Below are 57671 nucleotides of genomic sequence, written 5' to 3' on the forward strand. Positions count from 1 at the left end.
GGCGACTTCGCCCAGACCATCGCGCGGCAGTTCGTGGTGGCCACCTACATGTTCGAGCTGTACTCGGCCCTGCGCGCCAGCAGCGACGAGACCTTCGCCGCGATCGCCGAGAAGTCGCTCAAGGAGGTCGACTACCACCGCGATCACGCCGTGCAATGGATGCTGCGACTCGCCGGCGGCACCGAGGAGTCCCGCACCCGCATCATCCGGGCGATCGGCGACGTCTGGCCGTACGTCGACGAGCTGTTCCGCGACGACGACCTGATCGACCGGCTCGGAGATGCGGCCGCGCGGCCCTCGAGCCTGCGCCCCGCGTTCGACCGCGTGGTCGACACCGTGTTCGCCGAGGCGGACGTGTCGGTTCCCGCCGTGATGTCGTCGTCGGCGGGTGGGCGCGACGGCGCGCACGCGACGCCGCTCGGGCACATCCTGGCCGAGATGCAGGTGCTCGCCCGACGGCATCCGGGGGCGACATGGTGACTCTCACCCCGACGCAGGCCGCCTGGCGGATCGCCGCCTCCGTCCCCGACCCCGAGGTGCCCGTCCTCACGATCGAGGACCTCGGCGTTCTCCGTGCGGTCGAGGTCGACGGCACCAGCGTCCACGTCGACATCACTCCGACCTACAGCGGTTGTCCCGCGATGGACACGATCCGCGACGACGTGATTCTCGCCCTCACCGCCGCCGGCTTCGACGAGGTCGAGGTGCGCCTTGTCCTCTCCCCCGCCTGGACCACGGACTGGATGACGGAGGCAGGCAAGACCAAGCTCGCGGCCTACGGCATCGCGCCGCCCTCCGGCCGGGCTGCCGTCTCGACCGGCCCCATCCGCCTCTCGCTGAGCGTCCGCTGCCCCCGCTGCGGGTCCCTCGACACCCGCGAGGTCTCCCACTTCGGCTCGACCTCGTGCAAGGCGCTGTTCGAGTGCCGCGCCTGCCTCGAGCCCTTCGATCACTTCAAGGTGCACTGACATGTCGCTCTTCACCTCCGCGCCGGCTTCCCTCCCGCGTGCGACGACGCCGCGCGCGGCCGCTCCGCGCACGCGCGCCCGCTTCCACACCCTCACCGTCGAAGACGTGCGCCCACTCACCGACGACGCGGTCGAGGTGACGTTCACCGTGCCCGCCGCACTCGCCGACGAGTACGACCATCTTCCCGGCCAGTACGTCGCGCTGCGCACCACCCTCGACGGCGTCGAGGTGCGGCGCTCCTACTCGCTGTGCCGTGCGCCGGAGCACCGCGACGACGGACAGGACACCCGGTTGAGCGTCGCCGTGAAGCGCGACGAGGGCGGACTCTTCTCGACCTGGGCGCAGACCGGCCTGCACGCCGGATTCGAGATCGACGTGATGAGCCCGCAGGGTACGTTCACCTCGGCGCTCGACGACCTCGACGACCGCCACGTGGTGGGCATCGCCGCCGGCTCCGGCATCACGCCGCTGATGGCGCTCGCCCACACGGTGCTGACGCGGTCCGAGACGTCGCGGTTCACACTGCTGTACACGAACAGGGCCACGCTCGACGTGATGTTCCTCGAAGACCTCGCCGACCTCAAGGACCGCTACCCGACCCGACTCGTGCTGCACCATGTGCTCTCCCGCGAGCAGCGGGCGGCTCCGGTGCTCTCCGGGCGGATCGACGAGGAGAAGCTGCGCACGATCCTCGGCACGCTGATCCCGCCGTCGAGCGTCGACGAGTGGTTCCTGTGCGGACCGCTCGCCCTGGTCGACCTCTGCCGCGAGGTGCTGGCCGACGTCGGGGTCGAGCGCTCGCACATCCGCTTCGAACTGTTCACCACCGGCGACGAACCGGCTCGCGCGGCCCGACCCGTGCAGGTGCGCGCCGGCGAGAAGACCGTGCGCATCGAGGTCACGCTCGACGGCGTCTCCTCGACCGTGGAGAGCCCGGTCGACGCGCACGAGTCGGTGCTCAACGCGGCACTGCGCGTGCGGCCCGATGCGCCGTTCGCGTGTGCGGGCGGTGTCTGCGGCACCTGCCGTGCCCGTGTGATCGAGGGCAGCGTGACCATGACCGAGAACTACGCCCTGGAGCCCGACGAGCTCGAGCGCGGATTCGTGCTCACCTGCCAGTCCCATCCGACCAGCGACCGCGTGGTCGTGGACTACGACGTCTGACCCGGAGGCCCCCATGATCGACCTCGCCATCGCCGACGACGTCGCGACGATCGTCCTGAACGCACCGTCGAAGCTGAACGCGCTCGACGAGAGGGCCCTGGCGGATCTGGATGCCGCCTACGAGGCCGCGGAGAGCGCCGGTGTGCGCGCCCTCGTGCTCCGCGGCGAAGGGCGCGCGTTCTGCGCCGGGCGGGACATCTCGGAGGTCGATCCTCGGGACGACGACGTGCTCGGCTATCTCGGCGGCCTCGTCACCCCGCTGCTGCAGCGCATGGCGCGCTTCCCCGCTCCGACGTTCGCCGCCGCGCACGGCGCCTGCCTCGGGGTCGGACTCGGGCTGCTCATCGCGACGGACGTCGTGTACGTCGCGGAGTCGGCCAAGATCGGGTCCCCGTTCGCCGCACTCGGCGCGACCCTCGACTCAGGTGGACACTCCCTGTTCCTCGACCGGCTGGGGGCGCACAAGACACTCGACCTGATCTACACGGGGCGCCTCATGAGCGGCGCCGAGGCCGTGGCCTCCGGCCTGTTCTCGCGCGTCTTCCCCGATGACGAGGTCGTGCAGGCGACGACCGATGCCGCAGCCACCGCCGCCCGCGGCGCGACGGCGGCGTTCCTCGCGAGCAAGGAGCTCATCGCCCGCATCCGCGACGAGCGGCTCGCGCTGTGGGACGCGGTCGGCATCGAGAACGCCGCACAGGCCGCACTGTGCGACACCGATGACTACCGCGAAGGGTTCGCGGCCTTCCAGGAGAAGCGCACGCCTGTCTTCCACGGGCGCTGAGCGCGCCGGCACCGGCGAGACGAATGTCCGACACCGGTGCGAGAATTCCCCCATGATGCTCACAGAGCTCGTCTCCGCCGCCGACCGGGTCGGGGCCACCTCGTCGAGGCTCGCGAAGATCGATGCCCTCGCCGAACTGCTCTCGCGCGCGGACCCGACCGAGATCCCCGCCGTCATGGGCTTGCTGCTCGCGGCGCCCCGCCAGGGCAGGCTGGGGGTCGGGTGGCGTGGCATCTCCGCCCTCGACATCGCCCACGCCGACAGCCCGACGCTGACCGTCGGCGAGGTCGACCAGGCGTTGGACGCGCTGGCGACGACATCGGGCACCGGCTCCGCGTCGGTGCGCAGCGGGATCCTCGGCGACCTCGCCTCTCGCGCCACGTCCGCGGAGTGGGACTTCCTCGCCCGCGCGATGCTCGGCGAGCTGCGCATCGGCGCCCTCTCGGGCGTGCTCCTCGATGCCATCGCGCGGGCCGCCGACCACCCTGCGGCCATCGTCCGGCGCGCGGCCATGCTCTCGGGCGACCTCGGCGAGACCGCCCGCATCGCACTCACCGGAGACGAAGGCGACCTCGAGGCGGTGGGCCTGCGGGTCGGGCGCCCGGTTCTGCCCATGCTGGCCGCGACGGCTGCGACGCCCTCTGCCGCGCTGGAGGTCACCGGCCGGGCCTCTGTCGAGTACAAGCTCGACGGCGCCCGCATCCAGGTGCATCGCCACGGCGACGAGGTCGGCGTCTACACGCGGAGCCTGGCCGACATCACGCACCGCGTGCCGGAGATCGTCGAGATCGTGCGCGCTCTCCCGGCGCACGACGTCATCCTCGACGGCGAGACGCTGTCGCTCGACGAAGACGGTGGGCCGCGCCCGTTCCAGGAGACCATGTCGCGGTTCGGTGCCGATGTGTCGCGCGAGCTCGTGCTGCGACCGTGGTTCTTCGACGTGCTGCACATCGACGGGCGCGACCTGATCGACGAACCGCTCTCCGTCCGTCTGGCCGAGCTCGAACGCGTGGTCGGCGACTGGCGGATGCCGGGCATCGTCACCGACGATGCGGATGCCGCCGAGCAGCTGTCGCGCGATGCTCTCGCCGCCGGACACGAAGGCGTCGTGATCAAGGCCGTGGATGCGCCGTACGCCGCCGGTCGGCGCGGCAAGTCCTGGGTGAAGGTCAAACCGGTGCTGACCTTCGATCTGGTCGTGCTCGGGGCGGAGTGGGGCTCCGGCCGCCGCCGTGGCTGGCTCTCGAACCTCCACCTGGGCGCCCGTGATCCCTCGGGAGAATTCGGCGACGCCGACGGCTACGTCATGGTCGGAAAGACCTTCAAGGGCCTCACCGACGAGCTCCTGCGGTGGCAGACCGCCGAATTCCCCGGGCATGAGTCGCACCGCACGGCGTCCACCGTGTTCCTGCGCCCCGAACTCGTCGTGGAGATCGCGGTCGACGGCGTGCAGCGCTCACCGCGATATCCCGGGGGCGTCGCCCTGCGATTCGCCCGGGTGAAGGGCTACCGGCAGGACAAGTCGCCGTCCGAGGCCGACACGATCCAGACACTGCGTTCCCTGCTGCGCGGCTGACCCGCCGGCCTCACGCTGACGGCGCGAGGCCCTGGTCCTCTTCGCGGACCGTCCCGCGGAAAGACCACGGGAAGTCGATCCACAGATCGGTGTCCTTCCACGCGAAGTCGGGCTGGATGATCGTGGAGGGCTTGGTGTAGATCGTGACCGAGCGCACGTCGGCGCCCTTGTCCTTCAGCAGCTGCACGGCGAGCGCGAGTGTGCGACCCGAGTCGGCGACATCGTCGACGAGCAGCACCCGGCGGCCGTCGAGATAGGCCATGTCGAGCTCGGGAGGCAGAACCTCTGGGGCGTCGAGCACAGTGCCGATCCCGGTGTAGAACTCGACATTGATGGCCCCGCAGTTCTTGGCGCCGAGTCCGTACGCGATCGCCCCGGCGGGGAGCAGACCGCCACGCGCGATCGCGACGACGACCTCCGGCAGGAAACCGCTGTCGAGGATGTCGCGCGCGAGATCGCGCGTCGCCGCCCCGAAACCGTCCCAGGTGAGTGTCTCGCGCTCGATCTCTGCATCAGTCATTCCTGCATTCTCCCGCATCCTGCGCTGCTCCCCCCCGCCGGTAGACTGAGCGGGTCCGGCCCGGCCGGTGCCTGAAAAAGAGGCACGAAGCACTTCGCGAAGACGCGGAGGCGAGACACATACGGATCCCGCAGTTCCTCCGTCCCTGTCTCGAAAGGCTTTCCCATGCCCACCGTCTCCGCGCACGTCGCCCTCACCCTCGCTCAGCACATCGACGCCGTCTTCGGCGTGATGGGCAACGGCAACGCCTATTTCCTCGACGCGATCGAGACGCAGACGGATGCCGTGTTCACCGCTGTGCGCCACGAGCAGGGCGCCGTGGTCGCCGCCGACGCCCACTTCCGCGCGTCCGGCCGCATCGCCGCGGGCACGTCGACGTACGGCGCCGGTTTCACGAACACCCTGACCGCGCTCGCAGAGGCCGTGCAGGCGCACGTGCCGCTCGTGCTCGTGGTCGGTGACGAACCCACATCCGGTCCCCGCCCCTGGGATGTCGACCAGATCGCTCTCGCCTCCGCCGTGGGCGCCCGCACCTATACCGTCGGGCGGGCCGATGCCGCCGCCACCACCGTCATCGCGATCGAGCACGCCCTCACCTACCGGGTGCCGGTCGTCCTCGCGATCCCGTATGATGTCGCAGCTCTCGAGGCCGGCGAGGTGCCGGAGGCGCCGTCGCCGCGCATCCCCGCGCCTCTCGCCCCGCGCGGTGAATTCGCCGACGCGATGCTCGACGAGATCGCCGCCGCTCTGGCCGGCGCCGAGCGGCCTTTCCTGCTGGCCGGTCGCGGAGCATGGCTTTCCGGAGCGAGCTCCGCTCTGGGAGAGCTGGCCGCAGCCACCGGGGCGCTCACGGCTTCCTCGGCGCTCGGCCGCGGGGTCTTCCCCGACACGCGGTACGACCTCGGCGTGACCGGCGGCTTCGGTGCCGACGGCGCGATGGAGCTCGTGCGCTCCGCCGATGTCGCCGTCGTGTTCGGCGCCGCACTGAACCAGTTCACGATGCGTTTCGGTGAGCTGTTCGCGCCGGGCACCCGCGTCTTCCAGATCGACACGGCACCGGCCGCGACGCACGCGCACGTCGGAGGCTTCGTGCGTGCCGACGCCCGGCTCGCCGCAGAGGAGCTCGTGGCCCGGATCGGTACAGCCGGGTCGGCGCACCCCTGGCGTGAGACGGTCGACGTCGCCGCCGCGCGCACGTACGACGCCGGCGACGACCTCGCTCCCGACGGACGGCTCGACCCGCGCTCGGCCGCCCGACGCATCGCCGAGCTGCTGCCGGAAGACCGCGTGGTGGTCTCCGACGGCGGGCACTTCATCGGGTGGGCGAACATGTACTGGCCGGTTGCGGCTCCCGACCGCATGATGATGGTCGGCACGGCGTTCCAGTCGATCGGACAGGGATGGCCGAGCGTCGTGGGCGCGGCCCTGGCACGGCGCGAGTCGACCGTGGTGCTCACCTCCGGTGACGGCGGCGGACTCATGGCGATCGCCGATCTGGAGTCCGCCGTGCGCGCTGCCGGCGGCCGCGGCATGGCCGTGGTCTGGAACGACGCGGCCTACGGAGCCGAGGTGAACCTCTACGGCCTCAAGGGGCTGGCGGAGGGCCCGATGCGCATCCCCGAGGTCGACTTCGCCGCGTTCGGCGCGGCCGTGGGAGCCGAGGGCGTCGTCGTGCGCACGCTCTCCGACCTCGACCGCCTCGCGAGCTGGGCCGAGGAGGACACGGCGACGCGACGCTTCCTGCTGCTCGACCTGCGCATCTCGGGCGACGTCATCGCGCCGTACCAGCAGGAGATCATCCGCGTGAATTCCTGACGCATCCGTCGCCGGCCCTTCACCTGGCAGACTCGGACGATGCCGGGTCTCCATCACGTCGAACTGTGGATCGCCGACCTCGATGAGGTGCGCGCGCAGTGGCGCTGGGTGCTGGGCCGGCTCGGCTTCACGCTCGACGGCGAGTGGCCCGGCGGGGAGTCCTGGATAGCCGGCGACGCCTACCTCACCCTCACGACGTCGCCGAACCTGTCACACGCCGCACACGATCGCCGACGCGCCGGCCTCAACCACCTCGCGTTCCACGGCGGTGCCCGCGACGCGGTCGATGCGATCATGGCCGAGGCGCCCGCCCACGGCTGGCACCCGCTCTACACGGACCGCTACCCGCACGCCGGTGGCGACCGGCACTACGCCGGCTGGCTCGAGAACGCCGCGGGCTTCAAGATCGAGATCGTCGCGGACGTCGTCGTCTAGGCGCCGTAGTCAGGAAGCTCCTGCAGCGTCCAGGTGTTGCCGTCCGGATCGTCGAAGGACACGAACCGCCCCCAGTCGAGGTCCTGCACACCCCGTGCCTCCACGCCGAGGCCCTGCAGGTGCGCCAGCGCCTCGTCGGCATCCGGCACCACGACCTGGATCGTGTTCTGCGTGCCCGGTTCGAGGTCGATGCCCAGCCCCGTGCCGAATGCGATCGAGCATGCCGAGCCCGGTGGTGTCATCTGCACGAAGCGCAGCCCCTCGGTCGGCGTCTGATCCCAGTCGGCGGTGAAGCCGATCTTCTCGTAGAACTGCTTCGAGCGGTCCACATCGGTGACCGGCACGAAGATGAGCTCGATCTTCCAGTCCATCACGCACTCCTCCTGTCGGGCGTCGTCGCCCGTCGGCGCCCACCGTACGCGCGGCCACCGACGTGCCGCCGCACCGAAGCGGCGTCAGATCCATCCCTTGTCCTGAGCGATCCGCACGGCCTGCGCCCGGTTCGCTGCCCCTGTCTTCCCGATCGCCGCCGAGAGGTGGTTTCGCACGGTTCCCGCCGACAGGAACACCTCGGAGGCGATCGCGGCGGCGGAGCGCCCGTCCGCGGCGAGACGCAACACCTCCCGTTCCCGGTCGCTCAACGGGTTCGCGCCGTCGAACAGACTGTCGGCGGCGAGCACCGGATCCAGCACCCGCAGTCCCGACCGCACACGCCGCACGGCTTCGGCGAGCTCCTCGGCAGGGGTGTCCTTCACGATGAAGCCGCTCGCTCCGGCATCCAAGGCGGAGCGCAGGTAGCCGGGGCGCGCAAACGTCGTCACCACGAGCACGCGCGTCCCTTCGCTCGCCTGCCTGATGCGTCGCGTCGCCTCCACCCCGTCCATCCCCGGCATCTGGATGTCCATCAGACACACATCAGGACGAAGCTCTTCCGCGAGTCGCACGGCCTCCGCTCCGTCCGCGGCCATGCCGACCACGGTGAGGTCGGGCTCGAGTTCGAGCAGCGCCCCCAGCGCGCCGCGCACGAGCGCCTGGTCGTCGGCGATCAGCAACCGGATGGTGTCGCCGGCCGAGACGCTCACCACGTCACCTGCACGCGCGTGCCCGCGTCTTCCGTCGCGCCGAGCGCGAACGCCGCGCCCGCCGCCGCCGCGCGCTCGCGCATGCCGCGGATGCCGTTGCCTTCGGCCGCACCGATGCCCACCCCGTCGTCCTCCACCACCAGCCGCCCCGGCAGCAGCAGCACCCGCACCGTCTGCGCGCGCGCATGCCTGAGGGTGTTGGTCGTCGCCTCGCGGAGAATCCAGCTCGCGGTGATCGCCTGCACCGGCGACAGGGCGCTCGGCTCCCCCTCGACCTGCATCTCGATGTCGGCCGCGCGGAACGAGTCCCGAGAAGACGCGAGCTGTTCGACGAGCGTCGTCACCCGCGCTCCCGCCACCGTCGAGCGGACCCCGGCGATAGCCTCCGCCGTGAGCCGCTCGATGTCGGCGAGCTCGGCCTTGGCGCGTTCCGGATCGGAGTCCATCAGCCGCCGCACCAGTTGCGCCTTGAGGCCGACGACCGTCAGGGAGTGACCGATCAGATCGTGCACGTCACGGGCCACGGCCTCGCGCCCCTCGCTCGTCGCCAGCTCGAGGCCGAGCCGCTCCGCTTCCGCAGAGCGCAGGATGAGCCAGGTCGACACCGTGTTGACCACTCCGAGAAGCGCCACGATCGCGAGGATCGACATATAGCTCATCCCCCCGGGAAGCAGGAACACGCAAAGCGCCGTGACCACGACCGCCGCGATGGTCGTGATCCAATGCCACGCACGCGTCAGACCGTACGAGGCGAAGGACATCACGAACGGCAGGAAGCTGAGCGCCGATCCGCCCTCCGCCGGTACCGAGAGCAGTGCGCACAGGATGAGCGCTGCGAACGTGATCCACTGCCGTGTCGACGGCGTACGTCCGAGTCCCCCGCCACCGCGCATGCCGTGCATGAAGCCGGTGACGTACAGCACGATGAACGCGACCAGGGCGACCCAGCCCACGATCACCCAGGCCGGCGGCGCTTCGGATCGCAGGAGCGCGATCACCGGATACACCAGGAAGACGAGCCAGATCACGGCCATCAGCCACCCGAACCGCGCCCACGGGTCCTTCCCCGTGGCGCTGTTCGTCTCGCGCTTCGCGTGTGGCGTCATCCGTCCAACCTACTGTCGTCGCGCACCGCTACTGCCGCGCCCTGGAGCGCTTCATGCCCATCATGACCAGCAGGGCGAACAGCGCGAGCCAGACGACGACGTTGAGGAACAGCATCCACAGCGGGTCGGTCTGTCCTGTCGTGAGCACCCCGTCGGTGAGCGGCCAGCGACTCAGGGCGACGAAGCCGTACAGAGGCGTGAATCGGGCGATGTCGAGCATCACGCCGTCGAGCGGCATGAACACGTTGCCGAAGAACGCGAAGAACGTCATCGAGATCGAGGCGAGAGCCGCTGCCGAGTCCGAACTGAAGAACAGCCCGACGCCGAGCCCGAACAGTCCGTACATGAGGCCGATCCCGAGGATGATGCCCGCCGTCGCGACCCAGCGCCAGCCGTCTTCCACCTGCGCACCGGTCATCATCCCGGCGGCGAACACGGCCACCAGCGCCAGCGCCGCGAAGGTCACGGCGGTGAGCAGCTTCGTCAGCGCGTATCCGGCGGTGGTCAGCGGGGTCATGGCGAGTTGGCGCCCCCAGCCCTGCTTCGCCTCGGTCGCGGCGAGCGATGTGAGCGAGCTCATCGCGACCGCCGTGCCGTAGGCGGCCATCGAGGTCATCACGTAGAACGAGACGTTGCCGTGGCCGGCGGAGAGCGAGCCGTACCCCATCCCGGCGCCGAACAGCAGGTACATCGCGACCGGCATCGCCAGGGTGAACGCGAGCGTGTAGGGGTTGCGCAGCTGGCGGACGCCTTCGATACGCAGCATGGTGGGTGAGACGAGCATGTCAGTTCTCCGTCAGAGCAGTGAAGGCGGTTTCCAGGGTGGGGGCGGCGATCTCCAGGTCGTGGGCGCCGCCTTCGAGCAGGATGCGGGCGGCGGCATCGGAATCCGCGGCGCGCAGGCTGAGACGATCTCCGTCGAGTCGCACGGCGACGACGCCGTCGGTCGCGCTCAGGGTCGCGACGAGGGTCGCTGCGCCCTCGTCGACCGTCGCCGAGACGGTCCGCTCGCCGAGACTGGCCCGCAGCAGCGCCGTGGGGGCGTCCGCGACCACCGTCCCCCGGTGCATCACCACGGTTCGGCGCGCGAACTGCTCGGCCTCTTCGAGATAGTGGGTGGCGAAGATGATCGTGCGTCCGGCATCCGCATCCGCACGCATGACGTCCCAGAAATGGCGGCGTGCCGTGACATCCATGCCCGCGGTGGGCTCGTCGAGCACCAGGATGTCGGGGTCGGAGACCATCGCGAGCGCGAACTTCACGCGCTGCTGCTCCCCACCGGAGCACTTCGACACCCGGCGGCGGGCGAGGTGCTCCAGGTCGGCTCTGGCGAGCACCTCGTCCACTCTGCCGAGAGCCTGCGCACCGTGAAGAGAGGCGATGAGGCGCACGGTCTCGCCGACGGTCAGGTCGCCCAGGAGCCCGCCGGTCTGCAGCACCGCCCCGATCGCCCCGCTCGAGGTGGCGCGCTCCGGTGCGACGCCGAGCACCCGCACGGTGCCGCTGCTGGGTTGCGTGAGCCCCAGCAGCATGTCGAGCGTGGTGGTCTTGCCCGCGCCGTTGGGCCCCAGCAGTGCGACGACCTCCCCGCGCCGGATCGACAGGTCCACCCCGTCGACGGCCTGCACGCGGCGGTCGCCGGTGCCGAAGTGTCGTCTCACGGCGCTCAGTTCGAGCACCACGGGGTCATCGATCGGGGCGACGGATACCGGTCGAGCGGTGGCCCGCGTCACCGACCCGTCCACGGAGGTGTTGTTCATGCCTCAAACCTCCTCCGCCGAGGGCGAGGAGACTGGAGGGCAGTGTCATCTCCTCGACATGACACGTGTCATGTCGAGGACGGGATCAGCGTGCAGGCAGCAGGGCCCCCTCGAGGAACGCGGCCAGCTCGGCCGTGTCGTCGAGCGGAAGGATCGCCGCCACGTACTGATCGGGGCGCACCACGATCACGACGCCCTCGCGGGAGAGCTCGCGCGCGGCGAAGATGTCGGTCTCGGTCCACTTGCTGGGGCCTGCGGCATAGACCTTCTCCCAGTCGGTGAGTCCGAGGGGGCCGGTCTTCGGCTGGAACAGCGCGGGCGCCGAGGTGACCTCGATCTCTTCGAACGGCTGCTGGTAGACGGCCTTCACATCGAAGACCGCATCGACATCGGCGTCCGCCGGGGTGAAGCGCGCGAACAGGGGCTCGGCCTTCTCGGCCCACGCGGCGAGCGCGTCGCCGGTGCGGTCGCCGAAGGCGTAGACGCGCCAGCGTCCGTCGGCCTTCGCGTGGTGTCCGAGGTGCACCACGTTGCCGTCGCCGACCCGCACGACCTCGGCCGACTTGAAACGCTTGCCCAGCGGATATCCCGGGGCGAGGGACTGGTGCGTGTCGGACCCGGTGATCATCGACGCGGTGTACTGCGTCATGAATCCGGACGGGAACTCGGCCGTCGCGAGGTAGTAGGTGGCCAGCTCGTTGGGGTCGGAGATCTCCTCGGGCTTTCGGGCCATCAGGCTCGACCACTCGCGGTCGAAGTCGATCAACTGCTGCGCCACGGGCCGCCGTTCGGCGCCGTACGTGGCCAGCAGGTCTTCGGACGCGCGTCCGGTGAGCACCGAGCCGAGCTTCCAACCGAGGTTGAAGCCGTCCTGCATGGACACGTTCATGCCCTGGCCCGCCTTGGCGCTGTGCGTGTGGCAGGCGTCTCCGGTGAGGAACACGCGCGGCGTCCGCCCCGACCCGTCGATCACGTCGTCGAAGCCGTCGGTGACGCGGTGTCCGACCTCGTACACGCTGTGCCAGGCGACCTCGCGCACGTCGAGCGTGTACGGGTGCAGGATCTCGTTGGCGCGACGGATGATCTCCTCGATGGGCGTCTGCCGCACCCGGTGATCGTCGTCGTCCGCGACCTCGCCGAGGTCGATGTACATGCGCGAGAGGTATCCGCCCTCGCGCGGGATGTGCAGGATGTTGCCCGCCTCAGAGTTGATGGCGCACTTGGTGCGCCAGTCCGGGAAGTCGGTGTTGACGAGCACGTCCATGACGCCCCAGGCGTGCGCGGCCGAGGCGCCCACGTGCGTGCGCCCGATGGCCTGGCGCACACCGCTGCGGGCACCGTCGCACCCCACGACGAACTTGGCGCGGATGATCTTCGCCTCTCCTGCCCGCTCGCCGGCGACGTAGCGGATCCCCACCTCCACGGGGTACTCCCCCGTGTCGTGGACCGTGAGACCGGTGAACTCGACCCCGTAGTCGGGCACGATCCGTCCGGGGCGGTTCGCCGCGGCCTCGGCGAAGTAGTCCAGCACTCGCGCCTGGTTGACGATCAGGTGCGGAAACTCGCAGATGTCGTAGGCGTAGTCGGACGTGCGGGAGGTGCGGACGATCTCGTCGCGCTTGTCGGGGTTCGGCCCCCAGAAGTTCATCCAGCCGATGTTGTAGGCCTCGGCGATGATCCGCTCGGCGAATCCGAACGCCTGGAACGTCTCGACACTGCGCGGCTGGATGCCATCGGCCTGGCCGAGCGGGAGGCGGCCGTCGCGCTTCTCGATGATGCGCGTGGAGATGCCGGGGTACTGCGCCATCTGGGCCGCGAGGAGCATTCCCGCCGGCCCCGATCCGACGATGAGCACGTCGATCTGGTCGGGAAGGTCGGCGGAGCGCGCGGCGCCGATACCGGCGGCGTCCTGCACGCGCGGGTCAGCGGAGACGTAGCCGTGGTGGTGGAACTGCATCGTCGTCGATTCCTTCCGGACTTCTTCGTCGGGTGTTGCCTGTCGGGTCTTGCATCCTGAACCGCCGTGTTCTATATTCGAACACAGAGTTCTACTATTGAACACAGCCTAAACCTCGCCGTCCGCGATCGCAAGGGAGCGCCCGCATGCCCGAGAACACCGCCGCCTCCCCCGCCTCGCAGACCCTCAGCCGCGGCATCCGCATCCTCGAGGTGCTGGCCGACGCACGCGGCACCCTCACGATCGACGAGATCGCCTCACGCCTGGGCGTGCACCGCTCGATCGCCTATCGCCTGTTGCGCACCCTCGAAGACCACGGGCTCGTCTCCCGAGACGCGGCCGGCGCCGTGAGCCTCGGCGCCCGCATGGCGGCGCTCGCGGCCGGAGTCGCCCACGATCTGCAGGCCGAGGCCCTCCCCGAGCTCACCGCGATCGCCAACGAGCTGGGCATGACCTGCTTCCTCGCCGTGCTCGACGGCGAGGAGTGCATCACGCTGGCGAGCGTCGAGCCCCGCCACGCCGTCGCGAGCGTCGCCCAGCGCCCCGGCGCCCGCCACCCGGTGACGGTCGGAGCTCCCGGCAAGGCGATCCTCGCGCAACTCCCCGAGCACGAGTGGCCCGAATCGGCGCCGTCGTCACTGCCGGCCGATGTGGAGGCGACCCGGAGCCGCGGATACGCGACGAGCCACGACGAGGTCATCCCCACCGTGCAGTCCGTCGCCGTCCCCCTCACCCTGCGCGGCCAGCGCCCCGCCGCGATCGCGGTCGTGCACGTGTCCACCGACCTGGACGACGCCGAGATCGCCGTGCGGCTGCAGCGCTCGGCATCCGTCATCCGCGAATCCCTCGACGGCTGACCGCCGCGACGACGCGTGAGCACGCCCACCCGGAGGGGGACGTGCTCACGCGTTCGGGTGACTCCGGAGAATCAGGCCTTCGCGAGTCCGTAGATCGGGCTGACGGACTGCTCGTCCTCGTGATCGGGTCCGAGCGGGATGCCCGAGCGGTCGCGCAGCAGCAGCGTGGCGATGAGACCGAGCACGGTCATGCCCGCGAGGTACCAGGTGACGGCCTGGGTCGACCCGGTGGCGCTCACGATGGCCGTGGCGATGGTCGGCGCGAAGGCCCCACCGGCGATCGCGCCGATGGCGTACGAGATCGAGACGCCGGAGAAGCGGATGCTCGCCGGGAACAGCTCGGCGTACAGCGCCGCCTGCGGTCCGTACGTGAAGCCGAGACCGATCGTGAGGATCGCGAGCCCGGCGAACAGCAGACCGATCTCGCCCGTGTTGACGAGCGGGAAGAGGGTGAAGACACCGACCAGCTGCAGCACCCAGCCGATGACGTACGTCGTGCGACGGCCGATGCGGTCGGACAGCCAGCCGGCGAGGAGCGTCGTGAGCAGCCAGGTGACCGCGGATCCGGCGACGGCCCAGAGGACCGGGCCTCGCTCCAGGCCGATCGGCCCCTCCGGGTTCGTGGCGTAGCCCTGGATGTACCCGCCGGTGGTCATGTAGCCCACGGCGTTGTTGCCGGCGAAGACGAATGCGGCGATGATCACGAGCAGCAGGTGCTTGCGGAACAGCTGAGCGATCGGCATCCGCGCCTTCTCCTTGCGGGCTGCGAGCTCGGTGAAGACGGGGCTCTCCTCGACCTTGCGGCGCACGTAGTAGCCGACGAGGATCAGCACGACACTCAGCAGGAACGGCACACGCCAGCCCCAGGCGAGGAACTGGTCGCCGGGGGCGATCACCGTCATCAGCGCCATCACGCCGGAGGCGAGCAGCAGACCGAGGGGCACGCCGATCTGCGGCGAGGCACCGAAGATGCCGCGCTTGCGGCGCGGAGCGTGCTCGACGGCCATCAGCACCGCGCCGCCCCATTCACCGCCCGCCGAGATGCCCTGGATGATGCGCAGCAGCACCAGCAGGACCGGCGCCATGATGCCGATCTTCTCGTAGGTGGGCAGCAGACCGATGAGCGCGGTCGCGGCGCCCATCAGGATCAGCGTCCACATCAGCACGGTCTTGCGCCCGAGCTTGTCGCCATAGTGCCCGGCGAGGAACGCGCCGAGGGGGCGGAACAGGAAGCTGACGCCAACCGTGGCGAAGCCGATCAGGGCGCTGTTCTCGCCGAGCGGGGCGAAGAAGAGCTGTCCGAAGACGAGCCCGACGGCCGTCGCGTAGATGAAGAAGTCGTACCACTCGACCGTTGTGCCGACGACGGTGGCGAACACGACGCGGCGTCGATCGGCCGCCGTCGCGATGGTTCCGGTGGGCGTGAACCCAGCCTGTGACTGCCCGCTCATGGGGTGTCTCCTTTGGTTGTGACCGCATTGTCACGGCGTGCAGCGGAATGGATCCGAAGTGCTTGCCGAGGGGTGAACCGATGATATATGATTTCGAATATGACGCACAAGGCGTCCCGCACGACAACGCAGACGAGCGCGAGGAGGCGCCCCGTGACGGAGAAAATCGACCGCCCCGGCAAGATCATCGCGATCCACCTGAGCTATGCCTCACGCGCCGATCAGCGCGGCAGACGCCCCGCCTCGCCCTCGTACTTCTTCAAGCCGGCCAGTTCCGTCGGCGTCTCCGGAGGCACGGTCGAGCGACCGGCCGGCACGGAGCTGCTCGCCTTCGAAGGGGAGATCGCCCTCGTGATCGGCACGGCCGCGCGCCGCGTCTCGCTCGACGAGGCCTGGGGGCACGTGGGGTGGGTCACCGCCTCGAACGACCTCGGACTGTACGACCTGCGCGCCAACGACAAGGGCTCCAACGTCCGCTCCAAGGGCGGCGACGGCTACACACCGCTCGGCCCCGAGCTGATCGATGCCCGCACCGTCGACCCTGCGGCCCTCCGGGTGCGCGCCTGGGTCAACGGCGAGCTCCGCCAGGACGACACCACCGCCGGGCTCATCTTCCCGCTCGCGCAGCTCGTCGCCGACCTCTCCCAGCACTTCACCCTCGAACCGGGCGACGTGATCCTCACCGGCACCCCCGCAGGCTCATCGGTCATCGTCCCCGGCGACGTCGTCGAGGTCGAGGTGGACGCCCCGGATGCCCCCGGCACCCCCACGTCCGGACGCCTCGTCACCACCGTGACGCAGGGCGAGACCCCTTTCGACGGCGAGATCGGATCGCTCCCCGCCGTCGACGACCTGCAGCGCACCGAGGCCTGGGGCTCTCGCGAAGAGGCGGGCCTGCCTCCCGTCGAGAAGGCTCCTGCCCTCTCCCCCGAACTGCGCGCCCAGCTCCTCGCCGCCCCGACGGCCGGTCTCTCGGCCCAGCTCCGCAAGCGCGGACACCACTCCTGCTTCATCGACGGGGTGTCGGCGAACATCACCGGCAGCAAGATCGTCGGCACCGCCAAGACGCTGCGCTTCGTGCCCTTCCGCGAAGACCTCTTCGCCGCGCACGGCGGCGGCTACAACGCGCAGAAGCGCGCGTTCGATGCCGTGGAAGACGGCGAGATCATCGTCATCGAGGCCCGAGGCGATGCCACGACCGGCACCCTCGGCGACATCCTCGCCCTGCGCGCGAAGGTCCGCGGCGCCGCCGGGGTCGTCACCGACGGCGGCGTCCGCGACTTCGACGCGGTCGCCGAGATCGGACTCCCCGTGTTCTCGCAGGGTGCGCACCCCTCCGTGCTCGGCCGCAAGCACGTGCCGTGGGACGTGGATGTCACGATCTCCTGCGGCGGCGCGACCGTGCAGTCCGGAGACATCATCGTCGGCGACAGCGACGGGGTGATCGTGATCCCGCCGGCGCTGGCCGCCGAGGTCGCCGCCAGTGCCGTCGCGCAGGAGATCGAAGATGCCTGGATCGCCGAGCAGGTCGCCGCAGGTCACCCCGTCGACGGCCTGTTCCCCCTGAACGCCGAGTGGCGCGCCCGCTACGAGGAGGCCACGGCCCACCGGAGCACGCGATGACCACGACGGCGGCCAGCAAGTCCGAGGTCGCGTACGAGTGGCTCCGTTCGCGGATCACGGGGCACATGTTCAGCCCCGGCTACCGGCTGGTGCTGGGTTCCATCGCCGAGGATCTGAAGATGAGCGTCGTCCCCGTGCGCGAGGCGATCCGCCGCCTCGAAGCCGAGGGACTCGTGACGTTCGAGCGCAACGTCGGAGCGCGGGTGACCCTCGTCGACGAGAGCGAGTACGCGCACACCATGCAAACGCTCGGCCTGGTCGAGGGCTGCGCCACCGCGCTCTCGGCTCCCCTGCTCGACGAGGATGCTCTCGAGGAGGCCGCCCGTATCAACGAGCGGATGGCGCAGATGCTCGATCATCTCGACGCCCACGCCTTCACCGAGCTCAACCGCCAGTTCCACTCGGTGCTGTTCGAGCCGTGCCCCAACCCTCACCTGCTCGACCTCGTACACCGCGGCTGGTCGCGGCTCTCCGCCATCCGCGACACGACTTTCGCGTCGATCCCCGGACGCGCCCAGCACTCGGTCGAGGAGCACACCGAGATCCTCGACCTCATCCGCGCGGGCGCCGACCCGCTCGAGATCGAACTCGCCGCCCGCAACCACCGCTGGCGCACGATGGACGCGTTCCTCGACGCACTGCACACCCGTTCCGCCCAGACGACCGGAGAAATCTCATGACCGATTCGCGCATCCCCGCCGACCTCCCCGACCACATCCAGCACTACATCGACGGCGCGTTCGTCGATTCCGTCGACGGCGACACGTTCGACGTGCTGGATCCGGTCACCAACCAGACCTACACGACCGCCGCCGCCGGCAAGAAGGCCGACATCGAACTCGCCGTCGCGGCAGCCACGCGCGCGTTCAACGAGGGCCCCTGGCCGCGGATGCTCCCCCGCGAGCGCTCGCGCGTGCTGCACCGGATCGCCGACATCGTCGAGTCCCGCGATGCACGCCTGGCCGAGCTCGAGTCGTACGACTCCGGCCTGCCGATCACGCAGGCGCTGGGACAGGCCCGCCGCGCCGCCGAGAACTTCCGGTTCTTCGCCGACCTGATCGTCGCCCAGTCCGACGACGCCTTCAAGGTGCCGGGCAAGCAGATGAACTACGTCAACCGCAAGCCGATCGGTGTCGCCGGCCTCATCACGCCGTGGAACACGCCGTTCATGCTCGAGTCGTGGAAGCTCGGGCCCGCACTCGCGACCGGCAACACGGTCGTGCTCAAGCCGGCCGAGTTCACGCCGCTGTCGGCATCCCTGTGGGCCGGCATCTTCGAGGAGGCAGGGCTGCCCAAGGGCGTCTTCAACCTCGTGAACGGTCTCGGCGAAGACGCGGGCGACGCGCTCGTGAAGCACCCCGATGTGCCGCTCATCTCGTTCACGGGCGAGAGCCGCACCGGACAGATCATCTTCGGCAATGCCGCCCCGTTCCTCAAGGGTCTGTCGATGGAGCTCGGTGGCAAGTCGCCCGCCGTGGTCTTCGCCGACGCCGACCTCGAGGCCGCGGTCGACGCCACGATCTTCGGCGTCTTCTCCCTCAACGGTGAGCGCTGCACCGCCGGCTCCCGCATCCTGGTCGAGCGCTCGATCTACGAGGAGTTCGTCGAGCGCTACGCCGCGCAGGCGAAGCGGGTCAAGGTCGGCTACCCCCACGACCCCGCCACCGAGGTCGGCGCGCTCGTGCACCCCGAGCACTACGACAAGGTCATGAGCTACGTGGAGATCGGCAAGACCGAGGGCCGCCTGGTCGCCGGTGGCGGTCGCCCCGAGGGCTTCGAGGAGGGCAACTTCGTCGCACCGACCGTGTTCGCCGACGTCTCCCCCGACGCCCGTATCTTCCAGGAAGAGATCTTCGGCCCCGTCGTGGCGATCACGCCCTTCGACTCCGACGAGGAGGCGCTCTCGCTCGCGAACAACACCAAGTACGGGCTCGCCGCCTACATCTGGACGAACGACCTCAAGCGCGCGCACAACTTCGCGCAGTCGGTCGAAGCCGGCATGGTGTGGCTGAACAGCAACAACGTGCGGGACCTGCGCACGCCGTTCGGCGGCGTGAAGGCTTCGGGCCTCGGTCACGAGGGCGGCTACCGCTCGATCGACTTCTACACCGACCAGCAGAGCGTGCACATCACGCTCGCGGCCCACTCCCACAACCCGACCTTCGGCAAGAACTGACCCCACTGTCTCGTTCCGGTCGCACTTTGTGCCGCCCCGCCCGCGGGGATGCGACAGAAAGTGCGACCGGAACCCTCACGCAAGGACGCTGACATGACACACCGCGACGACATGACCCTGACCTCCTCGGGCTTCTACGTCTCCGAGGAGGCGCCGATCCGCTCGGACAACCCGATCGCGACGCCGCAGAGCTCGCCGCCGGACATCCTCCGCTGCGCGTACATGGAGCTCGTGGTCACCGACCTCGCCGCCTCCCGCCAGTTCTACGTCGACGTCCTGGGGCTCTACGTCACCGCGGAGGACGACGAGGCGATCTACCTGCGTTCGACCGAGGAGTTCATCCACCACAACCTGGTGCTGCGCAAGGGCCCGATCGCCGCCGTGGCCGCCTTCTCGTACCGGGTCCGCACGCCCGAAGACCTCGACCGCGCCGTCGAGTTCTACACGGAGCTCGGCTGCGACGTGCGCCGCAACGAGAACGGTTTCGTCAAGGGCATCGGCGACTCGGTGCGCGTGGTCGACCCGCTCGGCTTCCCGTACGAGTTCTTCTACGCCACCGAGCACGTCGAGCGGATGTCGTGGCGCTACGACCTGCACATTCCCGGCGAGCTGGTGCGCCTGGACCACTTCAACCAGGTCACCCCCGACGTGCCGCGTGCCGTGGGGTTCATGCAGGACCTCGGCTTCCGCGTCACTGAGGACATCCAGGACGAGGAGGGCACCGTCTACGCCGCCTGGATGCGCCGCAAGCCCACCGTGCACGACACCGCCATGACCGGCGGCGACGGACCCCGCATGCACCACGTGTGCTTCGCCACGCATGAGAAGCACAACATCCTCGCCATCTGCGACAAGCTCGGAGCCCTGCGCCGCTCCGACTCGATCGAGCGCGGTCCCGGCCGCCACGGCGTCTCGAACGCGTTCTACCTCTACCTGCGCGACCCCGACGGGCACCGCGTCGAGGTGTACACGCAGGACTACTACACCGGCGACCCCGACAACCCGGTCATCACCTGGGATGTGCACGACAACCAGCGCCGCGACTGGTGGGGGAACCCCGTCGTCCCGTCCTGGTACACGGATGCCTCGCTGGTGCTCGATCTCGACGGCAACCCGCAGCCGGCGGTCGCCCGCACCGACTCCAGTGAGATGGCGGTGACCATCGGCGCCGACGGCTTCTCGTACACGCGAGCGGACGACGACAAGGACATGCCCGAGTACAAGCAGGGCGAGTACAAGCTGGGCCACCAGCTCTAGGAGGCACGGATGCTGTCAGCAGACACGATCACGCAGATCGCGGCGGAGCTCGCGGAGGCCGACCGCACGCACGCGGTGATCCCGCGCATCACGGCGCGGTACCCGGAGGCCACGGTCGAGGACTCCTACGCGATCCAAGGCGTCTGGAGGGACTCCCAGATCGCCGCGGGTCGCCGACTCGTCGGCCGCAAGATCGGGCTGACGTCCAAGGCGATGCAGCAGGCCACGGGCATCACCGAGCCGGACTACGGCGTGATGTTCGACGACACCGTGTACGAGTCCGGCGCAGAGATCCCGGTCGATCACTTCTCGAACGTGCGCATCGAGGTCGAACTCGCCTTCGTGCTGAAGACCCCGCTGGAGGGCCCGGACTGCACCCTCGAGGATGCCCTGGCGGCGATCGACTACGCCGTGCCGGCGCTCGAGGTGCTGAACTCGCACATCGAGCTGGAGGGCCGCACGATCGTCGACACGATCAGCGACAACGCCGCGTACGGAGCGATGGTGCTCGGCACGGTGCACCGGCGCCCCGACGAGATCGATCTGCGCTGGGTTCCCGGCGTGCTCTCCCGCAACGGCGAGATCGAGGAGACCGGCGTCGCCGCCGGAGTGCTCGGCCACCCGGCGACCGGGGTCGCATGGCTCGCGAACAAGTTCCATCAGCACGGCGCGCGTCTCGAGGCCGGGGAGATCATCCTGGCAGGATCGTTCACACGCCCGATGTGGGTGTCGCGCGGCGACGAAGTGCTGTGCGATTACGGACCGATGGGAACAATCGCATGCCGCTTCGTCTAGACCCCTCGTTCCGTGAGCAGCTCGCGGCCTCCGATCGAGCGTTCGTGGGCATGTGGGTCTGCTCCGGCAGCCCGCTGCTCGCCGAGGTCGCCGCGGGGTCGGGACTGGACTGGCTGCTGATCGACATGGAGCACTCGGCGAACACGCTCGATTCCGTGCTCGTGCAGCTGCAGGCTGTCGCCGCGTACCCGATCGCCCCGCTCGTGCGGGTGCCGTCGAACGACACCGTCGCGATCAAGCAGGTCCTCGACCTCGGGGCGCAGAACCTGATCGTGCCGATGGTGTCGTCGGCCGACGAGGCCCGCGCCGCGGTGTCCGCGACGCGGTACCCGCCGGAGGGCGTGCGCGGCGTGGGCAGTGCTCTGGCCCGCAGCGCGCGCTGGAACCGCGTCGATCGGTACCTGCAGGAGTCCGCGCAGCACATCTCCCTCACGGTGCAGATCGAGACGGCAGCGGGCGTCGAGGCCGCAGCCGACATCGCCGCGGTCGACGGCGTCGACGCGGTGTTCGTCGGCCCCTCCGATCTGTCCGCGTCGATGGGCCTGCTGGGTCAGCAGACCCACCCCGATGTCACGGCCGCGGTCGAGAGGGTCTTCGCCGCGGTCAAGGCCGCAGGCAAGGCCGTGGGCGTGAACGCGTTCGACCCGGCAGCCGCCGACGCCTACCTCGCCGCGGGGGCCGACTTCGTGGCGGTCGGCGCGGATGTGGCGCTGCTCGCCCGCGCCTCCGAGGCTCTCGCCGCGCGCTTCACCTCGGCAGACGGCGGCTCCCGCGCCAGCTACTGATCCGCGGGGTCGTGTGCCTGCGGCCTGGAGCCGGCAACGCCTGAACTAGCGGATTCATAGCATCGACCGCGAGACTGTCGGCATGACCTTCGCCGCGCTCCAGCCCCTCGCCGACCGTGCCGCCCTCTTCGTCGCGCTCCGTCAGGACGCTCTCTCCGCAGCCGCCGACGCCCTCGGCGAGCACCGCTGGGACGCGGACCTGGCCGCGGGCACCCTCACCTTCACCGCCGACGCCGACCCGTCGCGACAGCTCGTGGCGCGCGCGCACCTGATCGCGACGATCGCCCCCGGACCCCGCTCGCTCCTGTGGGCCTGGGCGCACCCGAGCGGTGATGCACAGGGCGTCGCCGCGCAGCTGCAGGCCTACGGCAACGAGCACGGGATCGCCGAGCTGACCGCTCCCGAGGTGCCGTTCCCCGCCGAGGTCTCGGGCGACGACGACTGGATCGCACAGGTCGCGCACACGGTCGGTGCCGTCGCGGTCGAGCTCACCGGACGCTCCCCCTACTACTCCGCCCCGGTCGGCAACGGAACCCGTGCGGTGTTCGTGCTCGATGCTCCGCTGGCACCGCTCACCGTGGCGGATGCGGTCATGGCGCTGCCCCGTGTCCTCTCGGGCATCAGCCTCCCCGATGCGCGCACTTCCGTCTGGGACCTCGCCCGACTCGCGGGTTGGACCCTCGCCTGGACCGACGAGGCGTTCTCCGGCGCCGATGTCTCCGACGCCACGGGCACCGCGACCTTCCGCTTCGACGAGCAGGCACGCATCAGCGGGATCGAGAGCACGCTGCACGCGCAGGGCTGATCCTCCGCGGGAGGATGTGGGATTCTGGTCGCATGAAGAACGGAATCGTCCGGTTCGCCGCGCTCTACGTGTTCAATGTCGCCGCACTGCTGGTGATCGGCCTGCTGCTGCCGGGCGTCTCGGTCGGGTTCAACGCCCTGTGGGCATCCGTCATCCTGACCCTCGCCGCCCTGTTCGTGAAGCCCCTGCTCGCCGGAGCCTTCCGCAGGTCGGCGGCGAAGTCGGCCGCCGAGCGCACCAAGACCGGCGAGAAGGTCGTGCAGTACGTGCTGGTGTATCTGGTCGAGCTGATCGTCTGGGTACTCACGGTGTGGCTGAGCGGTGTGCGCGCCTCCGGCTTCTGGGCGTTCGTGCTGCCGCCGCTCGCGCTGCTGTTCGGATGGATGATCTACGACCAGATCGACGACCGGCTCCGCGCCAAGGCGGGAGAGATCTACGACTCGGTGCAGGCGCGGGTGAAGGGTGGCGACACGAAGACGGCGTCTCCGACCGCCGCCGCGGCGGAGTCCCCCGAGACACGCGCCGCGCGCGACGAGCTCGACGACGGTCTCACACCCGAGCAGCGGCACATGCTCGACGAACTGGGCTGAGTGCGAAGAGCCGACCCGAACCCGGACTGAACCGGGCGCGATACACCGGCTGCGAACGTCGAAAGGCGCCCATCCTCCGAGGAGGACGGGCGCCTTTCGCATGCGGTGCGCGCGCTGGCGTCAGGCGATCCGCTCGGCCGCCTCCACGACGTTCGTCATGAGCAGCGCGACCGTCATCGGGCCCACGCCTCCCGGGTTCGGGGAGATGTACCCGGCGACGTCGGCGACGTCGGGGGCGACATCGCCGAACACCAGGCTCTTCCCGGTATCGGGGTCGGTCTCTCGCGTCACGCCGACGTCGAGCACGGCGGCGCCCGGCTTGACGTCTTCCGCGCGTATGAGGTGCTTGACGCCAGCGGCGGCGACGATCACATCGGCCTCTCGCAGGTAGCGCGGCATGTCGACGGTTCCGGTGTGCGTGAGCGTGACCGTGGCGTTCAGGTCGCGTCGCGTGAGCAGCAGCCCGATCGAGCGGCCGATCGTCACCCCGCGGCCGACCACGACGACGTGCTTCCCTTTGAGGTCGTAGTCGTTGCGCAGCAGCAGCTCGATCACCCCTCGCGGTGTGCACGGCAGCGGGGTGTGGATGGGTCCGTTGACGTTGAGCACCAGACGCCCGAGGTTGGTCGGGTGCAGACCATCGGCATCCTTCGCCGGGTCGATCCGCTCCAGGATCGCATCGGTGTCGAGGTGCTTCGGCAGCGGCAGCTGCACGATGTACCCGTGGCACGCGGTGTCGGCGTTGAGTTCGTCGATCAGGGCTTCGACGTCGGCCTGCGTGGCGTCGGCGGGCAGCTCGCGTTGGATCGAGTTCATCCCGATCGCCTCGGACTGCCGGTGCTTCATGCCCACGTAGAGCTGCGAGGCCGGGTCGGCGCCCACGAGCACGGTCGCGATGCCCGGCGTGATCCCTCGCGCCTTGAGTGCGGCCACGCGTTCGGTCAGCTCGGCACGGATCGCGGCGGACGCCGCCTTCCCGTCGAGGATCTTCGCGGTCACTGCTGCAGGTCGGGGTAGAGCGGGAACGCGGCAGCGAGGGCGTCGACGCGAGCGCGCAGCGACTCGACGTCAGCGCCGGGAAGCAGCGCGAGCGCGATGATGTCGGCGACCTCGGTGAACTCGGTGTCGCCGAAACCGCGGGTCGCGAGCGCCGGGGTGCCGATGCGCAGACCGGAGGTCACCATCGGCGGGCGCGGGTCGTTCGGGACCGCGTTGCGGTTCACCGTGATGTGGATGTCGTGCAGCAGGTCTTCGGCCTGCTTGCCGTCGATCTCGGCGTCGCGCAGGTCGACCAGCACCAGGTGCACGTCGGTGCCGCCGGAGCGCACCGCGATGCCGGCGTCCTTCACATCCTGCTGCGACAGGCGCTCCGCGATGAGCTTCGCGCCACGCAGCACGCGCTCCTGGCGCTCCTTGAACTCGGGGGTAGCTGCGAGCTTGAACGCCGTCGCCTTCGCGGCGATCACGTGCATGAGCGGGCCGCCCTGCTGACCGGGGAACACCGCGGTGTTGATCTTCTTGGCGAGATCGGCGTCGTTGGTGAGGATGAAGCCCGAGCGCGGACCACCGATCGTCTTGTGCACGGTCGAGGAGACGACGTGGGCATGCGGCACCGGGTTCGGGTGCAGACCAGCGGCGACCAGACCGGCGAAGTGCGCCATGTCGACCCAGAGCAGCGCACCGACCTCGTCGGCGATCGCGCGGAAGGCCGCGAAGTCCATCGTGCGGGGGTAGGCCGACCATCCGGCGATGATGACCTTCGGCTTGTGCTCGATCGCGAGACGGCGCACCTCGGCCATATCGATCGTCGAAGTCTCGGGGTCGACGCCGTAGGCGACGATGTCGTACAGACGACCGGAGAAGTTGATCTTCATGCCGTGCGTCAGGTGACCGCCCTGGTCCAGCGACAGGCCGAGCAGGGTGTCGCCGGGGCGCGCGATCGCATGCAGGACCGCCGCGTTCGCCGACGCACCGGAGTGCGGCTGCACGTTCGCGAACTCGGCGCCGAAGAGAGTTTTCGCCCGCTCGATCGCGAGGGACTCCGCGACGTCGACCTCTTCGCAGCCGCCGTAGTACCGGCGTCCGGGGTAGCCCTCGGCGTACTTGTTCGTGAGCACCGAGCCCTGCGACTGCAGGATCGAGACGGGCACGAAGTTCTCCGAGGCGATCATCTCGAGGAAGGTCTGCTGGCGCGTCAACTCGCGATCCAGGACCTCGGCGATCTCGGGGTCGACTTCGGAAAGCGGGGCGTTGAAGTAACGGTCGGTCATGACGTGCTCCTTTGACAACGGATTCGAAAGGGGTGTTCCTATCGGCCCAGGCGCGCGGTCGAATTCCGTGGTCAGTCGCTCCCCGGTGGTAGTCCACCCAGACGCCAGTCGCGACGTCTACGAGCATAGCCGATGCGACGACCCCGCACGCCGGCGTGTCCACGATCGTCGCAGAATCGATTCGACTTCCACCATTCCCCTGAGCGATGCCGACGGGTAGGTTTTGTTCATGGTCCTTCCTCATCCTCTTCCGCTCGTGCCAGCGCCTGTGTCCGCCACCGCGCGAGAGGGACGGATGCCGATCACCGCGACGACGCGTGTGCACGGCTCCTCCCCCGCTGCCGCCCAGCTGATCGACGCGGTCGAGCGCCGCACCGGCATCCGCCTCTCCACCTCCGACGGGACCTCCGGCGAGATCGAGCTGCTGATCGACCACGGCTCCTCGGCGCCGGAGGGGTACACGCTCGAGATCGGCGAGCGTGCGATCATCGTCGGCGCCGACGAGCCAGGGCTCTTCTACGGCGTGCAGACGCTACTGCAGCTACTGCGACAGGACGACTCCGGCTGGGGGCTGCTCGGCGCCGATGTCGCGGACTCGCCGCGCTTCCCGCGACGGGGCGTCATGCTCGACGTGGCCCGGCACTTCTTCGGCGTCGGCGACGTGAAGAAGTTCATCGACAGCACGAGCTCCCTCAAGTTCAACCATCTGCACCTGCACCTGAGCGACGACCAGGGGTGGCGCGTGCACATCGATGCCTGGCCGCTGCTGACGGAACGGGCCTCCGCGACATCGGTGGGCGGCGACCCCGGCTGTTTCTACACCAAGGCCGACTACCGGGAGATCGTGGCGTACGCCGCTTCGCGTCACATGATCGTGATCCCCGAGATCGACCTGCCTGGTCACACCCACGCGATCGGTGTGGCCTACCCCGAGCTCGTCGAGGCGCCGGTGCTGAACGACAACCTCATCGCGGATTCCGCGCGGCTCGGCCAGCCGCTACCCGTCGCCGGCGAGACGTACCTGGGCTGGGGCGTCGGCCACTCCAGCGTCCGCATCCATGAGGAGCGCACCTACGACTTCGTGCGCGATGTCGTCCATGAGCTGGCCGAGATGACCCCGGGTGCGTACATCCACATCGGCGGCGACGAGTCCCTCGGCACGCCCCAGGCCGACTTCGACCTCTTCGCCGAGCGCGCGACCGCGATCGTCGTGGAAGCGGGCAAGATCCCGATGGCCTGGCATGAGATGGGATCCGCGGCGAACATCGCCGAGGGAACCGTCGGCCAGTACTGGGGCAAGACCACCCCAGAGGGCACGCATGCCGAGGAGGCCGCGCACTTCGTCGAGCGCGGAGGCGCCCTCATCATGTCGGCGGCGGACGTCACCTACCTCGACATGAAGTACGCGGAGGACTTCCCCCTCGGCCTCACCTGGGCGGGGATCATCGACGTCCGCTCCGCCTACGAGTGGGAGCCGACAGCCGTCCTCGACGTGCCGGACGCCGCGATCCTCGGCGTCGAGGCCCCGCTCTGGTCCGAGACCACCCGCACGCTCGGCGAGGTCGAACAGCTGGTGTTCCCCCGTGCGGCGGCTCAGGCCGAGGTCGCCTGGTCGCCGAGAGAAGCGCCCGAACGCGTATGGGAGTCCTTCCGCGTGCGCGTCGGCGCCCTCGCTCCGCTGTGGAAAGCTGAGGGGATCGACTTCCATCCCGCAGACGAGATCCCCTGGAGCGCACGTTGATCACCCACTCCTCCGCGCCCGGTTCGCTGGTCATCCACTCCGCACGGATCGTCGACGGCGGCGACATCGTCGAGGACGGCTGGGTCCGCATCGAGGACGGCGTCGTCACCGGCCGCGGGACGGGATCGGAGTGGACCGCGGCGGATGAGGTCGTCGATGCGGTAGCCCTCGCCGGTCCCGGCGCCCTGCTCACTCCCGGATTCGTCGACATCCACGGCCACGGCGGCGCCGGCGCCGCATTCGACGACGGCGTGGAGGCGATCCGCACCGGGCGCGAGATGCATCGTGCGCACGGCACCACCCGCGCGGTCATCTCGCTCGTCACGGCGCCGATTGAGACCCTCGCCCGCAGTGTCGCGCTCATCGCCGATCTCACCGAGACGGATGCGGACATCCTGGGCTCGCACCTCGAGGGCCCGTTCCTCGACCCCGGGCACCACGGCGCGCACGAACCGTCGCTGCTGCGTCACCCGACGGCGGCGGATGTCGCCCTCCTGCTCGATGCCGGACGCGGCACCGTCCGCCAGATCACGATCGCGCCGGAGCTGCCCGGCGGGCTCGACGCGATCAGGAAGATCGTGGCCGCGGGCTCGGCCGCTGCCGTCGGCCACACGGATGCGGACGCCACGATGGCCGTCGCCGCCTTCGAGGCAGGGGCCTCCATCCTCACCCACGCGTTCAATGCGATGCCGGGCATCCATCACCGTGCTCCTGGACCGGTGCTGGCAGCGGCAGCCGATCACCGGGTGGTGCTCGAGGCCATCGCCGACAACGTGCACCTCGATCCGCACGTCGTCAAGCTCGTGTTCGACTCCGCACCCGCACGTGTGGCACTGATCACCGATGCGATGGCGGCTGCGGGCAGCGCCGACGGCCACTACGACCTCGGGGCCGTGAGCGTCACGGTCGAGAACGGCGTGGCCAGGGCCGATGACACCGGGTCGATCGCCGGCTCCACGCTCACGCAGGACGTGGCCCTGCAGCGTGCCGTGCAGGCGGGAGTGGCGCTTCCCGAAGCCGTTCGCGCACTCACGCAGACGCCGGCGCGTGCGATCGGACGCGATGCATCCCTCGGCAGCCTGACCACCGGAATGCTCGGCGATGCCGTGCTTCTGGATGCGGATCTGCGCGTCGCGCGCGTGTGGTCAGGACCACGGCTGCTCGTCTGAGACGGCGCCGCGCGCGACGCGCAGCTCTGCGCTCTCCGGTCATACGTGTGTGATGGGGCGGGAGGCCGCCGTTCCCCAGATCGGCGGCCTCGTTCCCCCTCGTGAGACGGGCGGCCGGGCTCTCCTCCCCCGAGGCTCCCGACCCGCCCGACCGGCGCGAATACCCCCCGCACCAGTGCCTGGATCCCGCCCCCCGGTGGGATCCTCACGGCTGTCTCTATGGGATGAGACGATGCTCATCCCGATTCATTACGCGACTTCTCGAAAATCTTTCGAGAACTCATCCCGATCCTCGGATCGAAACGTGTGGGAGGCCGCCGTTCCCCAGATCGGCGGCCTCGTTCCCCCTCGTGAGACGGGCGGCCGGGCTCTCCTCCCCCGAGGCTCCCGACCCGCCCGACCGGCGCGAATACCCCCCGCACCAGTGCCTGGATCCCGCCCCCCGGTGGGATCCTCACGGCTGTCTCTATGGGATGAGACGACGCCCCTTCCGATTCATTACGCGACTTCTCGAAAATCTTTCGAGAACTCATCCCGATCCTCGGATCGAAACGTGTGGGAGGCCGCCGTTCCCCAGATCGGCGGCCTCGTTCCCCCTCGTGAGACGGGCGGCCGGGCTCTCCTCCCCCGAGGCTCCCGACCCGCCCGACCGGCGCGAATACCCCCCGCACCAGTGCCTGGATCCCGCCCCCCGGTGGGATCCTCACGGCTGTCTCTATGGGATGAGACGACGCCCCTTCCGATTCATTACGCGACTTCTCGAAAATCTTCGAAGGAGTTTCGGATACCGTCCGCAGACACCGCCGGAGGCACCCTCGCGCGAACCCGGGCATCGGCTTGGAGTTCGCGGAGAGGGTGGCTTCCCTGGGAGATTCGCGAGAGAATGGAGAAGTCGCGTGATGAGAGGCGCTCTCATGCGTCTCTTCCCGTAGAGGCGCACCCGCGCCCGGCGACAGATGGATGATTGTGCACGAAGAGAACACGACTCACGACGAAACGATCGGCGACGCCGACCTGATCCTCCGCACCCGTTCGGGAGACACGGAGGCGTTCGGTGAACTCTGGAGACGGCATTACCCGTCGGGGCTCTCCGTGGCGCGCTCGGTCACCTCCTCCATCGATCCCGATGACCTCGTGCAGGAGTCGTACACGCGCATCTATCAGGCGATCATCAAGGGCGGCGGCCCCAACGGCTCCTTCCGCGCCTACCTCTTCACGAGCATCCGCAACACGGCGGCGGGGTGGGGACGTGCTCGTCGCGAGACCGCGATCGACGAACTCGACACCGTCGCCGACCCCGACACCACCGACCAGGCCGCGAGCGAGGCGCTCGATCGCAGCCTCACCGCGCAGGCCTTCCGCAGTCTCCCCAGCCGCTGGCAGGAGGTGCTCTGGTACACCGAGATCGAGCAGATGAAGCCGCAGGAGGTCGGGCCCCTCCTCGGGATGAAGGCCGGCGCCGTGTCGCAGTTGGCGTTCCGTGCGCGTGAAGGCCTTCGTGAAGCCTGGATCCAGGCGCATCTGCGCAGCGCCGAAGACGGCTCCGAATGCCAGTGGACCATCGAGCACCTCGGCGCCTATTCTCGCGGCAACCTCAGCACCCGCGATCACAAGCGACTCGAGCTCCACCTCGACGAGTGCGCCCGATGCATGATCGTCGCCGCCGAGGCGAAAGACGTCTCCAAGCGTCTCGCCCTGGTGCTGCTGCCTCTCGTGCTCGGCGTCACCGGCGCCGCAGGCTACCTCGCCACGCTGCAGGGTGCAGGCACGCCCATCGTCGCTCTGGCGGCCATGCCGTCGAGCATTCCGGGTGCCGTCTTCGCCGGCGACCCCGGCGTCACGCACGCCGCGACGGGCCTCGCCGCTTCGGGCGGTTCGGGTTCCGGCGCCGGCGGCTCGGCAGGCGGCACGGCGGGCTCTTCCGCCGGCGCCGGTGCCGGCCCGGCGGGCGGGGTGTTCACCGGGATCGGTGCACTCGTCGGCGTGGGCTCGGCCGCACTGGTCGTCGCTGGCGTCGTCGCCGCCTCCACGATCATCCCCGGACTCGCCGGAGCCGATCCCGCGACCTCGCTCCCGAACGCCGGGGACGAAGACCCGTCCTCGATCTCGGCGGACGTCGGGCCCGACGAGAAGATGAGCCTCGACGAGCCCGTCATCATCGAAACGCCCGTCATCGTGCCGGAGGAGGCGCCCGCGCCCCCGACCGACGATCAGGCGGAGCCAGGACAGGATCCGTCGTCCGCACCGGCCGTCACACCGCCGCCCGTCACGACCCCGCCCACGGCCCCCGTCGAACCGACGAAGCCGGTCGAGCCCGAGAAGCCCGTCGAGCCCGTCGAGCCCGGTGTTCCCACGGAAGCGCCGACCTGGACGACCGCGACGATCGTCTTCGACGAGCTGACCGTGCACTACCGCGTGCCGATCACCGGCGCACCGGGAGCGACGGTCGAAGCGCTTCTCGACGGCAGCCACGGCGGTGGTGACACGATCGTGCTCGACGACTCCGGAGCGGGTGAGATCGACCTGCGCCCCGGCCTGTTCCAGTACTGCTTCGCCGCTTCGACGAAGGTCACCTTCCGGTATGTCCTCGACACGGGCGACGCGCCCTTCGCGGACACCACTCTCCTCGCGCTGCAGCCCAACCGCCCCGGCATCAAGATCCCGATCGAAGAGGGTCCGGTCGAGGAGGACCCGACGGAGAGCGACCAGACTCCCGTCGAGGAGAACCCGGTCAGCTCCGCTCCTGTCGACGATGTCGTCATCACGACCGATGCTCCCGCAGAGGTCGCACCCGTCGACGAAGCTCCAGCGGAGGTCGCACCGGCAGAGGTCGCACCCGTCGAGGTCGCACCCGTCGTGGCCGCACCTGTCGAAGCCGCACCCGTCGTGGCCGAGCCGGTGATTCCCGCTCCCGTGGAGCAGGAGCCGATCACGACCAAGGTCGCCGATGTCGCCGCGCCCGTCGCGGCGGGCGCCGTCCCGACCGAGGACTCCCCCGTCGCCGAATAGACTGGATCCATGCCCTCGGATCCCGCTCCTGTTCCCGGCGTCGAGCGTCCGGTCATCACCGCTCTCGACATCGTCCGCGCCGTCGTCCTCGTCGTCGCCGTGGCCTCTCTCGCTCTGTGGGGCTTCGCGAGCTGGGATCTTCCCTGGAACATCGTCATCGGTGTCGGAGCGCCCGTCGTCGTGATCCTGGTCTGGGCGCTGTTCCTCTCGCCGCGCCCGGTGCTGCGTGTGCACCCCTTCCTGCGCGCAGCCGTCGAGCTGCTGATCTACGTCGGCGTCACGATCGCGTGGTGGTCGATGGGACAGGCACTGATCGGCACCGCATTCGCCCTCGTCGCCGTGGTCGCCGGCGTGCTCAGCGGTCGACGCGCGCTGTCGTGAGGTTCCCCTCGTGAGCGCACTGTCGTGAGCGTACTGTCACTCCTGCAGGAGTCCCTCGGCGCGCTCGTCGACACCGATGAGGCATCGCTCGAGGAGGCCAGAGCAGATCGTTCCGGCCACGCCGCTGCGGGGCGACCTCTCGCCGTCGTCCACGCCGAGCGTGTCGAAGACGTGCAGCAGACCATGCGCATCGCGACGGCCACGCGCACACCGGTCGTGGTTCGCGGCGCCGGTACCGGACTCGCGGGAGCCGCGAACGCCGGGGCGGGCGAGATCGTGCTGTCGCTGCGGCGGATGACCGCGATCAGCGAGATCCGCCCGGACGACCTGCTCGCCGTCGTCGAACCGGGCATCCTGAACGCCGACCTCAATGCCGAACTCGCCACGCACGGTCTCTGGTGGGCTCCGGATCCCGCCAGCCGCGACATCTCCACCGTCGGCGGCAACATCGCCACGGGCGCCGGCGGTCTGCTGTGCGCCAAGTACGGAGTGGTGCGCGACGCGGTGCTCGGCGTCGACCTCGTCCTCGCCGACGGCCGGCTGCTGCACCTCGGTCACCGCAGCGTCAAAGGCGTGACCGGCCTCGACCTCACCGCCTTGATCGTCGGCTCGGAAGGCACGCTGGGCGTCGTGGTCGGAGCCACCCTCAAGCTGCGCAGACTCGTGCCCGGCGAGACCTGCACCGTCACCGCGACCTTCCCCGGAGTACGCAGCGCTGCTGCAGCCTCCGCCGCCGTGACGGCCGCGGGCGTGCAGCCGGCGATCATGGAGCTGATGGATGCCGCCAGCCTCGCGGCCGTGCACGCCCTGCTCGCCCTCCCTGTCCCGTCTGCGGGCACGGCCCAGCTGACCATCCAGACCGATGGGCCGGCTGCCGCTGAAGAGGCGGACACGATCGCCGCGATCCTGCGCGCCCACGACGGCGAGACGGTCGTCTCCCACGACCGTGTCGAGGGCGAGCGCCTCCTCGCCATCCGGCGGTCTATGCACGCGGCGATGGCCTCGCTGGGAACGACGCTGATCGAAGACGTGTCGGTGCCCCGCAGCGCCATGCCGGCGATGTTCGACGAGATCGCGCGCATCGAACGCGAGTACGGCATCACCATCCCGACGGTTGCCCACGCCGGCGACGGCAATCTGCACCCGAACTTCATCTTCGACGGGCCGGAGACCCCGCCGCACGTCTGGGCGGCCGCCGATGATCTCTTCCGCGCCGCGATCCGCCTCGGGGGCACCCTGACGGGCGAGCACGGCATCGGCGTCCTGAAACGCCGATGGCTCGTCGATGAGCTGGGCGATGACCAATGGCAGCTTCAGCGTCAGATCGCCGCCGTGTTCGATCCCCTCGGCATCCTCAACCCCGGAAAGGTGTTCAGCCTCGATGCCTGACATCCATGTGAGCGCGGCCGTGATCGTCGACGAGGCCGGACGAGTGCTCGTGGTCCGCAAGCAGGGCACGAGCATGTTCATGCAGCCGGGCGGCAAGCCCGAGGCCGGCGAGTCCGCGGCGCAGACGCTGATCCGCGAGCTCCACGAAGAGCTGGGGCTGGAGCTCGACGAGGCCGATCTCCAGCCGCTGGGCTCTTTCGTGTCCGCGGCCGCGAACGAGCCGGGTCACCGCGTCATCGCCGAAGCGTTCGCGACGTCCGTCGATCCCCAGGCGGTCACGGTCCAAGCCGAGCTCGCCGAACTGCGCTGGATCACCCCGGACGACATCGCCACACTCCCGTTGGCGCCCCTGAGCGTCGAGCACCTGCTCCCGATCGCCTGGCCCGCGTCGGCGGGCTGAGCGCGGGCCAGGCGTCGGGCAGGTGTCAGATGCCCTGCCAGGAAGGCTTGTTCGCGAACGTGTAGCGGTAGTAGTCCGCGAGCGCGAGGCGCGAAGCTGCGGCTTCGTCGACCACGATCGTCGCGTGCGGGTGCAGCTGGATCGCGGAACCGGGCAGCAGCGCCGTGAGCGGACCCTCGACCGCGCCGGCGACGGCTGCGGCCTTCCCCTCGCCGAAGGCGAGCAGCACCAGGTGACGCGCCTTCAGGATCGTCCCGAGCCCCTGCGTGATGCAGTGCATGGGCACGTCGTCGATCGAGTCGAAGAAGCGGGCGTTGTCCTCGCGGGTCTGCTCCGTGAGCGTCTTCACGCGAGTGCGCGACGCGAACGACGATCCGGGCTCGTTGAAGCCGATGTGCCCGTCCGTGCCGATACCGAGGATCTGCAGATCGACACCGCCTGCGGCGTCGATGGCCGCTTCGTAGTCGTCGCCGGCGTGCTGGATCGTCGCCTGCGCGCCGTTGGGGACATGGATGCGCTGCGGGTCGAGTCCGAGCGGCTCGACGACCTCACGCGTGATGACGGAGCGGTAGCTCTCCGGGTGCGCGGGGTCGATGCCGACGTACTCGTCGAGGGCGAAGCCGCGCACCTGGGAGACGTCGCGACCCGCGAGCTGGGAGCGGAGCGCCTGGTACACCGGCAGCGGGGTCGACCCGGTCGCGAGGCCGAGGACCGCGTCGGGACGACGGGCGATCAGCTCCACGATCTCGGTGGCGACCAAAGCGCCGGCGGCCTCGGCATTCTCGACGATGACGACCTCAGCCATGCGGAACGATCTCCTTCTCGGTGATGGAGGCGCCGACCAGTGCGGCGCCGAATGCGGCGGCGGGAGACCCCGCCGGGAGCAGTTCGATTCTCTCATCCAAGCGGAGCGACCGCATGAACGGTGACGCCTCGGCGCCGGCGTGCAGCGCCGCGCGGATGCCGTTTTCGAGCCGGTCACCGAGAGCCGTGAGCCCTCCCCCGATGACCACCGTCTCGACGTCGGCGGAGAGCACGAGCACGCGCACGGCGGCTGCGGCTCCGTGGTACAGGTCGTCGCGAAGCGAGAGCGCCAGCGGATCGCCGGCATCCGCCGCGTCGAAGATGTCCCTGATCGGCAGCGCACCCGGGCGTCCCCAGGCCTTGGCCAGAGCACCGCCGCCGCAGAACGTCTCGACGCATCCGTGCTGTCCGCAACCGCACAGGCGTCCGTGCGGGTCGACGGAGAGATGACCGACCTCGCCGGCCGTTCCCCGAGCGCCACGCCAGATGCGCCCATCGATCACGATGCCGGCGGCGACGCCCGTTCCGAGGTTCAGATACGCCATGGAGCCGGCGAGCCCGCTCAGCACCGCAGCGCCGAGGGCTGCGGCCTTCACGTCGTTCTCCACCCGGAAGGGCACGCCGAGCGCGCGTTCGGCCTTCTCGGCGAGATCCAGCGACTCCACACCGAGGTTGACCGCGTGATCCACCCGCCCGGCCTCGGCGTCGACGAGCCCCGGGATGCCGATGCCGACGGAGCCGACGTCGGCGAGGGGGAATCCGCTCTCGTCGGCGAGTGCCGTCACGGCCATCACGATGCTCTCGACGACGGCGTCATCGCCCCATCCGGTGGGTCGTCGCAGTCGTCCGCGGATGTGACCGGAGGGGTCGACGGCCACCGCGTCGATCTTGGTGCCGCCGACGTCCAGGCCCACTCGAATCTGCCGACCGGAGCGGTCGGCCGTGTCTGCACCCGTCATCGGATGCCGCTGCCCGTCGTGCCGGTGCGGGTGGAGGTGACGGTCACGACACTCCCAGCTGCCCGGAGAGCACCATGACCGCGGCTCCCCGCAGGACGATGTCCTCCTGGTGCGTCAGGCGCACCACGACGTCTTCGAAAACACCCTCGAGGGTGCGAGCGTGCAGAGTCTCGATCGCGGCATCGATCAGGATGCCGTCGAGCAGATCGGCAGGTCCGGAGAGCACGACCTCGGAGAGGTCGAGGGCCGCGACGATCGGAGCGATGGCGATCGCCATGCGCGTTCCGGCATCGCGGAGGATCTCGTCGCGCGCATCGGGTTCCGCCGCGATCGCCGCACCGAGGCGGCTGACGCTGAGCCACGCCTCGAGACAGCCGTCCTTTCCGCACGCGCAGCGGGGTCCGCCGTCGGTTCCGACGACCACGTGCCCGATCTCGCCCGCCGCGAAGCGGCTGCCCAGCAGCGGCTGGCTGCCGGTGATGAGGCCGGCTCCGACGCCCTTGCCGATCTTGATGAGCATGAAGTCGGCTTTCGCATCGCCGAAGGTGTACTCGGCGAGCACCGCCGCGTTGGCGTCGTTGCGTGCGAGTACTGGCAGGTCGAGATCGACGCCGAGCTTCGCCTCGAGCGGGAAGTTCGTCCAGCCGAGGTTGGGAGAGCTGAGGACGAGGCCGTCAGGGCGCACGACACCCGGGGTGCCGATGCCCACGCCGAGCAGCGGTTGGGTGGATGCGGCGACCAGGGTCTGCGCGAGCTCCCGGAGGGCTGCGTACGCCGCCTCGCCGTCAGGCGACTGCGGACGCGGCACTGCACGTCGTTCGAGCACGTCGCCGTCGAGGCTCAGCACCGCGCCGGTGAAGGCGTCGGGTCCGGAGAGATCGAGACCGACGATTTGGTGACCGAACCGGTCGATGTCGATGAGGATGGGCGGCTTGCCCGGGCCGACGGCCTCGCGCACGCCCATCTCGATGACGATCCCATCGGCGATGAACTCGGCGACCAGGTCGGAGATGGTGACCCGCGTGAGCCCCGTCTCCCGGGAGAGGTCGGCGCGACTCATCGCCCCTGCGTGGTACAGAGTCTGCAGCACCAGGGCGCGGTTGTGACCGCGGGCGTGCTCGGGCAGCACCTTGGATCGCGAGCGCAGGTGGCGCCCTGGGCCGAAGGCGTGCGCATTCGCACCGACGTACTCTGACGGCGATGCGGAACGCTGTTCATCCGAAACGGACATGTTTGTTAGTAGACCTTACGAACAAAAATTGCGCAACCTCCGCTCGCGGACGCGCGAGGAGGGTTACCGAAACGTTACATTACTTCGGGTCGTCGGCGACGACCGTCTTCGAGCGCTCGATGAGACGCTCCACGAGCCCCGCGACGATCTGCTCCCGAGCCTCGATCGTGAGTGGCTTCCCCGGCACGCCGGGGCGGCGCTGTCCGGGCTCCGGCCCGTCAAGGGGACGATACCGCACCCCTGCCGCGGCGAGCCGGCGCAGGTGCGTCGGCAGACGCCGTCCGAAGTCGGCATACGGCGCGGCGTCCCCGCCCTCCCAGAGTCTCTCGGCGATCGCCGAGAGACGCGGGAACATCGCGAAATCGACGCGATCCCTGGACGGCAGATGCTCGCTCCACACGTTCGCCTGTCCCCCGACCGCGCCGTCCTCGACGCGCAACGTGTAGGCGCGCTCGATCGACAGCGGCGGGCCGACCCTGATCGGCTCCTCCTCCGAATCCGACTGCGGGTAGTCGAGGTACACCTCGAGATCGGAGCACGCCACGACCTCGATGCCACGACGGAGCGCCTCGCGCATCGCGGCGGGACCACGCCACGCGAGGATGCGCACCCCCTCGGGGACATCCCCCTCGAGGACCTCGTCCCAGGCGAGGGCGACGCGACCGCGGGCACGGACGTGCGCGACGAAGTGCGCCGTGAACCACGGCTGCACGTCGTGCGGCGTGTCGAGCCCGAGCTGTCGCATCCGCTCGGCGGCCGCGGGGCTCTGTGCCCACTCGGTCACCGGCACCTCGTCGCCGCCGATCCCGATCCACTCCGAGTCGAACACGTCGCACAGGGCATCGATCGCCGCCCGCCCGAACGCCAGGGCGGCATCCGTCGGAGCGAGGGTGCGGGGGTTCACCCCGAAGCGCTCCCAGGCGGAGAGGATCGGCTCCCCGACGTCGACGTTGCCGAGTTCGGGGTAGGCCGCCAGGCCCGCCTGGATGTGCCCCGGAAGCTCGACCTCGGGTACCAGGGTCACGAATCGCTCGCGCGCGTAGTCGACGAGCTCGCGCAGCTGCGCGGTCGTGTAGAAGCCCTCGTGCACGCCGACCTCGACCGTCGCGAGCGGCCCGTGCCCGAGCTGCGTCGCCTCGCGGCGCGCGCCCACCTCGGTGAGCCGAGGGAAGCCCGGCACCTCGAAGCGCCAGCCCTGATCGTCGGTGAGGTGAAGATGCAGGACGTTGAGGTGATGGTCGGCGAGCAGATCGATCAGACGGCGGACGTCGTCGACCGTGCGGAAGTGCCTGGCGACGTCGAGCATCGTCCCGCGCCAGCTGTAGGCGGGCGCCCCCTCCCAGACGCCGGTGGGGATCACCGCCGTCGAAGCCTCGGGGTCCCTGAGCTGTCGCAGCGTGGTGACGCCCCGGAACACTCCGACCGGACTCGCCCCCCTGACCTCGATGCCGGAGCCGCTCACGCTCACGCGGAAGGCTTCATCGGCGATACGGCCCGCCGCTGCGGCCTCGGCACCGAGGGTCTCGTCCACGCACAGACGGATCGGCGGCAGCTCGGTGTCGCCTCCTCCCCCGCCGCCGCCCAGCCGCGCCACGGAGGCGGCGAGATCGGCAGTGGCGAGGATCGGCGTCCGGGCCGTCCACACGAAGGCGGGAAGGGCCGGATCGATCACGGCCTCGACACGAGGTACCGTCGCGCGGTGCGCAGGCGGCGGCATCCGCAGCGCACGTCCGGGGGTGAGGCCGGTCACGTCCCCGTCCGACAGCACCGGCACGCCGCCGACGAGCACCTCCACGATGCCGCTCGGGGCGGTGAGAGGCGCCTCGAACGTCGCCCCCGCCGCGACGGTCTCCGGGTCGAACAGGACCAGGTCGGCGGTCGCCCCCTGTCTGACGATTCCGCGAGGAGCGTCGCCGCGATCCAGCCCCAGCCGCCTCGCCGGCGTCCCGGCCAGGTGACGGACGGCCTCCTCCCAGGTGAGGATGCCGAGCTCACGCACGTAGTGCCCGAGGTACCGCGGGAACGTGCCGCGCCCACGCGGATGCGGCCGGGCGCCGATCAGGATCCCGTCGCTGCCACCCGAGTGCTGCGGGTGGCGCATGATCGCGCGAACGTTCTCCTCATCGCCGATGTGCATGAGGATGCCCGTGGCACCGGCGTCCTCGAGGATCGTGTCGAGCACCACGTCGACGGCACGGCGACCGGTCGTGGTCGAGATCTCGGCGATCGTGCGTCCGACGAGAGCGGCGAGGGCGGGGTTCGCCGTGCCGGAGATCTGGATCTGCGTCCAATCGGCCTTCTCGCCGTGGAAGCCGTCGCAGCCGATCTCCTCGAGCTCCACGCGCACGGCTTCCCTGCCTGCGGCGTCGAGGGCTGCGATGGCCCCCAGCAGATCGCCGCCCGCTGCCAGCCGGCTCGGCAGTAGCGCGGAGAGCGTGGTGGCGCCGGGGAGGTAGGGATAGGTGTCCAGCGTCACGTCCACGCCGTCCGCGATCGCCTCATCGATCAGGGCCAACAGTTCCTGCGCGCGACCCCGGTTCGGGGCGAAGTTCATGGTGGCGTGGGTGAGATGCACCGGGCAGCCGGTCCGACGTCCGATCTCGAGCGCCTCCCGGTACGCCTCGAGCGCCGCGCCCCCGTAGCTGCGCGTGTGCGGCGCCCAGTATCCGCCGCGTTCGGCGACGACGCGGCACAGGGCTTCGAGCTCCGCCGTGTCGGCGTACATCCCCGGAGTGTAGGTGAGGCCGCTCGACATGCCGAACGCTCCCGCATCCAGTGCCTCCCCCAGCAGGTCGGCCATCGCGGAGATCTCGGTCGACGTCGCGGCACGGTTCTCATGACCGACGGCCATCATCCGCAGATTCCCCTGCGGGACGAGGACCGCGGCATTCGCGACAGCCGCGGCGTCGATCGCCGCGAGCAGATCGTCCATGGTCCGCCATGGTGCCTGTGCAGGCATCCCGTTCCACCCGGCGATCTGCGCCGGGATGACGGCGGCCGCGGCATCATCGAGGGGTGCGTAGCCGAGGCCGTCCTGGCCGAGCACCTCCGTCGTGACGCCCTGGCGGATCTTCGCATCGTGGGCCGCACCGCTCAGCACGGCGAGTTCGCTGTGCGCGTGCATGTCGATGAAACCCGGGGCCAGCACGAGCCCGGAGGCCGCGATCTCCACGGCGCCGTCGGGGAGTTCGAGCTCGGACCCCACCGCGCCGTCGGGGAGGATCGCGACGACTCTCGCCCCCTCCACGGCGACGTCGGCGACGTACCGCGGCGCCCCCGTGCCGTCGATGACGGTGGCTCCGCGATAGACCCGTACGAGCCCGGCCGCAGCCTTGTGCGCGCTCAGAAGCATGTCGCCACCGCTCCGATCACCCGGGGGTCGGCGGCGTCGGGGTCGTCGATCACCGCGACCACCCGCCACTTGTCGAAGGCCGTGCAGGGGTGCGAGAGTCCCAGCCGCACGACATCGCCGACGGCGACCGTCGCATCGTCCGCGAGACGCAGGAACGCGTGCTGATCGTTCAGCGCGGTGACCTCGCCCGCGACGCTCTGCGGAGCAGGCAGGTCGAGGTCGAACGGCACGTCGCGTCGGCCCGCGTCGAGCAGCGCGAGGCCGTGCTCCGGCTGGGACACCACTCGTGACCAGGCGTGCATCGCTGAACGGAGCGGCGCGGTCCCGGTGAGCGGGCCGAACGGGGACATCCGGGAGTAGAAGCCATCGTCGTGGATCTGGAAGGCACCGGAGCGCAGCACGACATCGGCCTCGGCTGCCGCCTCGGAGAGCACCGCTGCGGCGCGATCGGGGAACGAGCTGCCACCGGCGCTGAGCACCGGGCGCACATCGTCGGGATAGTCCAGGCGCGTGTGCAGTTCGACGAGTGTCCGCAGGTACGTATCGACGGCGGCGACGGAGGCCTCGCTGCGGTCCGGACCGAACGGTCCTTCGTATCCCGTGACACCCGCGAGCCGCAGGCCGGGCGCGGCGGAGAGCGCCTGCGCGATCCGCACTCCCTCCTCCACGGTGCGCGCCCCGGTACGACCGTGCGCCCCGCCGAGCTCGACCAGCACATCCAGCGGCCGCGCGGCGTCGCGCATCTCCTTCGCGAGGATCGCGGCACCTGCGAGCGAGTCCGCCCAGCACAGCACGCGCAGTCCCTCATCGGCGGCGAGCAGCTCTCCCAGCCGCCGCACCGCGGCCGGGTCCGTGACCGCGTTGGCGATCAGCACGGTCGAGACGCCGGCGTCGATGGCCACCTCGGCCTGCCAGGGCGTGGCGACCGAGATCCCCCAGGCACCGGCGTCGAGCAGCCGCTGCCACAGCGCCGGAGCCATGGTGGTCTTGCCGTGCGGAGCGAGCAGCACCCCCTGCTCCCGCGCCCAGGCGAAGACGGTCTCCTCGTTGTGGGCGAGGGCGTCTTCGTGCACCGTCAACACCGGGGTGACCAGGTCGGAGAGGTGCAGATCGGCGTCGGCCACCTCCGAGAGTCGGAGGCCCGCAGCACGCGCCGGGAAGCCCTTCGTCCAGGCGCCGAGAACGGGATCCGGAATTTGTAGAGGCATCTAACAAGGCTACTAGGCTGGCGGCATGACCGCGAAGATCCGAGTTTCCACCGACGCCGCTCCCGCCCCCGCCCACACCTTCTCGCAGGGGATCCGCAAGGGCCCGTTCGTGCAGGTGTCCGGCCAGGGTCCCGTCGACCCGAAGACGAACGAGTACCTGTTCCCCGGTGACGTCGCCGCCCAGACGACCCGCACCCTGGAGAACGTGAAGGCGATCGTCGAGGCATCCGGTGCGACGTTCGACGACGTGGTGATGCTGCGCGTCTACCTGACCAAGCGCGAGGACTTCCCGATCATGAACGATGCCTACGGCGCCTTCGTGACCGCGCACACCACGAATGGCGTCCTGCCCTCGCGCACCACCGTCTTCACCGGTCTGCCGCGCGAAGAGATGCTGGTCGAGATCGACGGCATCGCCATCATCGACTGACGGGCCTGATGCGGGGAGGCACGTTATCACGGACCGTTGCCTCCCCGTTACCTCCCATCCCGTACCATTGAACGTGAGGACACGTTTGAGAGCCGGGGGGTGAAGTTCGTGACCGATCTGATTTCTGCGCCGGGCGCAGCCGAGGCGCAGAGAGATGACTCCGCGCCCACCGCAGTACTCGCACCGACGGGAGCTCCCACGGAGACCGTCCCGCCGTCCACCGGCGAACAGCCCCTCGCCTGGGCCCCCATCGAACCGTCACCCAAGAAGCGCCGCCTCGGCCTCTGGATCGGTCTGGGTCTCGGCGTCATCGCGATCGGTGCGGGCGCGGCCTCCATGATCCTCATCGCGCCCGGCACCACGGTCGCGGGCATCCCCGTCGGATGGATGACCCCGGGCGCCGCGGCCGACACCATCAACGCCCACCTCGCCGAGACCGAGGTCACCCTCACCGGCGAAGGAGAGGGCACCGTGCTGACCGGCACCGACCTCGGTGTGAACGTCGACGCGACGGCTCTCGCCGACACGGCCTTCGCCGAGCACCCACTCTGGAACCTCGGAGCCTGGATGGGCGACCCCGTACCGGCGGAGATCGCGTTCGATTCCGAGAAGGCGACCGCGGCACTGCGCGCCGCAGTGCCGACGAGCTTCGACGACCCCGTGGACGCCGGCGTGGTCTTCGACGCCGCCAGCGGCACCTTCGTCATCACCCCGTCGGAGACCGGCACCGGGATCGACGTCGCCGGCCTCAACGCCGCCTTCACCGAGGCGGTCGGCGACGGCCGCACCACGCTCGAGTACTCGGGCGACGCCGCCACGGCCCAGCCCGCCGTCTCCGACGACGACGCCACGGCCACCGCGTCCACACTCAACACGATGCTCCCGGCCGTCGGCTTCTACGTCGGCGAGGAGCGCACCGTTCCTGTCGATCCCGCCGTCGCCGCGTCCTGGCTCTCGGTCGTCGACGACGACGGCCAGCTGCGCATCGAGGCCGACCCGCAGGCGATCCAGGCCACCGTCGATGGTCTTCCCGCTCTCGTGGACCGTGCTCCGGTCAACGCGACCAACATCGTCGATTCCGCCGGGAACGTGCTCCGCGCGGAGCAGGAGGGCGTCGCGGGCCGCGCGCTCGGCGACACGTCGGACATCGCGGACCAGTTCGCCGAGAAGCTCGCGGCCGGCGACGGCACGTTCGCCCTCACGGTCACCGAGACCCCGTTCGAGACGGTGAGCCTGTTCCGCCGCATCGACATCAACCTGAGCTCGCAGCGGGCCGTCCTCTACGAGAACAACGAGGTCGTGAATTCCTGGGCCGTCTCCACCGGCCTCCCCGGAACATTGACCCCCACCGGCAACTTCAAGGTCTTCGCGCACACGCGCATCCAGGACATGGGCTGCTATGAAGGCGCTCCGTACTGCACGGAAGACGTTCCCTGGATCACGTGGTTCGCCCCGAACATCGGTTTCCACGGCACCTACTGGCACAACAACTTCGGCCAGCGCATGAGTCACGGCTGCGTCAACCTGCCGATCGACCTCGCCAAGTACGTGTACGACTGGTCTCCCCAGGGCCTCGAGGTCTCCGTCCACTACTGACGATCGCTCCTCCCCCGCCGTCCTGTGAACGGCGGGATGAGCGCGCCGTCCAGAGGCGCTCCTGACGGCGGCACGGTTCCGACGTCGGTGTGCCCTTCGCCGATGGCACCAGGCCGTCTCCCGGGGCCGCCCGGGTACGAAGAAGGGGGCGGATGCCGCAGCATCCGCCCCCTTCTCTCGCGTCAGCGCAGTGCGTCGACGATGCCGTTCAGCGTCGCAGAGGGACGCATGACGGCCTCGACCAGCGCGTCGTCCGGACGGTAGTAGCCGCCGATCTCGACCGGCTTGCCCTGCACCGCGTTGAGCTCGGAGACGATGGTCTCCTCGTTCTGCGCCAGCGTGGCGGCGATCGGCGCGAAGGCGGCGGCGAGCTGGGCGTCCTTCGTCTGCTTCGCCAGCTCCTGAGCCCAGTACAGGCCCAGGTAGAAGTGGCTGCCGCGGTTGTCGATCGTGCCCAGGGCACGGCCGGGCGAACGGTCCTCCTCGAGGAAGATCCCGGTGGCGGCATCCAGCGTCTCGGCGAGCACACGGGCCTTGTCGTTGCCCGTACGGTCGGCGAAGTGCTCGAGCGACGCGGCCAGCGCGAAGAACTCGCCGAGCGAGTCCCAGCGCAGGTAGTTCTCCTCGACCAGCTGCTGCACGTGCTTGGGTGCGGAACCACCCGCACCGGTCTCGAACAGCCCGCCGCCCGCGAGCAGCGGCACGATCGAGAGCATCTTGGCGCTCGTGCCGACTTCGAGGATCGGGAACAGGTCGGTCAGGTAGTCGCGCAGCACGTTGCCGGTGACCGAGATCGTGTCGAGCCCGTGGCGCATGCGTGCGAGCGTATAGCGCGTGGCCTCCTCGGGCGCGAGGATCGTGATCGTGAGGCCCTTGGTATCGAGCGTCGCGAGACCCTGGTGCACCTTGGCGATGATCTGCGCATCATGCGAGCGGTTCGCGTCGAGCCAGAACACGGCGGGGTCGCCGGTCGCCCTGGCGCGGGTCACCGCGAGCTTGACCCAGTCCATCACCGGGATGTGCTTGGTCTGCGTCGCGCGCCAGATGTCGCCCTTGCCGACCGTGTGCTCGATGAGCACGGTCCCCTCGCCGTCGAGGACCTGCACGATGCCGTCTGCGGCGATCTCGAAGGTCTTGTCGTGGCTGCCGTACTCCTCGGCCGCCTGCGCCATGAGCCCCACGTTGGGGACGGTGCCGATGGTCGCCGGGTCCAACGGGCCGTTCGCGATCACGTCGTCGATCACGGCCTGGTAGACGCCCGCGTACGACGAGTCGGGGATGACGGCGAGCGTGTCCGCCTCTTCGCCCTCCTTGCCCCAGAGCTTGCCGCCGTTGCGCACCAGTGCGGGCATCGATGCGTCGACGATCACGTCGCTCGGCACGTGCAGGTTCGTGGTGCCCTTGTCGGAGTTCACGTACGACAGACGCGGCCCCTCGGCGATGGCCTTGTCGAAGGCGGCGGCGATCTCCGCGCCGTCCGCGACGTTGGCCAGACCCGAGAGGATCGAGCCGAGACCGTCGTTGGCGCTGAGTCCGGCTGCGGCGAGCTTGTCACCGTACTGCGCGAACACGTCGGCGAAGAACGCCTTCACGACGTGACCGAAGATGATCGGGTCGCTGACCTTCATCATGGTCGCCTTGAGGTGTACCGAGTACAGCACGTCGTCGGCCTTGGCCTGGGCGAGCGTCTCGGCGAGGAAGGCGTCGAGCTCCTTGGCCGAGAGGAACGTCGCGTCGATGATCTCGCGCGGCAGGACCTTGAGGCCTTCCTTCAGCACGGTGACCGTGCCGTCGTTCGCCGTGTGGCGGAAACTCAGCACGTCGTCGTGGGCGGCGACCCAGGAGCGCTCGTTGTGCTTGAAGTCATCGTGACCGAGTGTCGCGACGCGGGTCTTGGATCCCGCGGCGAACGGCTTGTTGCGGTGCGGGTGCTTCCTGGCGTAGTTCTTCACCGCGAGCGGGGCACGGCGGTCGCTGTTGCCCTCGCGCAGCACCGGGTTCACGGCGGAGCCCTTGATGCGGTCGTAGCGCGCGCGAACGTCCTTCTCCTCGAGGGAGGACGGCTCGTCCGGGAAGTCGGGAATGTCGTAGCCCTGCTTCTGGAGCTCGGCGATCGCCCCCTTCAGCTGCGGGATGGAGGCCGAGATGTTCGGCAGCTTGATGATGTTCGCCTCGGGGAGCGTGGCGAGACCGCCGAGCTCGGCGAGCGAGTCGCCCACCTGCTGCTCCGGGGTGAGCTTCTGCGGGAAGGCGGCGAGGATGCGGCCGGCCAGCGAGATGTCGCGGGTCTCGACCTCGATGCCGGCCTGGCCGGTGTATGCCTGGATGATCGGAAGGAACGAGGCGGTGGCGAGCGCCGGTGCCTCGTCTGTGTGCGTGTAGATGATGGCGTCGTCGGTCACCGGGAGGTTCTCCGTTCACGGGGCTATTTGTCTCGATACCAAGATACCTGAGCAGGTCTGACGCCGTGGCCCCGGCCTGCGACCGATGGCCGTTCGGATGTCGACGAACGGCCACAGCACGGCGAAATGTTCCCCTGAAACGTGTCCGGTGCGCCCGGAGGGGTTAGCCTGGGTCCATGTCCGAACTGCGCATGGTCGAACTCTCCGCTGCGACGATCGTCGCCGTGAACAACCTGTCGCTCAAGCCCGGACAGGAGCAGTTCCTCGCTCCGGTCTCGTACGGGATCGCAGCGACCGTCATCAACCCGCAGACCTCCTGGCAGCGGGTGATCCTGGATCGTAACGAGGTCGTCGGCTTCGTGAGTGCCAACTTCGACCCCGAAGCACCGGAGGAGCACTTCCGCTCCGTGCTGTGGCGCATCAACGTCGACGCCGACGACCAGGGCCGCGGTGTCGGCCGGTACGCCGTCGAGGCGCTCGTCGACGAAGCCCGCGAACGCGGCGTAGACCACGTCAACGTGATCTACGAGGCCGGCGAGGGTGGGCCGGAGACCTTCTTCCACCGCGTCGGCTTCACTCCCGTGGGCGAGACCGCCTACGGCGAGGTCATCGCCGAGATCCGCGTCACGACCTAGATGTGATGTCCAGGCAGGTTGTTTTCGATTCTGCTGATGGGCGGGGCTCCGATCGCGGAGTGGTGCCTGTGATGATTGTAGAAGTGCAGCCAGCCCGGGAGTGCTTTGCGGCGCTCAGTCTCTGAGGGATAGAGCTTCGCGTATGCCCAGCCGTCGGCGAGGGTGCGGTGGAAGCGCTCGATCTTCCCATTCGTTTGTGGACGGTAAGGCCGGGTCTTCTTCGCCGTGATCCCAAGATCGATGCAGGCATCGCGCCAGGCGTGAGACTTGTAGGCCGAGCCGTTGTCCGAGAGGACGCGCTCGACAGTGACACCGCGGTCGGCAAACCAGGACACCGCTCGGCGGAGAACACCGATCGCGGTGTCCGCTTTCTCGTCGGAGCAGATCTCGGCGTAAGCGACGCGGGAGTGGTCGTCGATGACGGTGTGCACGAACGCAGTGCCGAGCCTCGGCTCGTAACGATGGTTCCTGCTCTTGGTGCGGGTGGCGGTGGCCTCTCGGTTGCGTTCGCCTTGGACGCGGCCGACGAAGCGCCAGCCGCCGCCGTCGGGGATGTTGCCGAACTTCGTGACGTCGACGTGGATCAGCGATCCGGGATGATCGTGCTCGTAGCGGCGGATTTGCTCCCCATTGACCCTGTCGATATGGCTGAGCCGGTTGATGCGGCAGCGCACCAGGACCGCGTGGACGGTCGAGGCGGGCAGACCGAGTTCGCCAGCGATCTGAACCGCGCCGAGACGCCGCCGCCACCTCGCTTTCACGATTTTCTTGACCTGCGGCAGCGGGGTCTTCGTCGGCATCGATCGCGGGCGACTCGAACGATCAGCCATCCCAGCAGGTCCCTCCAGGCGCAGCCTGGCCGCCCACTTCCGGGCGGTCACGGGCGAGACCATGAACATCTTCGCCGCGACCTGCGGCGGCCAGTGATCCTCGACGATCAGGCGCGCCAGTCGAAGCCGGGCGCGTGGGGTCAGGGCAGCGTTAGCGTGGGACACGAGGGCCTCCTGGTTCCTGAAGCGGTTGAACTCAACAGCTCCACTTCACAACCGGAGGCCCTCACCTCTCAGCTCTTCACGGCCGTGTCGCCGAAACAACGTCCCTGGACATCACACCTAGACCGGGCGGCGGGGTCTCGAATCCCCTCCCCCATCGAGACCTCGTCGCCCTTCACAGTGCTCGAGGGGAGCGCTCTCACGCCGTCGCGCGCCTGGGCGTCAGGGGCGATCGTCCGGCTTGCCGCCGGGCTTGCGACGGCTCGTCCACGACGACAGCGCCGCAGCGGCAGCGCCGGCCGCCCGATCGATCGCTTCGGCCGAACGGTTGAGCATGTCCTGCGCGGCGTCCTGCCACGCCGCCGCCTCCGGCGCCTCCCCTGCCTGCACCTTGGCAGCGTGCTCTGCCGCCTCGAAGGCGCGCTCCAGGTCGGCGACGGCATCGCGATAGGCGGCGAACTCCGCCGGGGTGATGCGCCCGGCTGCCGCGCGGCGCATCTCTGCCGCGTGACCTGCGGCGCGGAGGTATGCCGCCGTCTGCGGATGCTTCACATCGGTCATCGCCGGGTAGGAGATCTGCAGGGCGGGGTCGGTCTCGTACCGCATCCACCGGACGGTCACGGCCTCATGCGCGGCGTGCAGACGCTCCAGGGGGCGAGGCTCCGATGCCGAGGGCACCGCGGCTCTCGCGGCGTTGAGGCGGACCTGACGCGCGCGCACATCCGCCGAGGCGGCCTTCGCATCGCGCTCGCGCTCCTTGAGCATCCGTCGCGCTCCCGCCACCTGTTCGGCGGTCGCGCGCTGAGCGGCCCGCTCCGCGGTGACGCGAGCCAGGTCGGCACGCGCGATCTTCCACGCGGTGCGTCGCTCGGCCGCAGCCAGCTGCGCCTCCCTGAGGTCGTGACGCGCGGCGTCGACCGCAAGGCGGCGTCCGCTGACCGTGCTGTTGCGACGACGTGTTCCCATCACACCCACCGTCCCCGCGGCGACCGCAGTCGGCGCGATCCACCACCACTCGGCGACGAGCAGCAACGGGTCCATACCTCGATGCTACCCACGCGCCGCGCTCGACGCTCACCCCCGGGTGCTCGCCCACCCCTCGACCGCTGCGGCCATGGCGGCCCCGCCGCACCGGCGAGGTCGGGCATGGCCGCAGTCGTCGAGGGAGTGGTCAGACGAGCGTCTCCTGCCAGGCTGCGTGCAGCTGCGCGAACTTCCCGGTGCCGCTGATGAGCGCGGCGGGGGTGTCGTCCTCGATGATGCGGCCGTGCTCCATCACCAGCACCCGGTCGGCGATCGCGACCGTCGACAGTCGGTGCGCGATGATGATCGCCGTCCGGTCCTTGAGAAGAGTCTGCAGCGCATCCTGGATCAGACGCTCCGACGGGATGTCCAACGATGCCGTGGCCTCGTCGAGGATCAGCACCGCAGGGTCGGCGAGGAACGCCCTGGCGAAGGAGATGAGCTGGCGCTGACCGGCCGAGACCCGCCCACCGCGCTTGTTCACATCGGTGCCGTAGCCGTCCGGCAGCGACGAGATGAAGCCGTCGGCCCCCACGGCGCGTGCCGCGGCCTTGATCTCGTCGAGCGTCGCCTCCGGCTTGCCGAGTGCGATGTTGTCGGCGACGGTCCCACTGAACAGGTAGGCCTCCTGCGTGACCATGACGATCGCGCGACGGAGATCCTTCGGGTGCAGCGAGCGCAGATCGACCCCGTCGAGGGTCACCCGCCCTTCGGAGGGGTCGTAGAAGCGCGAGATGAGCTTGGCGAGCGTCGACTTGCCGGCACCGGTCGTTCCCACCAGGGCGATCGTCTGCCCCGCCGGGATGTCGAGCGAGAAGTTCGGGAGGATCGTCTTCTCGCCGTTGTACCCGAAGGTCACCTCGTCGAACTCGATGTGTCCGCGCGACTCCCACAGGTCGACCGGCTTCTCGGGGTCCGGAACCGTCGGCACCTCTTCGAGCACGCCCGACACCTTCTCCAGCGCGGCCGTCGCCGACTGGTAGGAGTTCAGGAACATGGCGATCTCCTGCATCGGAGCGAAGAAGTTGCGCACGTACAGCACGGCGGACAGCAGCACACCGACCGTGAGCGCCCCCTCGGAGACGCGGATGCCGCCCCACAGCACGACGATGCCGAGCACCAGCGCGGCCACACCCATGAGTCCGGGCTCGAACGTGCCGAACAGCAGCATCGAGCGACGGTTGACATCGCGGTACTCGCCCGCGATCTCCTGGAACGCCTTGTCGTTGCGGGGCTCCTTGCGGAACGCCTTCACGGCGCGGATGCCGGTCATCGTCTCGACGAACTGCACGATCACCTTGGCACTGATCACGCGCGACTCGCGGTAGACGAGCTGCGAGCGCGAGTAGAACCACTTCATCAGGAAGAACAGCGGCACTCCGCCGATCGCGAGGATGAGTCCGGACTGCCAGTCCCATACGCACAGGGCGATGAAGGTGAACAGGCCGAAGAGCACGCCGGAGACGAGCTCGTTCAGGCCGCCGTCCAGGAGCTCCTTGATCGAGTCGAGGTCACTCGTCTGGCGCGAGATGATGCGGCCAGACGTGTACGACTCGTGGAACTCCAGGCTGAGGCGCTGGGTGTGCAGGAAGATGCGCTTGCGCAGATCGAGCAACACCGCCTGGGTGAGCTTGGCGGCGATGATCACGTACCAGGCGATCAGGACGGCGGCCAGCGCTCCCGCCAGCAGGTAGATGCCGCCGATCATGAAGGTCGGCATCCAGTCGGCCCGTTCGATGGCCGCAGGCAGTGCGCGGTCGAGGCCGATGCTGATGAGGATGGGGCCGGCGACCTGCAGAGCGGTCGACACGACCAGCACCGCGGCGGCCAGCACGATCCGCGGCTTCAGAGGGCTGACCAGGGATCCGAGCAACCGGAGGGACCGACGACGGATCTCCCTGCTCTCGTCACGGGTGTATTCGGAACGGTCCTCGTTCTGGGTTCCGGTGATGGCGGAGCTCATCGCTGCACCTCCTTCTCGGTGATCGGGTCTTCGTCGGCGGCTCGCATCCCGAGGCCCTCCTGGACCTCTTCGTCGATCTCGGCCTGTTCATCGCGGATCACCGGGATCGCCCCGGTCCGCGCCGCCTCCTCCGCCTCCAGGCTGGAGATGACGTGACGGTAGTGCCGGCTCGTCTTCAGCAGCTCGGAGTGCGTGCCCACCGCCGTCACGCGACCGGCTTCCAGCAGGGCCACGCGGTCGGCGAGCGCCACGGTCGATGGCCGGTGCGCGACGATCATGGCCGTGGTGTCGGCGAGCACGTGGCGAAGGGCCTCCTCGACGAGAGCCTCGGTGTCGACGTCGAGCGCCGACAGCGGGTCGTCGAGGACGAGAACCTTCGGGTTCGCCGCCACCGCGCGAGCGAGGGCGAGTCGCTGCCGCTGGCCGCCGGAGAGGCTGAGCCCCTCCTCGCCGATGACCGTCTCGACGCCGTCGGGCAGCGCATCGACGAACGACGCCTGGGCGACGTCGAGGGCTTCGCGCAGCACGCGCTCCCCCTCCTCGCTGTGCACATCGAGCTCGGCACGGCCGAGGAGCACGTTCTCCCGGACCGTCGCCGAGAACAGCGTCGCGTCCTCGAACGCCATCGCGATGTGCTGACGGAGTTCCGCGAGCGGAAGGTCGCGCACATCGACGCCGTCGAGCGTGACCCTGCCACCGGTCACGTCGTACAGACGAGTGGGCAGCGTGGTGAGCGTGGTCTTGCCGCTGCCGGTGAGTCCGACCAGCGCCATGGTCTCACCGGGGCGCAGCACCAGGTCGATGCCGTCGAGCAGATCGCGCTCGTGGGCGCCCGCATCCTGGTAGCGGAAGTGCGCGTTCTCGAACGCGAGCTCTCCGCGGGGGTTCCCGATGTGCACCGGGTTCTCCGGGTCGGTGATGGTGTTGGTCTCCGAGAAGATGTCGAACACACGGTCGGTCGCCGTGCGGGCGTCGAGCATGAACGAGAACAGGAAGCCGATCGACTCGATGGGCCAGCGCAGCACGACCGCCATCGCGAAGAACGCGAACAGCTGCGCCTCGTCGATCTGCCCCACCGAGATCAGCCAGATGCCCGACATCAGGCTCAGACCGAACGCGATCTGCGGCATGAGGTCGAGCCAGAACCAGATGGACGCGATCGCGCCGGCCTTGCTCATCTCGGTCTCGCGCAGAGTCTCGGCCTGACGGCTGAAGCGGCTGAGGGCGTGCGTGCCGCGCCCGAACGCCTTGAGCACGCGGATGCCGTGCACGCTCTCCTCCACGCTGGTGGCGAGGTCACCGGCCTGATCCTGGCTGCGACGGGTGAGGGCGCCGTAGCGCTTCTCGAACAGGTAGCCGCGGATCCACAGCGGGATCGCGGTCACCAGGAAGATCACGCCCAGCAGCCAGTGCCACCGGAACAGCAGCACGGATCCGATGATGATCGTGAGGATGTTGACCACGAGCAGCACGAGGCCGAACGCGAGCCAGCGGCGGATGAGGCCGATGTCCTGCATCATGCGGCTGAGCAGCTGACCGGAGCCCCACCTGTCGTGGAACGACACCGGGAGGGTCTGCAGGCGCGAGTACAGCTCGGTGCGCATCTTGTACTCGACCTCGGTCGAGGGGTTGAGCACGAACTGGCGTCGCAGCCAGACCATCAGTGCCTCGCCGAGAGCGAGGGCGAAGACGGCGACGGCGCCCCAGACGATGGCGCTGAGATCACCGGAGTAGACCGGGCCGCTGATGATCTGCTCGAGAACGATCGGGATCATCAGGGCGATGACGGCGGCGATGAGCGCGCTGGCGGCACCGCCGGCGAGCCGCCAGATGACGGGTTTCACGAAGGGCTTCAGGCGCCACAGTGCGGCCGGAGTGGAAAGGGTCGATGACGGCGAGGGGTTCTGCGCGGAAGGCGAGGAAGACATGTCTCTCAGACGAGTTTCGTATGGACAGCGGGTGCGGAAGGGGACGGATGCGAGAGCGGACTCACAGAGTCCGGCATCCGACGAAGAAGGGGCGGGGTGGCTCTAGGAGAGCGGGCGCGCCGTGGTCGAGCCGAGAGCTGCGATCCGCGCGATGGCGATCGTGGTCATGGTGTCCTCCTCAGGGGCTCGGCGATGTCGTCCGGTTGGCGCGACAGCCCACCAGCCTATTGCTGTGAACCAGCTGAAAGCAAGAGTCATTCCCGATTCCTGCGCCGCGATCGTCGAGGTCGCGAGAAAGGAGACCTCGTGACGCTCAGGCGCCGGCGGTGACGGCGAGCTCCGACCGGAGGAAGCGTCGCAGGTTGCCGCCCAGCACGGCGAGGATGTCCGCCTCCGGCCAGCCGCGGCGCAGCAGAGCCTCGGTCACGAGCGGAAGCCCGGTCGGACCATCGAGTCCTGGGAGGTAGCGGTCGGCGGGGACTCCCTCGATCGTCGTCTGCACGCAACACGGGGCCGTCGTGTCCGCGAGCACCTCGCGGACGAAGTCCGACCCCATCCCGACGTGCGCGATCCCCGCGACCGACACCACCCGCTCGAAGTGGTCGATCAGGGTGTCGATCGTGTAGGCGCTCTCGTGCAGGTAGGGCGCGAAGAAGTTGACGCACACGACTCCCCCGCTCTCCGCGACCCCGGCGATCTGCGCGTCGGTCAGGTTGCGGTGGTGGTCGAACAGCGCACGCGCCGAGGAATGCGTGGCCATGACGGGCCGTGTGGCGATCTCGAGCACGTGGTCGACTCCGCTCGCTCCGAGGTGGCTGATGTCGAAGATCATGCCGACGCGCTCCATCTCCGCGAGCGCCCGGATTCCGGTGCGGGTGAGCCTGCTGCCCGCGGCGTCTTCGCCGCTGCCGTCGGCGAAGGCGCTGCGTCCGAAGTGCGCGACCGCGCCGATCCGGATCCCGAGGCGATGCACGGTCTCCAGCAGCTCGACGTCGTCGGCGATTCCGGGCATCCCCTCCAGGGCGAGCACCAGCGCGATGCGCCCTTCGCCGATCACGCGGTCGATGTCATCGCCGTCCAGGCACAGCCCGACGGCGTCCGCGTTGCCCTCCGCCAGCCGGTGGGCGGCTTCGATCATGCGCAAGGTGCGACGCAGTGCCCCCTCCGGGCGGTACACGTCGTCGATGAACACGGGCAGGACCTGAAGGTCCACACCGCCCTCCTGCAGCTGCGGGAGCCACTGCGTACGGAAGTAGTCCGACCACTCATCCGAGGGGCGGGTCGCCACCGAGCACAGCAGGTCGTTGTGCGCGTCGGCGACGACGGCACGGCGGTGGAGGACGAGTGCATCGTTGGCGGTCACGGGATGAGCCTACGGCCGCGTCGGTGCGGATGCTTCGTCGACGGGCACCATGACGACAACCCGTCGTGGTGCCCGCGGCTCAAACGCCGGCGCTCTCCCGCGCGAGCAGACTCTCCTTGACGTCGAGACCCCAGGCGAATCCGCCGAGGCCGCCGTCGGTACGCAGCACGCGATGGCAGGGCACGAACAGCGCGGGCGCGTTGCGGGCGCAGATGGACGCCGCCGCCCGCACGGCCCGAGGGTTGTCGAGCTGTGTCGCGAAGCTCGTGTAGGTCAGCGGCTCGCCCGGCTCGATCGCCCGAAGCGCCGACCAGCCGGCGAGCTGGAGCGCGGTTCCGGACTGCTTCACGGCGACCGCGTCGATGGCCGAGAGTTCGCCCGCGTAGTAGGCGAGTGCGGCGGCTGCGGCATCGGTCTCTCCCTCGCGGAACTCCTCGGGACGATGCGCAGCGGACAGCCGGCCGAGGATCACCTCGACGTCGGAGGTCCAGCCGGAGGCCAGCACCCGCTGACGGTCGTCGGCGAGGATCGTGAAAGCGCCGTCCGGGGTCTCGATGGTCTGGAGGATGGCGGTCATGAGGTCTCCTTCGTCGTGGTGTCGCCGGTGGGGGCTGGGTGGGCGGTGGGGGCGGGGTGGGCGGCGGATGCGCGCCGAGATGCGCCAGGGCGCACCGGGGCGGCGCGCCAGAGGTGTGCGCTGAGGTAGCTGCGCCACGGTGCGGTGCGCTCGGACCACGCCGTGAGTGCTCGGGCCTCCCCGGGCAGGCCCGCCGCCGCCGCGCCGGCGCGCAGTGCGACGTCACCCGGCAGCAGCACATCGGGATCGCCGAGCACACGCATGCGCACGTAGTCGGCGGTCCAGGGGCCGATACCCGGCATCGCGAGCAGTGCGGCACGCTGCTCGGTGCCGTCGTCGCCGACCGTCAGCCGCAGGGACCCGTCGGCGAGAGCGGCTGCGGCGCCCGTGATGGCGCGGATACGGGCGGCCGGTCCACGCAGCACCTCGGCACCGCGCTCGGCGATCGCCGTCATGGTCGGGAACAGCAGGCCGCTGTCGGTGCGCTCCCCGAGAGCCTCGGCGAGGGCGATGAGCGCCGTGCGGGCGGCGACCACGGTGATCTGCTGCCCGACCATGGCACGGACGAGCATCTCGTGCGGATCGGCGGATCCCGGCACGCGGATGCCCGGAGTGCGGGCGACGAGCGGCGCGAGCTCGGGGTGCGCGCAGAGCGCCTCTTCGATCGCGAGCGGGTCGGCATCGAGGTCGAAGATGCGCCGCACCGTCGACACCAGCGGGGCCAGGTCGCCCAGCCGCGCGACGCGGGCGCGCAGATGCAGGCGCGCCGTCTCGTCCTGGCGCACCTCGAACCAGGCGGGACCGCCCGACATGCGCAGGTGTCGGGAGAACGACGTCGCCGTGACCTCCTCGATCCCGGGGACGGCGCGCGCGGCCATCCAGGCGAAGATGCCGCTCGCGTCGAGCGGTCCTCGGTACGGCAGCACGAGGTCGATCGCGCCGGGTGCCGCCGACGCGTGTGACCGGCGACGTGCCCTGAGCTCACCCGGTGTGAGTGCGAAGACCTCGCGGATCGTGTCGTTGCACTGGCGGATGCTGGCGAAACCGGCGGAGAAGGCGACGTCGGAGATGGGCATGTCGGTGCCCACGAGAAGCATCCGCGCGGTGTGCGCTCGATGCGCCCTCGCCAACGCGAGAGGGCCCGCGCCGAGCTCGGTGCTGAGCAGGCGCGTGAGGTGCCTGCTGGAGTATCCCAGGCGCGCGGCCAACCCCGGGACGCCCTCGCGCTCGACGACGCCGTCGGAGATCAGGCGCATCGCACGCGCGGCGGTGTCGCCGCGGATGTCCCACGCCGGAGAACCGGGCGCGGCTTCAGGCAGACACCGCTTGCATGCCCGATACCCGGCCTCGTGCGCGGCGGCGCTCGTGGGATAGAACGTCACGTTCTGCGGTTTCGGCGTGCGTGCAGGGCAGCTCGGACGGCAATAGATCCCGGTCGATCGCACGGCCGTCACGAACTGCCCGTCGAAGCGGGTGTCGCGTGCGCTGATCGCACGGTAGCGCTCGTCGAAGCCGTTCGCGGGGAAGGTCATGCCCCCACTCTGCCACCCTCCGCCGACGTCGACTGGCGGAAATCGGACATGACTGTCGTAAGGCGGCTGGCCCTCCCGTCAGCGGCCTCGTCGAACCATCCGCCCGGCTGCGCGCAACGGCTTCGTCACCTTCCAGCTCGCGCTGCGGTGCACCGCTGCGAGTGCGTCGTCGCGCGCCACGATCACATCCGACAGGCGCGCCCGCTCCGTCTGCAGCATGTCCACGACGTCATGCAGGGACGCGACCTCCGCCTCCAGATGCGGGATGCGCGCGACCTGGGCGATCATCTCGCCGAGACGCTCGAAGTCAACGCGGATCCGGTCGGCGACCGACGTCTCCGCCTCGAAGAGTGCGCGCAGCGGCTCGTGCCGGATGTCCCCCACTGCGAGCACACCGAGCCCATGCCCGTGCTCGAATGCGAACACGCGCCCTGGTTCGGAGATCTCCTCCCAGAGGCGCCATACGCCGAAGTCGTCGCGTCGTTCGGCGATGTCGTGGAAGAGGATCACTCCTCCGTCGCGAACCGTGTCACGCCACTGCTCGTAGTCCTCGCGGGCGTCCTCGTACCCGTGGCGTCCGTCGATGTGCAGGAGATCGACGGACGCCGCGGCGAAACGCGGACGTGTGTCGGAGAAGTAGCCGCGATACAGTTCGACCGACGACGGGTAGTCGCGCGACGCGATCGAGCGCACGGACTGGTAGATGGAATCGTCGTAGAAGCCGGCGTGGTCATCGCCCTCCCAGCTGTCCAGGGCGTTGATGGTGAGCGGATGCCCGAGCCTCTTCGCGGCCTCGGCGAAAGCGAAGCACGAGAAGCCGTTGTGGGTGCCCAGTTCCACCACGTCTCGCGGGCGCAGCACGTCGATGAGCCAGGCGGCGAACGCACCGTGCGTGACCCAGGCCGAATCCACGAAGTGCGCCGGCATCCAATAGGACGTCGGTCTCAGCCATGGCACAGCCGACATGCCTTCGCTCGACGTCGCACGCGCCTGTGCTTCCATACTGTCGCCCCATCGCCCCAGTGAGGCCCCAGTATATAGGTGCCACGCGGGCGTGCGACGGGAACACGCTCCCGATGACGGCGAGCGCTCAGTGGAAGAAGTGACGCTCCCCGGTGAAGAACATCGTCACGCCGGCCTTGCGCGCAGCGTCCACGACCTCCTCGTCGCGCACCGAGCCACCCGGCTGCACGATCGCCGTGACTCCGGCGTCGATCAGCACCTGGGCCCCATCCGCGAACGGGAAGAAGGCATCGGACGACGCGACCGATCCGGCGGCGCGCTCCCCCGCACGCTCGACCGCGAGGCGGCACGAGTCGACGCGGTTGACCTGGCCCATGCCGACACCCACCGTGGCGTTGTCCTTCGCGAGCACGATCGCGTTCGACTTGACCGCGCGGCACGCCTTCCAGGCGAAGATGAGGTTCTCCATCTCCTCGTCGCTCGGACGCTCTCCCGAGACGAGCTCCCAGTTCTTCGCGACCGAGACGATGTCGTCCGGGAAGCGGTCGGCATCCTGCAGCAGCAGTCCGCCGGAGACGAGGCGCACATCCATGCGCTCCTGCTGCCAGTCCTCGGGCAGCTGCAGCAGACGCAGGTTCTTCTTCGCCTTGAACACCTCGAGCGCGGCCGGCTCGAACGACGGCGCGACGATGACCTCCGTGAAGATGTCCTTGAGGTTCTCTGCCATCTTGAGCGTCACCGTGCCGTTCGCCGCGATCACGCCGCCGTAGGCCGAGACCGGGTCGCACTCGTGGGCGCGCAGGTGGGCGCTGGCGATCGGGTCGAGGGCGTTCGGCGCGGTGGTCGC

50 protein-coding genes and 1 riboswitch (2 of these 51 only partly in view) are annotated in these 57671 nt (G+C 69.6%); of the genes, 25 read left to right on the top strand and 25 right to left on the bottom strand.

The features are described 5' to 3' along the window. The 5 genes in view from paaC to KY497_RS15540 are tightly spaced (at most 52 nt apart) and all read left to right on the top strand, a layout consistent with a single transcriptional unit that may run on beyond the window. Positions 1–480, top strand: the 3' portion of a protein-coding gene (gene paaC / locus KY497_RS15520; RefSeq protein ID WP_141386325.1) for a 1,2-phenylacetyl-CoA epoxidase subunit PaaC. Its footprint begins 396 nt before the window's first position; only the last 480 of its 876 coding nucleotides appear in the window; its start codon lies off the left edge, out of view; it ends in the stop codon at positions 478–480. Continuing rightward, complete coding sequence (paaD, locus tag KY497_RS15525; RefSeq protein ID WP_017828373.1) at positions 474–968, top strand: 1,2-phenylacetyl-CoA epoxidase subunit PaaD; 495 nt, start codon at positions 474–476, stop codon at positions 966–968. Before paaC ends, paaD begins: the two co-directional genes overlap by 7 nt. Position 969: 1 nt before the next feature. Further along, positions 970–2133, top strand: a complete 1164-nt coding sequence (gene paaE, locus KY497_RS15530) for a 1,2-phenylacetyl-CoA epoxidase subunit PaaE (RefSeq protein ID WP_055877521.1) — start codon at positions 970–972, stop codon at positions 2131–2133. 13 nt (positions 2134–2146) lie between these two features. After that, entirely contained in the window at positions 2147–2917 is a 771-nt protein-coding gene (locus KY497_RS15535; protein WP_141386327.1) for an enoyl-CoA hydratase/isomerase family protein, read from the top strand. A gap of 52 nt (positions 2918–2969) precedes the next feature. After that, positions 2970–4493: an ATP-dependent DNA ligase gene (locus KY497_RS15540; protein ID WP_219869453.1), complete on the top strand. Its 1524-nt coding sequence runs from the start codon at positions 2970–2972 to the stop codon at positions 4491–4493. A gap of 10 nt (positions 4494–4503) precedes the next feature. Here KY497_RS15540 and KY497_RS15545 read toward each other — a convergent pair whose 3' ends face one another. Then, on the bottom strand, positions 4504–5013 hold the full coding sequence (locus KY497_RS15545) for a phosphoribosyltransferase (RefSeq protein ID WP_017828369.1): 510 nt from the start codon (positions 5011–5013) through the stop codon (positions 4504–4506). A gap of 165 nt (positions 5014–5178) precedes the next feature. Here KY497_RS15545 and KY497_RS15550 point away from each other — a divergent pair, with 165 nt between their 5' ends. After that, positions 5179–6828, top strand: a complete 1650-nt coding sequence (locus tag KY497_RS15550; RefSeq protein WP_055870619.1) for a thiamine pyrophosphate-binding protein — start codon at positions 5179–5181, stop codon at positions 6826–6828. A 39-nt stretch (positions 6829–6867) separates the two neighbouring features. Beyond that, positions 6868–7263 (top strand): VOC family protein, encoded by a 396-nt coding sequence (locus tag KY497_RS15555; protein WP_219869454.1) that lies wholly within the window; start codon positions 6868–6870, stop codon positions 7261–7263. Here KY497_RS15555 and KY497_RS15560 read toward each other — a convergent pair. From KY497_RS15560 to KY497_RS15585, 6 genes are all read right to left on the bottom strand, one after another. Further along, positions 7260–7634, bottom strand: coding sequence for a VOC family protein (locus KY497_RS15560; RefSeq protein WP_141386329.1), 375 nt, complete (start codon positions 7632–7634; stop codon positions 7260–7262). The two genes, KY497_RS15555 and KY497_RS15560, sit on opposite strands and share 4 nt — an antisense overlap. An 84-nt stretch (positions 7635–7718) precedes the next feature. Further along, positions 7719–8348, bottom strand: a complete 630-nt coding sequence (locus KY497_RS15565; RefSeq protein ID WP_219869455.1) for a response regulator transcription factor — start codon at positions 8346–8348, stop codon at positions 7719–7721. After that, positions 8342–9451 (bottom strand): sensor histidine kinase, encoded by a 1110-nt coding sequence (locus KY497_RS15570; protein ID WP_219869456.1) that lies wholly within the window; start codon positions 9449–9451, stop codon positions 8342–8344. Before KY497_RS15570 ends, KY497_RS15565 begins: the two co-directional genes overlap by 7 nt. 28 nt (positions 9452–9479) lie before the next feature. Then, on the bottom strand, positions 9480–10235 hold the full coding sequence (locus KY497_RS15575; RefSeq protein WP_055877508.1) for an ABC transporter permease: 756 nt from the start codon (positions 10233–10235) through the stop codon (positions 9480–9482). A 1-nt stretch (position 10236) separates the two neighbouring features. Then, positions 10237–11211, bottom strand: a complete 975-nt coding sequence (locus KY497_RS15580) for an ABC transporter ATP-binding protein (RefSeq protein ID WP_127482009.1) — start codon at positions 11209–11211, stop codon at positions 10237–10239. Positions 11212–11296: 85 nt separating this feature from the next. Continuing rightward, on the bottom strand, positions 11297–13168 hold the full coding sequence (locus tag KY497_RS15585; RefSeq protein WP_219869457.1) for an FAD-dependent monooxygenase: 1872 nt from the start codon (positions 13166–13168) through the stop codon (positions 11297–11299). A gap of 146 nt (positions 13169–13314) precedes the next feature. On the opposite strand from KY497_RS15585, the gene KY497_RS15590 reads away from it, so the two are divergent. Continuing rightward, a complete protein-coding gene (locus KY497_RS15590; RefSeq protein ID WP_219869458.1) occupies positions 13315–14025 on the top strand; it encodes an IclR family transcriptional regulator in 711 nt (236 codons plus the stop codon). Positions 14026–14096: 71 nt separating this feature from the next. On the opposite strand, the gene KY497_RS15595 is transcribed toward KY497_RS15590, so the two are convergent. Continuing rightward, positions 14097–15476 (bottom strand): MFS transporter, encoded by a 1380-nt coding sequence (locus KY497_RS15595; RefSeq protein WP_219869459.1) that lies wholly within the window; start codon positions 15474–15476, stop codon positions 14097–14099. Between the two features lie 153 nt (positions 15477–15629). Between KY497_RS15595 and KY497_RS15600 the strand changes: the two genes are divergently transcribed. The 8 genes from KY497_RS15600 (at position 15630) to KY497_RS15635 (ending at position 23507) form a co-directional block, all read left to right on the top strand. After that, a complete protein-coding gene (locus KY497_RS15600) occupies positions 15630–17099 on the top strand; it encodes a fumarylacetoacetate hydrolase family protein (RefSeq protein ID WP_258185752.1) in 1470 nt (489 codons plus the stop codon). Beyond that, the gene (locus KY497_RS15605) at positions 17096–17779 is read left to right on the top strand and encodes a GntR family transcriptional regulator (protein WP_017828357.1); all 684 of its coding nucleotides are present in this window, start codon (positions 17096–17098) and stop codon (positions 17777–17779) included. The genes KY497_RS15600 and KY497_RS15605 overlap by 4 nt, the downstream gene beginning before the upstream one ends. Then, on the top strand, positions 17776–19275 hold the full coding sequence (gene hpaE, locus KY497_RS15610) for a 5-carboxymethyl-2-hydroxymuconate semialdehyde dehydrogenase (RefSeq protein WP_055877488.1): 1500 nt from the start codon (positions 17776–17778) through the stop codon (positions 19273–19275). Before KY497_RS15605 ends, hpaE begins: the two co-directional genes overlap by 4 nt. Before the next feature lie 93 nt (positions 19276–19368). Continuing rightward, positions 19369–20532: a 3,4-dihydroxyphenylacetate 2,3-dioxygenase gene (gene hpaD / locus KY497_RS15615; protein WP_219869461.1), complete on the top strand. Its 1164-nt coding sequence runs from the start codon at positions 19369–19371 to the stop codon at positions 20530–20532. A gap of 9 nt (positions 20533–20541) precedes the next feature. Next, positions 20542–21327 carry a 2-keto-4-pentenoate hydratase gene (locus KY497_RS15620; protein WP_017828354.1) on the top strand — a complete coding sequence of 262 codons (786 nt, stop codon included), beginning with the start codon at positions 20542–20544 and terminating at the stop codon, positions 21325–21327. After that, the gene (locus KY497_RS15625; protein WP_219869462.1) at positions 21312–22112 is read left to right on the top strand and encodes an HpcH/HpaI aldolase/citrate lyase family protein; all 801 of its coding nucleotides are present in this window, start codon (positions 21312–21314) and stop codon (positions 22110–22112) included. Before KY497_RS15620 ends, KY497_RS15625 begins: the two co-directional genes overlap by 16 nt. Positions 22113–22194: 82 nt before the next feature. Continuing rightward, entirely contained in the window at positions 22195–22917 is a 723-nt protein-coding gene (locus KY497_RS15630; protein WP_219869463.1) for a DUF6882 domain-containing protein, read from the top strand. A 32-nt stretch (positions 22918–22949) separates the two neighbouring features. Continuing rightward, positions 22950–23507 (top strand): phage holin family protein, encoded by a 558-nt coding sequence (locus KY497_RS15635; RefSeq protein WP_219869464.1) that lies wholly within the window; start codon positions 22950–22952, stop codon positions 23505–23507. A gap of 120 nt (positions 23508–23627) precedes the next feature. On the opposite strand, the gene KY497_RS15640 is transcribed toward KY497_RS15635, so the two are convergent. Both KY497_RS15640 and glyA read right to left on the bottom strand, forming a co-directional pair. Next, positions 23628–24506, bottom strand: a complete 879-nt coding sequence (locus KY497_RS15640; protein ID WP_055870575.1) for a bifunctional methylenetetrahydrofolate dehydrogenase/methenyltetrahydrofolate cyclohydrolase — start codon at positions 24504–24506, stop codon at positions 23628–23630. Further along, positions 24503–25777, bottom strand: coding sequence for a serine hydroxymethyltransferase (gene glyA / locus KY497_RS15645; RefSeq protein ID WP_141386341.1), 1275 nt, complete (start codon positions 25775–25777; stop codon positions 24503–24505). The genes KY497_RS15640 and glyA overlap by 4 nt, the downstream gene beginning before the upstream one ends. Positions 25778–25814: 37 nt before the next feature. Beyond that, positions 25815–25899, bottom strand: a riboswitch (ZMP/ZTP riboswitch). A 173-nt stretch (positions 25900–26072) separates the two neighbouring features. Here glyA and KY497_RS15650 point away from each other — a divergent pair. The 6 genes from KY497_RS15650 to KY497_RS15675 all read left to right on the top strand — a co-directional run bounded on the left by KY497_RS15650 (position 26073) and on the right by KY497_RS15675 (position 33866). Beyond that, positions 26073–27518 (top strand): beta-N-acetylhexosaminidase, encoded by a 1446-nt coding sequence (locus KY497_RS15650; RefSeq protein WP_258185754.1) that lies wholly within the window; start codon positions 26073–26075, stop codon positions 27516–27518. Then, positions 27515–28687, top strand: a complete 1173-nt coding sequence (gene nagA / locus KY497_RS15655; RefSeq protein WP_219869466.1) for an N-acetylglucosamine-6-phosphate deacetylase — start codon at positions 27515–27517, stop codon at positions 28685–28687. Before KY497_RS15650 ends, nagA begins: the two co-directional genes overlap by 4 nt. A gap of 960 nt (positions 28688–29647) precedes the next feature. Next, positions 29648–31696 carry a sigma-70 family RNA polymerase sigma factor gene (locus tag KY497_RS15660; RefSeq protein WP_219869467.1) on the top strand — a complete coding sequence of 683 codons (2049 nt, stop codon included), beginning with the start codon at positions 29648–29650 and terminating at the stop codon, positions 31694–31696. 9 nt (positions 31697–31705) lie between these two features. After that, positions 31706–32077, top strand: a complete 372-nt coding sequence (locus KY497_RS15665) for a YrdB family protein (RefSeq protein ID WP_055870560.1) — start codon at positions 31706–31708, stop codon at positions 32075–32077. 24 nt (positions 32078–32101) lie between these two features. Further along, positions 32102–33466: an FAD-binding oxidoreductase gene (locus KY497_RS15670; RefSeq protein WP_127481998.1), complete on the top strand. Its 1365-nt coding sequence runs from the start codon at positions 32102–32104 to the stop codon at positions 33464–33466. Next, positions 33459–33866, top strand: a complete 408-nt coding sequence (locus KY497_RS15675; protein WP_219869468.1) for an NUDIX domain-containing protein — start codon at positions 33459–33461, stop codon at positions 33864–33866. The genes KY497_RS15670 and KY497_RS15675 overlap by 8 nt, the downstream gene beginning before the upstream one ends. 25 nt (positions 33867–33891) lie before the next feature. Here the strand turns inward: KY497_RS15675 and nagB are convergent, their stop codons facing one another. The 5 genes from nagB to KY497_RS15700 form a co-directional block, all read right to left on the bottom strand. Next, positions 33892–34671 carry a glucosamine-6-phosphate deaminase gene (nagB, locus tag KY497_RS15680; RefSeq protein ID WP_127481997.1) on the bottom strand — a complete coding sequence of 260 codons (780 nt, stop codon included), beginning with the start codon at positions 34669–34671 and terminating at the stop codon, positions 33892–33894. Continuing rightward, positions 34664–35629, bottom strand: coding sequence for an ROK family protein (locus KY497_RS15685; RefSeq protein ID WP_219869469.1), 966 nt, complete (start codon positions 35627–35629; stop codon positions 34664–34666). Before KY497_RS15685 ends, nagB begins: the two co-directional genes overlap by 8 nt. Before the next feature lie 43 nt (positions 35630–35672). Continuing rightward, positions 35673–36860: an ROK family transcriptional regulator gene (locus KY497_RS15690; protein ID WP_055870549.1), complete on the bottom strand. Its 1188-nt coding sequence runs from the start codon at positions 36858–36860 to the stop codon at positions 35673–35675. 79 nt (positions 36861–36939) lie between these two features. Next, on the bottom strand, positions 36940–40212 hold the full coding sequence (locus KY497_RS15695; protein ID WP_219869470.1) for a family 20 glycosylhydrolase: 3273 nt from the start codon (positions 40210–40212) through the stop codon (positions 36940–36942). Continuing rightward, a complete protein-coding gene (locus KY497_RS15700) occupies positions 40203–41420 on the bottom strand; it encodes an alanine racemase (protein WP_258185756.1) in 1218 nt (405 codons plus the stop codon). Before KY497_RS15700 ends, KY497_RS15695 begins: the two co-directional genes overlap by 10 nt. 25 nt (positions 41421–41445) lie before the next feature. Between KY497_RS15700 and KY497_RS15705 the strand changes: the two genes are divergently transcribed. Together KY497_RS15705 and KY497_RS15710 are read left to right on the top strand one after the other, a co-directional pair. Continuing rightward, positions 41446–41850 (top strand): RidA family protein, encoded by a 405-nt coding sequence (locus tag KY497_RS15705; protein WP_017828337.1) that lies wholly within the window; start codon positions 41446–41448, stop codon positions 41848–41850. A gap of 108 nt (positions 41851–41958) precedes the next feature. After that, positions 41959–43446: a L,D-transpeptidase family protein gene (locus KY497_RS15710; protein WP_258185757.1), complete on the top strand. Its 1488-nt coding sequence runs from the start codon at positions 41959–41961 to the stop codon at positions 43444–43446. Positions 43447–43628: 182 nt separating this feature from the next. Here KY497_RS15710 and KY497_RS15715 read toward each other — a convergent pair whose 3' ends face one another. Continuing rightward, positions 43629–45848, bottom strand: coding sequence for an NADP-dependent isocitrate dehydrogenase (locus tag KY497_RS15715; protein ID WP_218682715.1), 2220 nt, complete (start codon positions 45846–45848; stop codon positions 43629–43631). A 176-nt stretch (positions 45849–46024) separates the two neighbouring features. Here KY497_RS15715 and KY497_RS15720 point away from each other — a divergent pair, with 176 nt between their 5' ends. Beyond that, complete coding sequence (locus KY497_RS15720; protein ID WP_141386349.1) at positions 46025–46483, top strand: GNAT family N-acetyltransferase; 459 nt, start codon at positions 46025–46027, stop codon at positions 46481–46483. On the opposite strand, the gene KY497_RS15725 is transcribed toward KY497_RS15720, so the two are convergent. From KY497_RS15725 to purH, 9 genes are all read right to left on the bottom strand, one after another. Beyond that, positions 46480–47478: an IS481 family transposase gene (locus tag KY497_RS15725; RefSeq protein ID WP_219869472.1), complete on the bottom strand. Its 999-nt coding sequence runs from the start codon at positions 47476–47478 to the stop codon at positions 46480–46482. The genes KY497_RS15720 and KY497_RS15725 overlap by 4 nt on opposite strands. 219 nt (positions 47479–47697) lie before the next feature. Then, positions 47698–48516: a hypothetical protein gene (locus tag KY497_RS15730; RefSeq protein ID WP_219869473.1), complete on the bottom strand. Its 819-nt coding sequence runs from the start codon at positions 48514–48516 to the stop codon at positions 47698–47700. A gap of 130 nt (positions 48517–48646) precedes the next feature. After that, positions 48647–50461, bottom strand: a complete 1815-nt coding sequence (locus KY497_RS15735) for an ABC transporter ATP-binding protein (protein ID WP_055870527.1) — start codon at positions 50459–50461, stop codon at positions 48647–48649. Then, positions 50458–52389 carry an ABC transporter ATP-binding protein gene (locus KY497_RS15740; RefSeq protein WP_219869474.1) on the bottom strand — a complete coding sequence of 644 codons (1932 nt, stop codon included), beginning with the start codon at positions 52387–52389 and terminating at the stop codon, positions 50458–50460. The genes KY497_RS15735 and KY497_RS15740 overlap by 4 nt, the downstream gene beginning before the upstream one ends. 313 nt (positions 52390–52702) lie before the next feature. Beyond that, positions 52703–53752, bottom strand: a complete 1050-nt coding sequence (locus tag KY497_RS15745) for a dipeptidase (RefSeq protein ID WP_219869475.1) — start codon at positions 53750–53752, stop codon at positions 52703–52705. 79 nt (positions 53753–53831) lie between these two features. After that, positions 53832–54329 (bottom strand): methylated-DNA--[protein]-cysteine S-methyltransferase, encoded by a 498-nt coding sequence (locus tag KY497_RS15750; protein ID WP_219869476.1) that lies wholly within the window; start codon positions 54327–54329, stop codon positions 53832–53834. Then, positions 54326–55861 (bottom strand): DNA-3-methyladenine glycosylase 2 family protein, encoded by a 1536-nt coding sequence (locus KY497_RS15755; RefSeq protein ID WP_219869477.1) that lies wholly within the window; start codon positions 55859–55861, stop codon positions 54326–54328. The genes KY497_RS15750 and KY497_RS15755 overlap by 4 nt, the downstream gene beginning before the upstream one ends. Positions 55862–55939: 78 nt before the next feature. Beyond that, positions 55940–56827: a class I SAM-dependent methyltransferase gene (locus KY497_RS15760; protein WP_258185758.1), complete on the bottom strand. Its 888-nt coding sequence runs from the start codon at positions 56825–56827 to the stop codon at positions 55940–55942. A 124-nt stretch (positions 56828–56951) separates the two neighbouring features. After that, positions 56952–57671 carry the 3' end of a bifunctional phosphoribosylaminoimidazolecarboxamide formyltransferase/IMP cyclohydrolase gene (gene purH, locus KY497_RS15765; protein ID WP_055870512.1) on the bottom strand. Its footprint extends 888 nt past the window's final position, so 720 of the gene's 1608 nt are visible here — the last part of the coding sequence; the start codon falls outside the window, past its right edge; it ends in the stop codon at positions 56952–56954.

This window comes from Microbacterium sp. PAMC22086, from assembly GCF_019443525.1.
In the GTDB taxonomy this organism is placed as follows: Bacteria; Actinomycetota; Actinomycetes; order Actinomycetales; family Microbacteriaceae; genus Microbacterium; species Microbacterium maritypicum.

Excerpts from the sequence above, each read along its gene's own strand:
- KY497_RS15580 (WP_127482009.1), bottom strand. The coding sequence starts at position 11,211 with ATGAACAACACCTCCGTGGACGGGTCGGTGACGCGGGCCACCGCTCGA.
- KY497_RS15695 (WP_219869470.1), bottom strand. The coding sequence starts at position 40,212 with ATGCTTCTGAGCGCGCACAAGGCTGCGGCCGGGCTCGTACGGGTCTAT.
- KY497_RS15550 (WP_055870619.1), top strand. The coding sequence starts at position 5,179 with ATGCCCACCGTCTCCGCGCACGTCGCCCTCACCCTCGCTCAGCACATC.
- KY497_RS15590 (WP_219869458.1), top strand. The coding sequence starts at position 13,315 with ATGCCCGAGAACACCGCCGCCTCCCCCGCCTCGCAGACCCTCAGCCGC.
- KY497_RS15635 (WP_219869464.1), top strand. The coding sequence starts at position 22,950 with ATGAAGAACGGAATCGTCCGGTTCGCCGCGCTCTACGTGTTCAATGTC.
- KY497_RS15625 (WP_219869462.1), top strand. The coding sequence starts at position 21,312 with ATGCCGCTTCGTCTAGACCCCTCGTTCCGTGAGCAGCTCGCGGCCTCC.
- KY497_RS15760 (WP_258185758.1), bottom strand. The coding sequence starts at position 56,827 with ATGTCGGCTGTGCCATGGCTGAGACCGACGTCCTATTGGATGCCGGCG.
- KY497_RS15755 (WP_219869477.1), bottom strand. The coding sequence starts at position 55,861 with ATGACCTTCCCCGCGAACGGCTTCGACGAGCGCTACCGTGCGATCAGC.
- KY497_RS15740 (WP_219869474.1), bottom strand. The coding sequence starts at position 52,389 with ATGTCTTCCTCGCCTTCCGCGCAGAACCCCTCGCCGTCATCGACCCTT.
- KY497_RS15630 (WP_219869463.1), top strand. The coding sequence starts at position 22,195 with ATGACCTTCGCCGCGCTCCAGCCCCTCGCCGACCGTGCCGCCCTCTTC.
- KY497_RS15595 (WP_219869459.1), bottom strand. The coding sequence starts at position 15,476 with ATGAGCGGGCAGTCACAGGCTGGGTTCACGCCCACCGGAACCATCGCG.
- KY497_RS15555 (WP_219869454.1), top strand. The coding sequence starts at position 6,868 with ATGCCGGGTCTCCATCACGTCGAACTGTGGATCGCCGACCTCGATGAG.
- KY497_RS15650 (WP_258185754.1), top strand. The coding sequence starts at position 26,073 with ATGCCGATCACCGCGACGACGCGTGTGCACGGCTCCTCCCCCGCTGCC.
- nagB (WP_127481997.1), bottom strand. The coding sequence starts at position 34,671 with ATGGCTGAGGTCGTCATCGTCGAGAATGCCGAGGCCGCCGGCGCTTTG.
- KY497_RS15705 (WP_017828337.1), top strand. The coding sequence starts at position 41,446 with ATGACCGCGAAGATCCGAGTTTCCACCGACGCCGCTCCCGCCCCCGCC.
- KY497_RS15665 (WP_055870560.1), top strand. The coding sequence starts at position 31,706 with ATGCCCTCGGATCCCGCTCCTGTTCCCGGCGTCGAGCGTCCGGTCATC.
- KY497_RS15730 (WP_219869473.1), bottom strand. The coding sequence starts at position 48,516 with ATGGACCCGTTGCTGCTCGTCGCCGAGTGGTGGTGGATCGCGCCGACT.
- KY497_RS15570 (WP_219869456.1), bottom strand. The coding sequence starts at position 9,451 with ATGACGCCACACGCGAAGCGCGAGACGAACAGCGCCACGGGGAAGGAC.
- KY497_RS15685 (WP_219869469.1), bottom strand. The coding sequence starts at position 35,629 with ATGACGGGTGCAGACACGGCCGACCGCTCCGGTCGGCAGATTCGAGTG.
- hpaD (WP_219869461.1), top strand. The coding sequence starts at position 19,369 with ATGACACACCGCGACGACATGACCCTGACCTCCTCGGGCTTCTACGTC.
- KY497_RS15700 (WP_258185756.1), bottom strand. The coding sequence starts at position 41,420 with ATGCCTCTACAAATTCCGGATCCCGTTCTCGGCGCCTGGACGAAGGGC.
- hpaE (WP_055877488.1), top strand. The coding sequence starts at position 17,776 with ATGACCGATTCGCGCATCCCCGCCGACCTCCCCGACCACATCCAGCAC.
- KY497_RS15750 (WP_219869476.1), bottom strand. The coding sequence starts at position 54,329 with ATGACCGCCATCCTCCAGACCATCGAGACCCCGGACGGCGCTTTCACG.
- paaD (WP_017828373.1), top strand. The coding sequence starts at position 474 with ATGGTGACTCTCACCCCGACGCAGGCCGCCTGGCGGATCGCCGCCTCC.
- KY497_RS15545 (WP_017828369.1), bottom strand. The coding sequence starts at position 5,013 with ATGACTGATGCAGAGATCGAGCGCGAGACACTCACCTGGGACGGTTTC.
- KY497_RS15620 (WP_017828354.1), top strand. The coding sequence starts at position 20,542 with ATGCTGTCAGCAGACACGATCACGCAGATCGCGGCGGAGCTCGCGGAG.
- KY497_RS15690 (WP_055870549.1), bottom strand. The coding sequence starts at position 36,860 with ATGTCCGTTTCGGATGAACAGCGTTCCGCATCGCCGTCAGAGTACGTC.
- paaE (WP_055877521.1), top strand. The coding sequence starts at position 970 with ATGTCGCTCTTCACCTCCGCGCCGGCTTCCCTCCCGCGTGCGACGACG.
- KY497_RS15540 (WP_219869453.1), top strand. The coding sequence starts at position 2,970 with ATGATGCTCACAGAGCTCGTCTCCGCCGCCGACCGGGTCGGGGCCACC.
- KY497_RS15575 (WP_055877508.1), bottom strand. The coding sequence starts at position 10,235 with ATGCTCGTCTCACCCACCATGCTGCGTATCGAAGGCGTCCGCCAGCTG.
- KY497_RS15535 (WP_141386327.1), top strand. The coding sequence starts at position 2,147 with ATGATCGACCTCGCCATCGCCGACGACGTCGCGACGATCGTCCTGAAC.
- glyA (WP_141386341.1), bottom strand. The coding sequence starts at position 25,777 with ATGACCGACCGTTACTTCAACGCCCCGCTTTCCGAAGTCGACCCCGAG.
- KY497_RS15560 (WP_141386329.1), bottom strand. The coding sequence starts at position 7,634 with ATGGACTGGAAGATCGAGCTCATCTTCGTGCCGGTCACCGATGTGGAC.
- KY497_RS15675 (WP_219869468.1), top strand. The coding sequence starts at position 33,459 with ATGCCTGACATCCATGTGAGCGCGGCCGTGATCGTCGACGAGGCCGGA.
- KY497_RS15585 (WP_219869457.1), bottom strand. The coding sequence starts at position 13,168 with ATGCAGTTCCACCACCACGGCTACGTCTCCGCTGACCCGCGCGTGCAG.
- KY497_RS15720 (WP_141386349.1), top strand. The coding sequence starts at position 46,025 with ATGTCCGAACTGCGCATGGTCGAACTCTCCGCTGCGACGATCGTCGCC.
- KY497_RS15660 (WP_219869467.1), top strand. The coding sequence starts at position 29,648 with ATGATTGTGCACGAAGAGAACACGACTCACGACGAAACGATCGGCGAC.
- KY497_RS15605 (WP_017828357.1), top strand. The coding sequence starts at position 17,096 with ATGACCACGACGGCGGCCAGCAAGTCCGAGGTCGCGTACGAGTGGCTC.
- KY497_RS15735 (WP_055870527.1), bottom strand. The coding sequence starts at position 50,461 with ATGAGCTCCGCCATCACCGGAACCCAGAACGAGGACCGTTCCGAATAC.